At 64.5% G+C, this 54906-nt stretch carries 54 protein-coding genes and 2 tRNA genes (1 of these 56 only partly in view); 37 read left to right on the plus strand and 19 right to left on the minus strand.

Features of this window, described 5'->3' with window-relative positions; translation table 11 throughout:
* The 6 genes from acs to ACP150_RS13760 form a co-directional block, all read right to left on the minus strand.
* Window positions 1–1959, minus strand: coding sequence for an acetate--CoA ligase (acs, locus tag ACP150_RS13735; RefSeq protein WP_424967230.1), 1959 nt, complete (start codon window positions 1957–1959; stop codon window positions 1–3).
* A gap of 248 nt (window positions 1960–2207) precedes the next feature.
* Window positions 2208–2963: an ABC transporter ATP-binding protein gene (locus ACP150_RS13740; RefSeq protein ID WP_424967231.1), complete on the minus strand. Its 756-nt coding sequence runs from the start codon at window positions 2961–2963 to the stop codon at window positions 2208–2210.
* Window positions 2964–2975: 12 nt separating this feature from the next.
* Complete coding sequence (locus ACP150_RS13745; RefSeq protein ID WP_424967232.1) at window positions 2976–3731, minus strand: ABC transporter ATP-binding protein; 756 nt, start codon at window positions 3729–3731, stop codon at window positions 2976–2978.
* 12 nt (window positions 3732–3743) lie between these two features.
* On the minus strand, window positions 3744–4952 hold the full coding sequence (locus ACP150_RS13750) for a branched-chain amino acid ABC transporter permease (protein ID WP_424967233.1): 1209 nt from the start codon (window positions 4950–4952) through the stop codon (window positions 3744–3746).
* A 3-nt stretch (window positions 4953–4955) separates the two neighbouring features.
* On the minus strand, window positions 4956–5987 hold the full coding sequence (locus ACP150_RS13755) for a branched-chain amino acid ABC transporter permease (protein ID WP_424967234.1): 1032 nt from the start codon (window positions 5985–5987) through the stop codon (window positions 4956–4958).
* A gap of 100 nt (window positions 5988–6087) precedes the next feature.
* The gene (locus tag ACP150_RS13760) at window positions 6088–7452 is read right to left on the minus strand and encodes an ABC transporter substrate-binding protein (protein ID WP_424967235.1); all 1365 of its coding nucleotides are present in this window, start codon (window positions 7450–7452) and stop codon (window positions 6088–6090) included.
* Between the two features lie 228 nt (window positions 7453–7680).
* On the opposite strand from ACP150_RS13760, the gene ACP150_RS13765 reads away from it, so the two are divergent.
* The 5 genes from ACP150_RS13765 (at window position 7681) to ACP150_RS13785 (ending at window position 13651) form a co-directional block, all read left to right on the plus strand.
* The gene (locus ACP150_RS13765; protein ID WP_424967236.1) at window positions 7681–8976 is read left to right on the plus strand and encodes a short-chain fatty acyl-CoA regulator family protein; all 1296 of its coding nucleotides are present in this window, start codon (window positions 7681–7683) and stop codon (window positions 8974–8976) included.
* A gap of 125 nt (window positions 8977–9101) precedes the next feature.
* A complete protein-coding gene (locus ACP150_RS13770) occupies window positions 9102–9467 on the plus strand; it encodes a response regulator transcription factor (protein ID WP_424967237.1) in 366 nt (121 codons plus the stop codon).
* A 1-nt stretch (window position 9468) separates the two neighbouring features.
* Complete coding sequence (locus ACP150_RS13775; RefSeq protein ID WP_424967238.1) at window positions 9469–9864, plus strand: hypothetical protein; 396 nt, start codon at window positions 9469–9471, stop codon at window positions 9862–9864.
* Window positions 9864–12557, plus strand: coding sequence for an ATP-binding protein (locus ACP150_RS13780; RefSeq protein ID WP_424967239.1), 2694 nt, complete (start codon window positions 9864–9866; stop codon window positions 12555–12557). The genes ACP150_RS13775 and ACP150_RS13780 overlap by 1 nt, the downstream gene beginning before the upstream one ends.
* 92 nt (window positions 12558–12649) lie before the next feature.
* On the plus strand, window positions 12650–13651 hold the full coding sequence (locus ACP150_RS13785; RefSeq protein ID WP_424967240.1) for a FliM/FliN family flagellar motor C-terminal domain-containing protein: 1002 nt from the start codon (window positions 12650–12652) through the stop codon (window positions 13649–13651).
* 64 nt (window positions 13652–13715) lie between these two features.
* On the opposite strand, the gene ACP150_RS13790 is transcribed toward ACP150_RS13785, so the two are convergent.
* Window positions 13716–14144 carry a TIGR01244 family sulfur transferase gene (locus ACP150_RS13790; protein WP_424967241.1) on the minus strand — a complete coding sequence of 143 codons (429 nt, stop codon included), beginning with the start codon at window positions 14142–14144 and terminating at the stop codon, window positions 13716–13718.
* Between the two features lie 148 nt (window positions 14145–14292).
* On the opposite strand from ACP150_RS13790, the gene ACP150_RS13795 reads away from it, so the two are divergent.
* The 7 genes from ACP150_RS13795 (at window position 14293) to ACP150_RS13825 (ending at window position 20068) form a co-directional block, all read left to right on the plus strand.
* Window positions 14293–14607, plus strand: a complete 315-nt coding sequence (locus tag ACP150_RS13795) for a TraR/DksA family transcriptional regulator (RefSeq protein WP_424967242.1) — start codon at window positions 14293–14295, stop codon at window positions 14605–14607.
* A gap of 53 nt (window positions 14608–14660) precedes the next feature.
* A complete protein-coding gene (locus ACP150_RS13800; protein WP_424967243.1) occupies window positions 14661–14888 on the plus strand; it encodes a hypothetical protein in 228 nt (75 codons plus the stop codon).
* Window positions 14889–15174: 286 nt separating this feature from the next.
* Window positions 15175–16410, plus strand: coding sequence for an ABC transporter substrate-binding protein (locus tag ACP150_RS13805; protein ID WP_424967244.1), 1236 nt, complete (start codon window positions 15175–15177; stop codon window positions 16408–16410).
* 61 nt (window positions 16411–16471) lie between these two features.
* Window positions 16472–17503 (plus strand): carbohydrate ABC transporter permease, encoded by a 1032-nt coding sequence (locus tag ACP150_RS13810; protein WP_424967245.1) that lies wholly within the window; start codon window positions 16472–16474, stop codon window positions 17501–17503.
* A 1-nt stretch (window position 17504) separates the two neighbouring features.
* Window positions 17505–18389 carry a carbohydrate ABC transporter permease gene (locus ACP150_RS13815; RefSeq protein WP_424967246.1) on the plus strand — a complete coding sequence of 295 codons (885 nt, stop codon included), beginning with the start codon at window positions 17505–17507 and terminating at the stop codon, window positions 18387–18389.
* A 114-nt stretch (window positions 18390–18503) separates the two neighbouring features.
* Complete coding sequence (locus ACP150_RS13820; RefSeq protein WP_424967247.1) at window positions 18504–19547, plus strand: ABC transporter ATP-binding protein; 1044 nt, start codon at window positions 18504–18506, stop codon at window positions 19545–19547.
* Complete coding sequence (locus ACP150_RS13825; protein ID WP_424967248.1) at window positions 19544–20068, plus strand: ester cyclase; 525 nt, start codon at window positions 19544–19546, stop codon at window positions 20066–20068. The genes ACP150_RS13820 and ACP150_RS13825 overlap by 4 nt, the downstream gene beginning before the upstream one ends.
* A gap of 6 nt (window positions 20069–20074) precedes the next feature.
* Here the strand turns inward: ACP150_RS13825 and ACP150_RS13830 are convergent, their stop codons facing one another.
* Entirely contained in the window at window positions 20075–20290 is a 216-nt protein-coding gene (locus tag ACP150_RS13830; RefSeq protein WP_424967249.1) for a hypothetical protein, read from the minus strand.
* Between the two features lie 146 nt (window positions 20291–20436).
* Here ACP150_RS13830 and ACP150_RS13835 point away from each other — a divergent pair, with 146 nt between their 5' ends.
* A complete protein-coding gene (locus tag ACP150_RS13835; RefSeq protein WP_424967250.1) occupies window positions 20437–20715 on the plus strand; it encodes a DUF2312 domain-containing protein in 279 nt (92 codons plus the stop codon).
* A gap of 31 nt (window positions 20716–20746) precedes the next feature.
* On the opposite strand, the gene ACP150_RS13840 is transcribed toward ACP150_RS13835, so the two are convergent.
* Window positions 20747–21679 (minus strand): hypothetical protein, encoded by a 933-nt coding sequence (locus ACP150_RS13840; protein ID WP_424967251.1) that lies wholly within the window; start codon window positions 21677–21679, stop codon window positions 20747–20749.
* A 177-nt stretch (window positions 21680–21856) separates the two neighbouring features.
* On the opposite strand from ACP150_RS13840, the gene ACP150_RS13845 reads away from it, so the two are divergent.
* Window positions 21857–21932 (plus strand) — tRNA-Thr (locus tag ACP150_RS13845).
* A gap of 70 nt (window positions 21933–22002) precedes the next feature.
* Window positions 22003–22293, plus strand: coding sequence for a hypothetical protein (locus tag ACP150_RS13850; RefSeq protein WP_424967252.1), 291 nt, complete (start codon window positions 22003–22005; stop codon window positions 22291–22293).
* 328 nt (window positions 22294–22621) lie between these two features.
* Here ACP150_RS13850 and betC read toward each other — a convergent pair whose 3' ends face one another.
* From betC to betI, 4 genes are read right to left on the minus strand one after another with little or no spacing between them, the layout of a single operon-like run.
* Entirely contained in the window at window positions 22622–24142 is a 1521-nt protein-coding gene (betC, locus tag ACP150_RS13855; protein ID WP_424967253.1) for a choline-sulfatase, read from the minus strand.
* Window positions 24143–24159: 17 nt separating this feature from the next.
* The gene (gene betA, locus ACP150_RS13860; protein ID WP_424967254.1) at window positions 24160–25818 is read right to left on the minus strand and encodes a choline dehydrogenase; all 1659 of its coding nucleotides are present in this window, start codon (window positions 25816–25818) and stop codon (window positions 24160–24162) included.
* Window positions 25818–27275, minus strand: coding sequence for a betaine-aldehyde dehydrogenase (gene betB, locus ACP150_RS13865; RefSeq protein WP_424967255.1), 1458 nt, complete (start codon window positions 27273–27275; stop codon window positions 25818–25820). The genes betA and betB overlap by 1 nt, the downstream gene beginning before the upstream one ends.
* Window positions 27272–27847, minus strand: a complete 576-nt coding sequence (betI, locus tag ACP150_RS13870) for a choline-binding transcriptional repressor BetI (RefSeq protein WP_424967256.1) — start codon at window positions 27845–27847, stop codon at window positions 27272–27274. The genes betB and betI overlap by 4 nt, the downstream gene beginning before the upstream one ends.
* 107 nt (window positions 27848–27954) lie before the next feature.
* On the opposite strand from betI, the gene choX reads away from it, so the two are divergent.
* The 9 genes from choX to ACP150_RS13915 all read left to right on the plus strand — a co-directional run bounded on the left by choX (window position 27955) and on the right by ACP150_RS13915 (window position 39436).
* Window positions 27955–28878, plus strand: coding sequence for a choline ABC transporter substrate-binding protein (gene choX, locus ACP150_RS13875; protein WP_424967257.1), 924 nt, complete (start codon window positions 27955–27957; stop codon window positions 28876–28878).
* Between the two features lie 63 nt (window positions 28879–28941).
* Window positions 28942–29775 carry a choline ABC transporter permease subunit gene (gene choW / locus ACP150_RS13880; protein WP_424967258.1) on the plus strand — a complete coding sequence of 278 codons (834 nt, stop codon included), beginning with the start codon at window positions 28942–28944 and terminating at the stop codon, window positions 29773–29775.
* Window positions 29772–30800: a choline ABC transporter ATP-binding protein gene (gene choV / locus ACP150_RS13885; protein ID WP_424967259.1), complete on the plus strand. Its 1029-nt coding sequence runs from the start codon at window positions 29772–29774 to the stop codon at window positions 30798–30800. Before choW ends, choV begins: the two co-directional genes overlap by 4 nt.
* 305 nt (window positions 30801–31105) lie before the next feature.
* Entirely contained in the window at window positions 31106–32341 is a 1236-nt protein-coding gene (locus ACP150_RS13890; RefSeq protein ID WP_424967260.1) for a hypothetical protein, read from the plus strand.
* 1 nt (window position 32342) lies between these two features.
* On the plus strand, window positions 32343–33803 hold the full coding sequence (locus ACP150_RS13895) for a Dyp-type peroxidase (RefSeq protein ID WP_424967261.1): 1461 nt from the start codon (window positions 32343–32345) through the stop codon (window positions 33801–33803).
* 162 nt (window positions 33804–33965) lie between these two features.
* A complete protein-coding gene (locus ACP150_RS13900; protein ID WP_424967262.1) occupies window positions 33966–34934 on the plus strand; it encodes a TAXI family TRAP transporter solute-binding subunit in 969 nt (322 codons plus the stop codon).
* Window positions 34935–35018: 84 nt separating this feature from the next.
* Window positions 35019–37661: a TRAP transporter permease gene (locus ACP150_RS13905; RefSeq protein WP_424967263.1), complete on the plus strand. Its 2643-nt coding sequence runs from the start codon at window positions 35019–35021 to the stop codon at window positions 37659–37661.
* A gap of 12 nt (window positions 37662–37673) precedes the next feature.
* Complete coding sequence (locus ACP150_RS13910) at window positions 37674–38105, plus strand: universal stress protein (RefSeq protein ID WP_424967264.1); 432 nt, start codon at window positions 37674–37676, stop codon at window positions 38103–38105.
* Window positions 38106–38110: 5 nt separating this feature from the next.
* Window positions 38111–39436, plus strand: coding sequence for an aspartate aminotransferase family protein (locus tag ACP150_RS13915; RefSeq protein WP_424967265.1), 1326 nt, complete (start codon window positions 38111–38113; stop codon window positions 39434–39436).
* A 208-nt stretch (window positions 39437–39644) separates the two neighbouring features.
* On the opposite strand, the gene ACP150_RS13920 is transcribed toward ACP150_RS13915, so the two are convergent.
* A tRNA-Ser gene (locus ACP150_RS13920) sits at window positions 39645–39734 on the minus strand.
* Window positions 39735–39891: 157 nt separating this feature from the next.
* Between ACP150_RS13920 and ACP150_RS13925 the strand changes: the two genes are divergently transcribed.
* A complete protein-coding gene (locus ACP150_RS13925) occupies window positions 39892–40713 on the plus strand; it encodes a DUF2059 domain-containing protein (protein ID WP_424967266.1) in 822 nt (273 codons plus the stop codon).
* 4 nt (window positions 40714–40717) lie between these two features.
* On the opposite strand, the gene ACP150_RS13930 is transcribed toward ACP150_RS13925, so the two are convergent.
* Window positions 40718–41062, minus strand: coding sequence for a hypothetical protein (locus tag ACP150_RS13930; RefSeq protein WP_424967267.1), 345 nt, complete (start codon window positions 41060–41062; stop codon window positions 40718–40720).
* 201 nt (window positions 41063–41263) lie between these two features.
* Between ACP150_RS13930 and ACP150_RS13935 the strand changes: the two genes are divergently transcribed.
* From ACP150_RS13935 to ACP150_RS13975, 9 genes are all read left to right on the plus strand, one after another.
* The gene (locus ACP150_RS13935; protein ID WP_424967498.1) at window positions 41264–41899 is read left to right on the plus strand and encodes a 50S ribosomal protein L21; all 636 of its coding nucleotides are present in this window, start codon (window positions 41264–41266) and stop codon (window positions 41897–41899) included.
* A gap of 15 nt (window positions 41900–41914) precedes the next feature.
* Window positions 41915–42184 (plus strand): 50S ribosomal protein L27, encoded by a 270-nt coding sequence (gene rpmA, locus ACP150_RS13940; RefSeq protein ID WP_424967268.1) that lies wholly within the window; start codon window positions 41915–41917, stop codon window positions 42182–42184.
* 119 nt (window positions 42185–42303) lie between these two features.
* A complete protein-coding gene (locus ACP150_RS13945) occupies window positions 42304–42915 on the plus strand; it encodes a LysE family translocator (RefSeq protein ID WP_424967269.1) in 612 nt (203 codons plus the stop codon).
* Window positions 42912–43457: a GNAT family N-acetyltransferase gene (locus ACP150_RS13950; RefSeq protein WP_424967270.1), complete on the plus strand. Its 546-nt coding sequence runs from the start codon at window positions 42912–42914 to the stop codon at window positions 43455–43457. The genes ACP150_RS13945 and ACP150_RS13950 overlap by 4 nt, the downstream gene beginning before the upstream one ends.
* Window positions 43458–43461: 4 nt before the next feature.
* Window positions 43462–43995, plus strand: a complete 534-nt coding sequence (locus ACP150_RS13955) for a GNAT family N-acetyltransferase (RefSeq protein ID WP_424967271.1) — start codon at window positions 43462–43464, stop codon at window positions 43993–43995.
* On the plus strand, window positions 43988–44518 hold the full coding sequence (locus ACP150_RS13960; RefSeq protein WP_424967272.1) for a GNAT family N-acetyltransferase: 531 nt from the start codon (window positions 43988–43990) through the stop codon (window positions 44516–44518). The genes ACP150_RS13955 and ACP150_RS13960 overlap by 8 nt, the downstream gene beginning before the upstream one ends.
* A complete protein-coding gene (obgE, locus tag ACP150_RS13965; RefSeq protein WP_424967273.1) occupies window positions 44515–45552 on the plus strand; it encodes a GTPase ObgE in 1038 nt (345 codons plus the stop codon). The genes ACP150_RS13960 and obgE overlap by 4 nt, the downstream gene beginning before the upstream one ends.
* Window positions 45540–46646 (plus strand): glutamate 5-kinase, encoded by a 1107-nt coding sequence (gene proB / locus ACP150_RS13970; protein ID WP_424967274.1) that lies wholly within the window; start codon window positions 45540–45542, stop codon window positions 46644–46646. The genes obgE and proB overlap by 13 nt, the downstream gene beginning before the upstream one ends.
* A gap of 97 nt (window positions 46647–46743) precedes the next feature.
* On the plus strand, window positions 46744–48009 hold the full coding sequence (locus tag ACP150_RS13975; protein WP_424967275.1) for a glutamate-5-semialdehyde dehydrogenase: 1266 nt from the start codon (window positions 46744–46746) through the stop codon (window positions 48007–48009).
* A gap of 18 nt (window positions 48010–48027) precedes the next feature.
* Here the strand turns inward: ACP150_RS13975 and ACP150_RS13980 are convergent, their stop codons facing one another.
* The gene (locus ACP150_RS13980) at window positions 48028–48642 is read right to left on the minus strand and encodes a histidine phosphotransferase family protein (RefSeq protein ID WP_424967276.1); all 615 of its coding nucleotides are present in this window, start codon (window positions 48640–48642) and stop codon (window positions 48028–48030) included.
* A 29-nt stretch (window positions 48643–48671) separates the two neighbouring features.
* Here ACP150_RS13980 and ACP150_RS13985 point away from each other — a divergent pair, with 29 nt between their 5' ends.
* From ACP150_RS13985 to ACP150_RS13995, 3 genes are all read left to right on the plus strand, one after another.
* Window positions 48672–48857, plus strand: a complete 186-nt coding sequence (locus ACP150_RS13985; protein WP_424967277.1) for a DUF3553 domain-containing protein — start codon at window positions 48672–48674, stop codon at window positions 48855–48857.
* A gap of 108 nt (window positions 48858–48965) precedes the next feature.
* Window positions 48966–49742, plus strand: coding sequence for a GNAT family N-acetyltransferase (locus ACP150_RS13990; protein ID WP_424967278.1), 777 nt, complete (start codon window positions 48966–48968; stop codon window positions 49740–49742).
* Window positions 49739–50608, plus strand: a complete 870-nt coding sequence (locus tag ACP150_RS13995) for a lysophospholipid acyltransferase family protein (RefSeq protein WP_424967279.1) — start codon at window positions 49739–49741, stop codon at window positions 50606–50608. The genes ACP150_RS13990 and ACP150_RS13995 overlap by 4 nt, the downstream gene beginning before the upstream one ends.
* Here ACP150_RS13995 and gluQRS read toward each other — a convergent pair.
* The 3 genes from gluQRS to gyrA all read right to left on the minus strand — a co-directional run.
* Entirely contained in the window at window positions 50545–51411 is an 867-nt protein-coding gene (gene gluQRS / locus ACP150_RS14000) for a tRNA glutamyl-Q(34) synthetase GluQRS (protein WP_424967280.1), read from the minus strand. The two genes, ACP150_RS13995 and gluQRS, sit on opposite strands and share 64 nt — an antisense overlap.
* Window positions 51412–51433: 22 nt before the next feature.
* Window positions 51434–52795, minus strand: a complete 1362-nt coding sequence (trmFO, locus tag ACP150_RS14005; protein ID WP_424967281.1) for a methylenetetrahydrofolate--tRNA-(uracil(54)-C(5))-methyltransferase (FADH(2)-oxidizing) TrmFO — start codon at window positions 52793–52795, stop codon at window positions 51434–51436.
* A gap of 108 nt (window positions 52796–52903) precedes the next feature.
* On the minus strand, window positions 52904–54906 hold the 3' portion of the coding sequence (gyrA, locus tag ACP150_RS14010) for a DNA gyrase subunit A (protein WP_424967282.1). The gene runs 733 nt beyond the window's last position; the window shows 2003 of its 2736 coding nt (coding positions 734–2736); its start codon lies off the right edge, out of view — the gene reads right to left on this strand; it ends in the stop codon at window positions 52904–52906.

The raw sequence follows: 54906 nt of genomic DNA on the forward strand, positions 1-54906 counted from the left end.
TCACCCCTTATTCATTCTGTTTTCGATGAGGTCGTCGACGACGGAGGGGTCTGCGAGGGTTGATGTGTCTCCGAGGGCGCCGAAGTCGTCTTCGGCGATTTTGCGCAGGATGCGGCGCATGATCTTGCCGGAGCGGGTTTTCGGCAGGCCCGGGGCCCATTGGATCAGATCCGGCGCGGCGATCGGGCCGATCTCGGTGCGGACCCAGGTGCGCAGCTCCTTGCGGAGCTCCTCGGAGGGCTCTTCGCCATTCATCAGGGTCACGTAGCAATAGATGCCCTGGCCCTTGATCTCGTGCGGGTAGCCGACCACGGCGGCCTCGGCGACCTTGGCATGGGCCACCAGCGCGCTTTCGACCTCGGCGGTGCCCATCCGGTGGCCCGAGACGTTGATCACGTCATCGACCCGGCCGGTGATCCAGTAATAGCCATCCGCGTCCCGGCGGCAGCCATCGCCCGAGAAGTAGTAGCCCTTGTAGTCCGAGAAGTAGGTCTTCACGAAGCGCTCATGGTCGCCGTAAACCGTGCGCATCTGGCCCGGCCAGCTGTCCTTGAGGCAGAGCACGCCCTCGCATTCGGTCGCGGTGATCTCTTCGCCCGTGGTGGGCTCGAGCACGACGGGCTGGACGCCGAAGAAGGGCGTGGTGGCCGAGCCGGGCTTCAGGGCCGTGGCCCCGGGCAGCGGCGTCAACAGGTGACCACCGGTCTCGGTCTGCCACCAGGTGTCGACGATCGGGCATTTGCCCTTGCCCACATGGTCATTGTACCAGTTCCAGGCCTCGGGGTTGATCGGCTCGCCCACGGTGCCCAGCACCTTGAGCGTGCTCAGATCGCATTTCTCGACAAACTCCGGCCCCTTCGCCATCAGCGCGCGGATCGCGGTGGGGGCGGTGTAGAACTGGGTGACCTTGTGCTTGTCGCAGACCTCCCAGAAGCGGGACGCGTCCGGATAGGTGGGCACGCCCTCGAACATCACCGTGGTGCCGCCATTGGCGAGCGGGCCGTAGACGATGTAGCTGTGGCCGGTGACCCAGCCCACATCGGCCGTGCACCAGTAGATATCGCCCTCATGCACGTCGAAGACGTATTTCTGCGTCATCGCCGCATAGAGAAGATACCCGCCCGAGCTGTGCACCACGCCCTTGGGCTGACCGGTGGAGCCGGAGGTATAGAGGATGAACAGCGGATGCTCGGCCTCGACCTCGACGGGCATGTGGTGGTCCGAGGCCTCCAGCGCCATCTCGTTATAGTCGAAATCGCGCCCGTCGACCCAGGTGGTCTGACCGCCGGTGCGCTTGACCACCAGCATCTTGACGCTGTCCTTGGTGTGCAGCAGGGCCGCATCCGCATTGGATTTGAGCGGGGTCTGACGGCCGCCACGGGGGGCGTAATCGGCCGTGATGACAACCTTGGCATCCGCACCGTTCACACGGGCGGCCAGGGCGTCGGGGGAGAAGCCCGCAAAGACGATCGAATGGATCGCGCCGATCCGCGCGCAGGCGAGCATCGCATAGGCCGCCTCGGGGATCATCGGGAGATAGAGGATGACCCGGTCGCCCTTGCGCACGCCCATCTCTTCAAGAACATTGGCCATCTTGCAGACCGAAGCGTGCAAGGCCTTGTAGGTGATGTGCTGGGCCGGCTCGGCGGGATCATCGGGCTCGAAGATGATCGCGGTCTGATCCCCGCGCGTGGCCAGATGCCGGTCGATGCAATTGGCCGCCACGTTCAGCGTGCCATCCTCGAACCATTTCACATGCACATCATCATGCGCAAAGGACGTGTCCTTCACCTTCGTATAGGGCTTGATCCAGTCCAAAGACCGACCATGCTCCCCCCAAAACCCCTCAGGATCAGAAACCGACGCAGAATACATCGCGTCATAGGTGTCCGAGTTGATATGGGCGTTTTTCACGAAGTCGGCGCTGGGTGTGTATACACCGTCTTTTTCGTCAAGCATTGGGCTCCCCCGGGTTCGGAATATTTGGAAAACTGTGCAAGCGGGTGGGGCGGCGATCAAGGCTGCGGGTTGCCGCAGCGGTCGCTGTCGCCTTGTGCTTTGGTCGTAGATGCCGCCGCAGCGAGGCGTCCCGCTTGCGCGAGATCAAGAGCGCAGGCCCGAGACTTGATCTCACGCAGGGCGCGCGCCGGATGCGGCAGGGAGCCCGGAGCGCCCTTAGGAAGCGCCCCGGGCGGGGGGGATGGCGATCAGATCGCCAGGTACTCGGCGCGCAGTTCTGCGTTCTCGAGCACTTCGGCGGCAGTGCCGTCGAAGACGATGGAGCCGGTATCGAGGATCACCGCCCGGTCCGCCAGTTGCAGGGCGCGCACGGCGTTCTGTTCAACGATGACCGTGGTGATGCCTTGCTCCTTGATGATGCGCAGGGTCTTCTCGATCTCGTCCACGATCACCGGGGCGAGGCCCTCATAGGGCTCGTCCAGAAGCAGGACCTTGATGTCGCGTGCCAGCGCCCGGGCAATCGAGAGCATCTGCTGCTCGCCGCCCGACAGGGTCACGCCCTCCTGCTTGCGGCGTTCGCCGAGGCGCGGGAAGAGGTCATAGAGACGCTCGATGGACCAGCCCTTGGGCTCGACGATCTGCGCGAGTTGCAGGTTCTCTTCGACCGTCAGGCCGGGGATGATCCGACGGTCTTCGGGCACGAGGCCCAGACCCGCGACCGAGGCTTCGTGGCTTTCCATCTCGTGCAGGCGCTGGTGGTCGAGCCAGATCTCGCCATGGGTCACTTGCGGATCCGCCAGACGCGCGATGGCCCGCAGGGTCGTGGTCTTGCCCGCGCCGTTCCGGCCCAGAAGTGCCAGGATCTCGCCCTCATGGACGTTGAAGCTTATGCCCTGGACGATGTAGCTCTCGCCGTAATAGGCGTGCATGTCCCAGACGCTCAGATAGGCGGGGGCGGTTTCGGCGTGGTTCACGCCTTTGGAGAAGTCAGGCTTCACATTCATCTCTATGCCCTCCTAGTGCGCTTCGCCGAGATACGCTTCGCGCACCTTGGGATGGCCCTTGATGTTTTCCGGGCTGTCCTCGACCAGGGGCGTGCCCTGGGCCAGAACGGTGATCCGGTCGGCGAGCGAGAACACCACATGCATGTCATGCTCGATGATCGCGATGGTGATGTCGCGGGTGTTCTTGATCTCTTTGAGCAGGTCGATCGTGTTGTTCGTATCTGCCCGCGCCATGCCTGCGGTCGGTTCGTCCAGCAACAGCATCCGCGGCTGTTGGACGAGGCACATGGCCATCTCGAGCCGCCGCTTGTCGCCCCGGCTGAGCGAGGCCGCGTGCATGTTGCGCTTGTCGAGCATGTTCACATCCTTGAGGATGCTTTCGGCCATGTCGCGCATATCCGCCTGGCTGCGCACCGAGACGATCGCGTTGAGCTCGAACGACCCGTCCCGCTTGGCGAAACATGCGATCAGCACGTTCTCCATCACCGTCAGATCGCTGAAGATCTCGGGCGTCTGGAACACCCGGGAGATCCCCATCTGGCAGATCTCGTGCGGGGAGCGTCCCAGCACCGATTGGCCGTCGAACATCACCGAGCCGGTATCCGGGATCAGCTTGCCTACAAGGCAGTTGAGGAGGGTGGATTTGCCCGCCCCGTTGGGGCCGATGATGGCGTGAACGGTCTGTTCCTTGACCGAGAGGTTCACGTCACCGAGCGCCTGGAGGCCGCCGAAGCGTTTGCCCACCCCTTTGACTTCGAGAATTCCCATGGGTCTCTCTCCTTATTCCGCGGGGGTGGTTTCGGCAGATTTCTTGCCGTCATCGCTGTCGGCCTTCTTGCCGCGGCCAAAAAGGCGCGCGATGCGCTGGCCGCCCTCAACGAGGCCACCGGGCAGGAAGATCACGACCAGCATGAAGATGATGCCGAGCGTCAGGTGCCAGCCCTTGCCGATGAAGGGGTAGACCATGGCAACGAGCGCGTCCTCCATCCCGTCGGGCAGGAAGGCGAACCACTGGTGCAGGATGGTCTCGTTGATCTTGGAGATGATGTTCTCCATGTACTTGATCATGCCTGCGCCCAGAACCGGACCGATCAGCGTGCCCGCGCCGCCGAGGATGGTCATCAGAACGACCTCGCCGGAAGCGGTCCAGAACATCCGCTCGGGACCCACTTGGGTGTCCATGGCCACCATCAGCCCGCCTGCGAGACCGGCATACATGCCGGAGATCACGAAGGCGGCGAGGGTGTAGGGCTTGGAGTTAAGGCCGGTATAGTTCATCCGCTGCTGGTTGGACTTCACCGCCCGCAGCATCATCCCGAAGGGTGAGCGGAAGATGCGGATCGCCACGTAGAAGCTGATCAGCATGACCACGGCCGCGAGGTAATAGCCCGCGTTGAAGGTAAAGAGCCAGCCGCCGACATTCAGCTCGTAGCTGGATTTCATCGTCAGACCAAAGAGGTTGGCCGAGGGCGTTGCCCCCTCTGCCAGGGCCGGGTCCAGCAGGCGCGGGTCGTTGACCTTGGGCTGCAGGCCGGTTTCCCCGCCGGTGATCGGCGTCAGGACCGAATAGGCCAGCGCATAGGACATCTGGGCAAAGGCCAGGGTGAGGATCGAGAAGTAGATCCCCGAGCGCCGTAGCGAGATCCATCCCACCAGCAGCGAGAACATGCCCGCAAGGATGACCGCCCCGATGATCGCCGGGATCACATTCATGGTCAGCAGCTTCATCATCCAGATCGCGGCGTAGCTGCCCACTCCGAGGAAGGCCGCATGGCCGAAGGAGAGGTAGCCGGTCAGGCCGAACAGGATGTTGAAGCCGATGGCGAAGATCCCGAAAATCACGAAGCGCTGCATCAGGTCCGGATAGCCCGCATTGAACTGCGCCAGACCGGATCCCTCGGGGAACGGGTTGAGCAGGAAGGGCGCGAACATCGTCAGGCAGGCGACGATAATCAGAAGGACGGTGTCTTTTTTCTCAAGTCCGAACATGGATCAGTCCTCCATCACGCCCTTGCGTCCCATCAGGCCACGTGGCCGGGTCAGCAAGATGATGATTGCGACAAGGTAGATGATGATCTGGTTGATGCCGGGCACGAGGTTGATCGCCCAGGACATCGACGCAAAGCTTTCGAGGATGCCGAGCAGGAACCCTGCGGCCACGGCGCCGGGCAGGGAGCCCATGCCGCCGACAACCACCACCACGAAGCTCAGGACCAGAAAGTCCATGCCCATATGGTAATTTGGCGAGTTGATCGGTGCGTACATCACCCCGGCGAGCCCCGCCACACAGGCGGCAATCGCGAACATGATGGTGAAGCGCTTGTCGATATTGATGCCCAGGAGGCCCACGGTCTCGCGGTCAGCCATCCCGGCCCGCACGACCATCCCGAAGGTGGTGAATTGAAGGAAGGCGAAGACGGCGGCAATGATCACCATCGCGAAGACGAAATAGACCAGTCGCCAGTAGGGATAGATGATCGATCCCGGATCGAAGCCCAGCATCGCTCCGAAGTCGAAGGAGCCGACAAAGGCCTCGGGGGCGGGCGTCGGGATCGGGTTGGCGCCGTAGAAATACTTGATGACTTCCTGCAGCACGATGGCGAGGCCAAAGGTCACGAGAATCTGGTCCGCATGGGGGCGCTTGTAGAAGTGCTTGATCAGCCCGCGCTCCATGGCGATGCCGATGCCCGCCATGATCGGCAGGGCAAAGAGGATGCCCAGTGGCACCGCCCAGTCGATGATCGTATCGCCCGCCGATTGCCCGAATATGTCGTAGACATAAGGCACATCGACCTTGAGCGGGTTGCCGAGAAAGTCTGTCCGGGTTTCGTCCACCACCTGATGGCTCAGGGTCAGGATCCGGCTCAGGGTCACGGCGCAGAACGCGCCCATCATGAACAGCGCCCCATGGGCGAAATTGACGACACCCAAGGTGCCGAAAATCAAGGTCAGACCCAGCGCGATCAGCGCATAGGCCGACCCCTTGTCCAGACCGTTGAGAATTTGAAGGATGATTGCGTCCATGGCTCCCACCTCGGCTGATGCGGACTGCGCCTGTCCGGGGCGCAGAGGAGGGACGGGCGTAGAAACGCCCGCCCCGGTCTAGGGGTCAGATCGGTGCGGATCAGGCGCCCGGGTTGCAGGTCCCGAGCGTCGCGTCTGCGCCGCCGAACTGCGGGTGGTCGGGGGCGTAGGTCACCTGCTCGACCGGGGTGACTTCCACGATCTCGAGGAGGTCGAACTCGGAGGTCGGGTTCTCTTTCCCCTTCACGACGAGCACGTCCTTGAAGCACTGGTGATCTTCCGCACGATAGAGCGTCTTGCCGTTGCCCATCCCGTCGAACTCGAAGCCTTCGAGGGCCTCTGCCACGGCACAGGGGTTGAACGAGCCTGCGCGCTCGACCGCATCCGCATAGAGCATCGCCTGCACGTAGCAGGTATGCGCGGCCTGGGACGGCGGGAAGCCGTACTTGGTGCCGAAGGAGCGGACGAAGGCTTGGCTGCCTGCATCCTGCAGCGACCAGTGCCAGTTCGTGGAGCCGAAGATGCCCTTCACGTTGGCACCGGCACCCTTGGCCATCAGGCGCGAGTAGAGCGGCACGACGATCTCGAAGTTCTTGCCGTTGACCAGACGATCGCGCAGGCCGAACTGCACCGCGTTGGTCAGCGAGTTGACCATGTTGCCGCCATAGTGGTTCAGAACCAGAACGTCTGCGTCAGACTGCAGAACCGGCGTGATATAGGCCGAGAAGTCCGTCTGGGTCAGCGGGGTCAGAACGGTGTTCACCGTCTCCCAGCCCATGGCCTCGGTCGAGGACTTCACGGCTTCTTCCGTGGTGTAGCCCCAGTTGTAATCCGCCGTCAGGTGATAGGCCTTCCGGTCGGTGCCGTAGTTCTTCGCCAGGATCGGGGCCAGTGCGGCGCCGGACATGTAGCTGTTGAAGAAGTGACGGAACCCGTTGGCCTTGCGGTCCTTGCCGGTGGTGTCGTTCGAGTGGGTCAGACCCGCCATAAAGATGATGCCGGCTTCCTGGCAGAGCGCCTGCACGGCCACGGCCACACCCGAGGAGGAGCCGCCGGTGACCATCACCGCGCCGTCCTTCTCGATCATCGAGCGGGCGGATGCGCGCGCGGCGTCGGATTTGGTCTGCGTGTCACCGGTGACATACTCGACCTTCTTGCCCAGGATGCCGTTGCCCTGCAGCGCCTTGGAGCTGAAGGTGCTCATCATGCCGCCATCGCCGCCACCGTTCAGGTGCTCGACAGCCAGCTCATAGGCGCGCAGTTCGTCCGCACCCTCGTCGGCATAGGGGCCGGACTGGGGCACGTTGAAGCCAAGCGTGACGCTGCTGCCCTGGGGCGCGTTGGTGAAGCCGCTGTGACCATCCGACCATACGGCGCCGGTAAAGATCGTGGGCAGGGCAAGGCCCGCACCTGTGGCCGCGCCTGTTTTCAGGACGCGACGGCGACTGATCTCAGATTTAGACATTGAAGTCCTCCCAATATTTTTGTTCGGGGGCTGATCCTCACTCCCGCCCCGCGCGGGTCGCACTGGCGTGCAAACCCGCCCCAAAGAAATTACAAATTTGCAGCGCGGCGCAACAAGTCGTTCGATTTGAAGGGTTTATTTGTAAAGGATTGGACAATGCAGTTGCAGTATGTGTAAAGTTATTCTCGCGCGGTTGCAGAAAACCCGTGATAACACTCAGGTTTATCCATGCCCAAGAGCTCTCTGACCGGCAGCCGCATCCGCGAAAGGCGGCAGTCTTTGCGCATGAAGCAGGCCGATCTGGCCCGCGATGTTGGAATATCCGCATCTTACCTGAACCTGATCGAACACAACCGGCGCAGAATCGGCGGAAAAGTCCTGCTTGATATCGCCACGGCTCTGCGGGTCGATGTGAACGCTCTGACCCAGGGCGCAGAGGAAACCTTGCTCGAAGGGTTGCGCGAGGCGGCGGCCTCCGCCCGGCGCAGCGCGGCCGAGCTGGACCGCATCGAGGAGTTCGTGGCCCGCTTCCCCGGCTGGGCCCAGCTCGTCGCCGCCCAGCGACGGCGCATGGTCAATCAGGAACGCACCATCGAGGCGCTGAATGACCGGCTGACCCATGACCCGTTCCTGGCCGAGGCGATGCATGATCTGGTCTCGAATGTGACCGCGATCCGGTCCACCGCCGCGATCCTCGCCCAGACCCCCGAGATCGAGGCCGCCTGGCGCGACCGCTTCCACCGCAACATGCTGGAGGAAAGCGACCGGCTGGCCCAGGGCAGTCAGGCGCTGGTGTCGTATTTCGACACGCAGGTCGCCTCCGAGGTGACCTTCGCCACGGCGCAGGAAGCGCTGGAATCCGTGCTCGCCGAGCATGAGCACCATCTGGCCCCGCTCGAGACCGGCGGGATTGCCGCCGCCGAGGATCTGATCGACCATGCGCCCCAGCTGACCACGCCCCAGGCCCGCGCCCTCGCGCTCAGCTATTTCCGCACCTATATCCGGGACGCGGAACGCCTGCCGCTCAAGCCCTTGCAGGCCGCCTTCGCCAAGGAACGGGATCCGGCGCGTCTGGCCCAGCAATTCCAGGTCCCGTTGCCCCAGGTCATGCACCGGCTCGCCTGTCTGCCGCAATCGACCGGGGCGGTGGATGTGGGGCTGGTGGTGGCCGACAGCTCCGGCAGCCTGCTGCACCGCAAGGGCATCGACGGCTTCCCCATCCCACGGTTCGGGGCGGCCTGTTCGCTCTGGCCGGTCTATCAGTCCCTGAGCCACCCGACCCAGCCCCTCAAGGTCGAGGTCGTGACCCCGCCCGGGCGGCGCTTCGTGACCTATGCAATCAGCGAGGTGAGCGCGCCCGTGGCCTTTGACGTGCCGCAGATCCCCCGGGCCTGGATGCTGGTGATGGAAGTGGATCGCCCGGAACGGGATGCGGCCGAAGCCCGGGCCATCGGGACCACCTGCCGCATCTGTCCCCGGGACGCCTGCAGCGCAAGGCGCGAACCCTCGATCCTTGCGGGCTGAAACCGCAACCCGTCCTCCCGGCGCCCGAAAATACGGCAGTCACGGTCGGTAGTGCTTTGACATGCGCCGTCAAGCGGGTGATTGTGGTGCGCCTGAGAATCGCCAGAGCGGAGGAGGACCCGATCATGGCGAAAACCGTTCTGGTTATCGAGGACGAGCCGAATATCATCGAGGCGATCAGTTTCATACTGTCGCGCGAGGGTTGGCACGTGCGCACACATTCCGACGGGGCCACGGCCCTGGACGCCATCGCCCGGGAGGCGCCGCATCTGGTCATGCTCGACGTGATGCTGCCGAACCGGAGCGGGTTCGATATCCTGCGCGATCTGAGGGAGAACCCGGAAACCGCCGAGATGCCGGTTCTGATGCTGACGGCGAAAGGTCAGAAAAAGGATCGCGAACTCGCCGAGAGCTATGGCGTGTCCCATTTCATGACGAAACCCTTCTCGAACCGCGAAATTCTCGATCGCGTGCGGGATCTGAGCGCCTGAGATGGCCCGGGGACGGCCGCCTCTGTTCCTGCAGCCCGAGCCATACCGCCATCGGCGGCTGATCGATGCCGCGCGGCTCTTGCCGGTGTTCGGGACATTCCTGTTCGTGGTGCCGATGCTGCTTCTGCCCAAGGGGCAGGCGGGGTCGACCGCAGAGGCGATGATCTATGTCTTCCTGCTCTGGCTGTTGCTGATCGTCTTCAGCGCGCTGCTCACCCGCTATATCCGGCGCGCGGAGCAGACGACCACGCGCGCGCCGGGCTTTGCGCCATCCCCTGCGACCGCGACCGAGGGCGCCGAGATCGACCTTTTGGCACCGCCGCCCGACAGCACGCTCGGTCGCGCCCTGGGCGGGCAGACCCCGCCCGCCAATCCTGATCGGAACGGAGACGGGTAATGCTCTCGCTGAACCTGCTGGTGGTGATCTCGCTTGCCTATGTGGTGTTCCTCTTCGCGGTGGCCTTCGTGGCCGAGCGTCGGGCCTCACAGGGCAAGATCGGCTGGCTGCGCGCGCCGATGATCTACACGCTCAGCCTCTCGGTCTATTGCACAGCCTGGACCTTCTACGGCGCCGTGGGGTACGCGGCCCGCTCGGGGCTGGAATTTGTCACGATCTATCTCGGCCCGACGCTCGTCTTCGTGGGCTGGTGGTGGCTCCTGCGCAAGCTCGTGCGCATCGGCCGCGCCCAGCGGATCACCTCGATCGCGGATCTCATCTCGTCACGCTACGGCAAGTCGAACGGGCTGGCCGTGATCGTGACCGTGGTCGCGGTGATTGCGTCTGCGCCCTATATCGCGTTGCAGCTGCAATCGGTCTCGCTGTCCCTCGCGGTCTTCGGAGCCGAGGATATGGCGGATCTCGCCAACCCGGTGGACGGGGTGACCGACGGGCTCTGGGTGGCGATCGGTCTTGCGATTTTCACGGTGCTCTTCGGGACCCGGAACCTCGATGTGAACGAGCGCCATCACGGCGTGGTCATGGCCATTGCCGTGGAGGCCATCGTCAAGCTCGTGGCCCTGCTGGCCGTGGGTGTCTTCGTGGTCTGGGGCATTGGCGGCGGTGTCGCGGATGTGCTGGCCCGGATCGACGCCTCGCCCGTCTCCGCATGGGAGGTGCAGGGCGGCCGCTGGGTCGGGTTGATCTTCGTCTCCGCCGCGGCGGTCATCTGTCTGCCACGCATGTTCCAGGTGCTCGTCGTCGAGAATGCCGATGAAAGCCATCTGAGTACGGCAAGCTGGGCCTTTCCGGCCTATCTGATGCTGATGAGTCTTTTCGTGATCCCCATTGCGGTGGTCGGGCTCGACATCATGCCCGAGGGGGCGAACCCGGATCTCTTTGTTCTGACGCTGCCCCTGTCCCAGGACCAGAACACGCTGGCGGCGCTGGCCTTCCTCGGGGGGTTCTCCTCGGCCACCTCCATGGTGATCGTGGCGGCGATCGCGCTCTCGACCATGGTGTCGAACCACCTGATCATGCCGGTTTGGCTGAGCTTTCAGGATGGCGGCAAGGCGAGTGTCTCGGGCGATGTGCGCCGCGCGATGTTGCTGTCGCGCCGGGTGTCCATCGCGGCGGTGCTGGGGCTCGGCTTTGCCTATTACGCGGTGTCCGAGAGCGGCGAGGCGCTGGCGGCAATCGGTCTGATCTCCTTTGTCGGGGCGGCACAGATCCTGCCTGCGCTTCTGGGCGGGATCTTCTGGCGGGGCGCGACCCGGCGCGGCGCGGTGGCGGGGCTGGTCGCGGGGTTCGCGCTTTGGGGATACACGCTCTATCTGCCGAGCCTCGCGGTTCCGCAATCGCTCTTTGCCGATATCGTCGCCCATGGACCTCTTGGGATCGGCTTTCTCAAGCCCCACGCCCTGTTCGGTCTGACCGGGCTCGATCCGCTGGTCCATACGCTTTTGTGGTCCATGGTGGTGAATGGCGGGCTGTTCCTCGGGGTTTCTCTTTTGTCTTTCCCGTCCCCGATGGAGCGTTTGCAGGGCGCGCAATTCGTCAATGTGTTCGAGCATTCCTCCACCCCGCGCAGCTGGGCCGGCGGGCGGGCCGAAGCCGAGGACCTGCTCATCATGGCGCAGCGGATCCTCGGGCCCCAGCACGCCCAGAGCGTCTTTGTCCGCGCCGCCGCCGAACAGGGCAAGACGGGCTACCTGCCGGATACCACGCCGGAATTCCTCGTGGATCTGGAGCGCGAGCTGGCCGGGTCGGTCGGGGCTGCCACCGCCCATGCGATGATTGCCCAGATCAATGGCGGGGCTGCGGTCTCCGTGCGCGAGCTGATGGCCGTGGCCGATGAAACCGCGCAGATGATGGAGTATTCGAGCCAGCTCGAGGCGAAGTCCCGCGAGCTGGAAGCGACCGCCTCCAAGCTGCGCGAGGCCAATGAAAAGCTGACTGAGCTGTCGATCCAGAAGGATGCCTTTCTCAGCCAGATCAGCCACGAATTGCGCACGCCGATGACCTCGATCCGCTCATTCTCCGAGATCCTGATGGAGGGCACCCTCGAGAGCGCCGCACAGACCCGCTATTCCACCATCATTCATGACGAGAGCCTGCGCCTGACCCGGTTGCTGGACGATCTTCTGGATCTCAGCGTGCTGGAGAACGGGCAAGTGGTCCTCAACCCGCAGGAAGAGGTGCTGAGCGACCTGCTCGACCGGGCGCTGTCGGCCACGGCGGCGGGGCGCAACCGGCCGCTCAAGGTGCTGCGCGACCCGGACCGTGAGGATCACCTGATCCATACGGATACGGATCGGCTGGTGCAGGTGTTCATCAATATCATCGCCAACACCATCAAGTATTGCGATGCGGACGAGCCTGAACTGACAATCCGTGTCGGCACCACTGGCGCTGCCCTGGCGCTCGACTTCATCGACAATGGCTCGGGCATCCCCGCGCGCAGTCAAAGCGTCATCTTCGAGAAATTCGCCCGGCTCGACGATCAGTCCAAGGCCGGGGGCGCCGGGCTGGGGCTGGCGATCTGCCGCGAGGTGATGGTGAAGCTTGGGGGCTCGATCAGCTATCTGCGCGGTCAGAAGGGGGCGGCCTTCCGCGTGACGTTCCCGATGCGGATTTCCCGGGCGGTTGCCTGAATTGTCGCGGTTTTGGCGGCGACCGGTTACCGGGCATTAACGGGTTCTGCGCGACAACAAGGCGTCCCGAATTGCAGAACGCGAGTCGCCCCATGTCCAATCCCGATCAGACCAGCCTTTTACGGCGCAAGATGGAGACCTCGCCCGCGCCTGCGGCCGGGTCCCTCGCGGTCACGCTGGAGACCGGCTGCATGAAGGCGATGGCGCGGGCCGGGTTCATCGCTGCCGGGCTCAAGGTGTCGGCGCAGACGGTTGAGGTGACCGACGTTTCTGGCGGGCTGGAATTGGGCGATGTCATGGCCGAGGCGGGCCTGATCATTCCCTGTCCAGCGCCAGACGAGGCCGAAGGCTATCTGGCCCTGTCTCCGGGCGGCTTGACCGCGCTGGTGGAGAAAACCACGACAGGACGTATTTCCGACGGGGAAGGGGAGCCGCGCTCTGCGAGCACCATTGACCGCCTGTTGTGCCATGGATTTCTGGAGCGGTTCCTCGAAGCCTGGCGTGAGCTGATGGAGGGGAGCGTCCATGAAGCCTGGCTGGCTGACTTCGCCCCCGCGGATCGCATGATCCCACCCGAAATCATCGGCATGTCCGCGGTGGACGTGCCCTATAGGGTCCACACCATCGAAGCGAAATTCGATGGCAGCCGCGCGGTGACGTTCTGGGCGGCCCTGCCGCAAGCCCGTCCGCAAGCTGGAGGCGTCGCTGTCCCCGAAGAAACGGAACGCGGGGTCGAGGATTGGGCCAAGGATTGGCGCGCCGCTGTCCTCGAAAGCCCGGCGGAACTCGAAGCGGTCCTGTGCAAGCTCGAACTGACCCTGGACGAAGTGCGCCGTTGGGCCGTGGGCGATCAGGTGCCGATCCCGGCATCTGCGCTCTCGTCGGTGACGATCGGGCGGCGCAACGGGCCCTGCGTGGCGACAGCACGGCTGGGGCAGGCCCGGGGCGTGCGCGCCCTGCGCCTCAACGAGATCAGCGCCCAACGCGCGCCCAAGGCGACCGCCAAGGCGGAAACACCGCCCCAGGCGCTTGCCCATAATCCCGAAGGGTTCGAAGACGGCGCGGGCCTTGCCATAACATCGGACCCGAGCTGACCCGCCGTCTGCTCCGACATCGGGACGATGTCAGCATTGGGCCACGGCCCGACGTGCCGCTTGTTCAGCGTTGGGCGGCCAGGGCATCTAGTTGCGGACGCATTCCATCCAGCGCGTATCCCGCCCCGGACAGCGCTGCGAGAATGTCATCGGTGGACATCTCTCCGGCCATGGCAAAGGCCCAGAGGATCGCAGAGCGTGTGCCCGACGCGCAATAGGCCAGCACCGCGCCATCGGTTTCGGCCATCACCTTGGCTTGGGCCTGAACATCTTCAAGAGACAGCCCGCCGCCCATGACGGGGTTGTCGTAGAATGCGAGACCTGCGGCCTCGACAGCGGTGCGCAGCACATCTGCCCGCAGTTCCACAGGGTTTTCCATGTCCGGGCGATTGCAAATCACTGCGGCGACCCCCGCTTCGGCAAGAGCCGGGATGTCTTCCGGCGCGATCTGCGGGGAGACGGCGAAATTGGGCGAGAGCGAACGGATATCCATAGCGGCGTATGTAGAAGGCCCGCGCAACGACGTCGAGTCTGCAAAAACGCGCGGTCGTGCGTCGCAAATCCGTCACCGTTGACCTGTATCAAGGCCGTGACGGTTTGAAGTGTCTAATGTGCTGACAAGGACGTCACGGGGGGTGACAATGACTGATTTGATGGAGCGCCAACAGGCATTGCGCGCGCGGCGCCGCGATTTGATCAACCGGTTGCGGGAGACCCGGCTCAGTGCCGAACCGCGCCGGCAGATACGGGAGCACGGGGCAGGGAGCCCGACCTTCGGACCCGCGCTTTCGACGCAGGGAACGGTCCGGCAATTGCGTCGGCTTCAGGCCGCACTCGACCGGGTCGCCGATGGGCGCTACGGGATCTGCATGCAATGCGGCGGCCAGATCAGCGCGGCACGGCTGAACGCGGACCCCTCCACGACACTCTGCGCCTCTTGCAAAGGGGAAGGTTAATCCCAACCTGTGCAATGGCCCTTTGGTTCACCAGATCGCTAGGGAGCAACGCGATGACAACTGACCAAGCCCTCACCAAGGTCTTCACCCTTCTCGACCGGGTGCAGGCCGACCCGGCCCGCGGATTTGTGTGCGAGGCCGAACTGGCCCGCGCTGTCACGGAGCTCGAAGCCAAGAATGTCGAAGTGCCCTCGTCGCTTGTCGATCTCTGCGCGCGTCTGCGTGCCGAGAAGCGGGCCTTTGAAGCGCAGGAAGATGCGTTCGACAACATGCCGATCTGATCCGCATGCCGGACGGATCTGCATAGTCCCAGATCCAGCTCAAAGGCGATCCGCAAGGGTCGCCTTTTTCGGTTTGAGCCTTTCTCTCCCGCGCGGTGGCGGGCTCTGGCGGTTGCATCAGGTGTCCGCGAATTTCCTGTAAGAACGCCCGTTTCCCGGGCAAGGCTGTTGTTGCGGCGGAGCCATCAATCCGCACCTGTTAACCCTATTGCAAACCTATGCGACTGCTGTCAGCGTGCTCCCAAAACGGGGCGTCACGACCCCAGGTCATGACAGGGAGACAGAGATGACTTTGATGAAATCGGCACTGGCCACGTCCGCATGCATGCTATTGGGAAGTGGTGGGGCTTGGGCCTGTGATGTCTCGGCTGGCTCAATTCGCATTTTGTCTAATGATTTCCCGGCATTGCAGGCGGTGAATGGCGCGGCAGCCGAATGCGCCGCCGATGGCGTGACGGTCACGGCGAACATGACGACCGAGCATCGGAACATTCAGGTGCCTGCCCTTACCGCGGACCCGGCGGAATATACCGTGGCGGTCGTGTCCAACAGCTCTCTCGTGCCGCTGCTGACGGACGGCCTGGTGCGGACGCTCGATGATCTGATTGCCGCCCATGGCGCGACGGTGTCCCCGAACCAGCGGATCGTGATCAATGGCGAAACCAAGGCGATCGCCTTCCAGGCCAACGCCCAGCATCTCTATTATCGCGAGGATATCCTGCAGGAGGTCGGCCTTGATGTGCCCGAGACCTATGCCGAGGTCCTCGCGGCAGCCAAGGCGATCAAGGAGGCTGGCCTGATGGAGTTCCCCGTGGGGGGCACCTACAAGGCGGGCTGGAATGTCGCGCAGGAATTCGTGAACATGTATCTGGGCACGGGTGGTGCCTTCTTCGAGCCGGGATCGGCGGCCCCTGCCATCGCCAATGCTCAAGGTGAAGCCGCGCTGGAGATGATGAAGGCGCTCACTGAATACATGAACCCGGACTATTTGACATATGATTCCAATGCATTGCAGGCGGAATTTGAAGCAGGAAACGTGGCGCTCGCCAATTTCTGGGGCTCACGGGCCGGCGGTGTGACAGATGCGGAAGGGGCCGCGCCCGAGATTGCCGGCGCGATCAAGTTCGCCGCCGCCCCGACCATCGGGGATGGCGGGCGTCCGGCCTCCACCCTCTGGTGGGATGGCTTCACCATCGCCTCGAATATCAGCGACGAGGACGCGACCGCGAGCTTCATCGCCATGCTCAATGGCGCATCGACAGATGTGGCCAATGCCAATCCGGATGCTGCGGTTTGGCTGATTGACGGGTACACGCCCGGTGCCGCCGCGACCGGGGTACTGGCCACCGCGCAGGCGGGCACGGCGCCCTATCCGATGCTGCCCTATATGAGCCTGCTGCATACGGCGCTCGGCACGGAGATTGTCGAGTTCCTGCAGGGCGGCGAAAGCGCAGCCCAGGCGCTCGCGGATGTGGAAGCCTCCTATATCGCGGCGGCCAAGGAAGCAGGCTTTCTCAACTAAGCGCGCGCGCAGGTCCGGGGCGGGTGCGCGCCCCGGATAATCCCGTACCCCGGAGACCGAGATGAAGCACAAGACGTTTTTCTGGTTCATGCTGCCGTCGGCCTTCGCGATGCTCCTTTTCATCGCACTGCCCATCGCATCGGTCTTCGTGCAATCCCTCTTTGTCGAGAACGAGAAGGTGCTGGTTGAGGTCACAACGAGCGGCCCCTTTGGCAGCACCACCCAGGTGATGGTCGATGAAGAGGCGACGGCGGCCCTGAACGCTGCGCAGCCGCTGGGCCAGTTCAACGGGCTGGCCACCTATACGAACCGCAACCACCTGGCCTTTGCTGAGATCGGGGCGTTCTGGCGCAGCAGTGACAGTCTAGGCGCCTTCATCAAGCAGGTCTATGGCCTGCCATTCTACAAGGCGCTGACCTTCACGCTGGCCTATACCTTCATCGTGACGCCCCTGATCATCGCGCTGGGGTTCCTGATCGCGGTGGCGGTGAACGCGCTGCCCAAGATTCTGAAGGGTCCGGTGATCTTCACCTCGCTTCTGCCGATGATCATCACGCCGCTGGTGGGCTCGCTGATCCTGTTCTGGATGATCGACAGTCGCGGGGTGATCGGCAAGACGTTGCAGTTCATCTTCGAGGACCCGGATCTCAGCCTCAAGGCTTCGCCGACGCTGACCTGGATCACGTTGATGGTGTATGGCGTCTGGTCCTCGGCGCCCTTTGCCTTCGTGGTGTTCTATGCTGGGCTGCAGACGGTGCCGCAGGACACGCTGGAATCCGCAATGATCGACGGGGCCACCCGGTGGGAGCGGATCCGGTACGTGGTGCTCCCCTATCTGATGCCGCTCGTGACCTTTATCGCGCTCATCCAGCTTATGGACAATTTCCGGGTGTTCGAGCCGATCGTCGGGTTCAATGCCGAGGCGAATGCGACCTCGCTCAGTTGGATCATCTACAACGATCTCAGGGGAAGCGAAGTGTCCCTGTTCGGCTCTGCGGCCGCCACGTCGATGCTGACGATCCTAGGGGTCGCGATCCTGCTGACGCCGGTCCTGATCCGGACCTGGCGCGATTTCTCGAAGACGGGGCACTGAGATGGCGACCAATATCGCGACGCAACGATCCTTGCCCCTGCGGCTGTTCCTCTGGGGGTTCGTGCTGGTCTGGCTGGTGCTGGCGGCGTTCCCCTTCCTCTGGACCCTTTGGGGCTCGTTCAAGGTGCAGGGCGACTTCTTCAGCCGCGAGGACTGGCGCAACGCGCTCTCGGGGGTGCGGACGATTGCCGAGACCGGCGGGTATTTCACCGGTGGCGGCTATGAGGGCGCCTGGGTTCAGGAGGAGTTCTGGCGGGCGGGGCTGAACACGATGATCGTGACCCTCTGCGTGGTCGCGATCTCGCTGACCTTCGGAACGCTCGGGGGCTATGCGCTGAGCCGGTCGAGTTTCAAATACACGTTCTGGATCCTGATGGCGGCGCTGATCTTTCGCGCCATGCCGCATATCACGCTGGTCTCGGGCTATCTGCTGCCGTTTTTCGAGCTGAACATCTGGGGGATCCTGCCGACGACGATCATCGTTCTGGTAGCGATCAACCAGCCCTTCACCCTGTGGATGCTGCGTTCGTTCTTCATGAACATTCCGAAGGATCTGGATGAGAGCGCCATGGTCGATGGCTGCACCCGCTTTCAGGCCTTTCGCCGGGTGATCATCCCGGTCATGTGGCCGGGAGTGATCACCACGGGACTGTTCTCGTTCCTGCTGGCCTATAATGATTTCGCGGTGACGGCGACGCTGCTCAGTCAGGACAACCAGACCATGATCCCCAAGATCGCCAGTTTCCTGGGCACGACACAGCAGGAGGGCAATGTGATGTTCGCGGTCTCAGCGGTGGTGTCGGCCACGGCGCCGCTCTTCATCCTTGTGCTGTTCTTCCAGCGCCAGATCGTGAGCGGGTTGACCGCCGGGGCGGTGAAGGGATGAGGCGGGCAGGGCGCTCTCCCGCCCCGCGCGACCTGCGGTCTTGGCGGGTTGGGCCCGGCGCGGGCCTGCGGCCCGCGGGTGAGTATTTTCAGAACAATGAGGGAGGCGGGCAGAATGGCTGAGATCCGGCTGAACCATGTGAAGAAGCGCTGGGGCTCCTTCATCGGGGTGGATGATTTCCACCTGACCATCGCGGACAAGGAGTTTTTGGTGCTGCTGGGTCCCTCGGGCTGCGGCAAGACCACGACCATGCGGATGATTGCAGGGTTGGAGGATCCGAGCGATGGCGAGATCTGGATCGGGGACCGGATGGTCAACAGACTCGATCCCAAGGACCGCGATGTGGCGATGGTGTTCCAGAGCTATGGCCTCTATCCGAACATGAATGTGTATGAGAATATCCGGTTCCCGCTGAAGGTGCGGAAGGTGCCCGAGGCGGAGCATGAGGAACGCGTGATGCGGGCCTCGGCCATGGTCGAGCTGGATGATTTCCTCCATCGCAAGCCTGCGGCCTTGTCCGGCGGGCAGCGGCAGCGCGTCGCCCTGGCGCGGGCCATCGTGCGCGAGCCGAATGTGTTCCTGATGGACGAGCCGCTCTCGAACCTCGATGCCAAGCTGCGGGTCAGCACGCGGGCGCAGATCAAGAACCTGAGCCATGAGTTGCAGGTGACGACGATCTACGTGACCCATGACCAGATCGAGGCCATGACCCTTGCCGATCGCGTGGTGGTGATGTCGGCGGGGGTGGTCCAGCAGGTGGGCACGCCGACGGATATCTATGACCGGCCCGCCAACACGTTTGTCGCCAGTTTCATCGGCTCGCCCGCCATGAACCTGATGAAGGGCGAGATTGCCGATGGCGTGTTCCGGGCGGAGAATGTCGAGATCGCCGGGTTCGACTCTGTCTCGGGCAAGGTGACGCTGGGCTTCCGGGCCGAGGATGCGGCAGTAACGGGCGCGGGCGGGCAAATCGCGGCTCCGGTTTACTCCATGGAGCTTCTGGGTGATGCGACCATGGTCACGGTCAAGGCGGGGGGCACGCTGCTCGCGGTGAAAGCGGCCAAGGACTACCGGTCGGAGATCGGAGCGCCGGTGCAGTTCAGCGTGCCATCCGAGATCTGCCATCTCTTCGATGCCGAGACCGGAGCGCATCTGTGAGCGGGGCGCGCCCCGAGCAGGCGGTGTTGAGCCGCGATACGGACATGACCAAGACCGCCGCCACGCGCGCGGTCATCGAGGGCATGGTCGACGGGCTCAACGATCACCGCATCACCGATATCGGCGAGTTCTTCTCCGAAGGGTTCGGCTGGTACGGCAACCAGGGCTGTGGGACCAAGACCGGCCTTCGGGAGTTTCAGGAGAACTGGCAAAAGCCCTTTCAGGCCGCCTTCTCCGACAAGGTCTGCGTCGACGAGGCGCGGCTCTATATGGGAGAATGGGCGGCGGCTTTCGGGCGGCAGGAGGCCGTGCATTCCGGGCCCTTCATGGGGATCGAGGCGACCGGCAAGCGGGTGGAGATCCGCTATATGGATTTCTGGAAGGTCGTGGACGGCAAGATCGTCGACAATTGGGTCATGGTGGATTTCCCCCATGTGCTGGCCCAATTGGGGCATGATGTCTTTGCCGGCGAGGGCTGGGAGGCGTTTGACCGCGGCGAAAAGACCCCGCCCAGCCCGTGAGCGCGGTCAGGCGAGAAAGACGCCTACGATGACGATCATCAGGCCGAGCGCAGAGACCGCAAGCGCGCCGAGATTGAGCGCGACCGCCTTTTGCAGGCGTGCGCGCAGATCATCCTCGTCCAGTCCGGCACGTTTGGCGCGGGCCACCTCGATGATGCAATAGATGAGACCCAGCAGGCCCAGAACGGTGATCACGGCCCCGGCGGGCACCAGCATGTCCATCCTCTGTCTCCGATTATGCGATCTGTTGCGGCGGGGTAGCGCGCCTGTGGCAGGGGCACAAGTGGGCGCGGTGCGAAACGGTCTTGATGCCCGGTCGGAGACGGGCTACCGCAAGGCCTCAAAGACACTCAGGGAGAATGCGCGAGATGGATGACGCGGTGACGGACAACACCTCAGGGACACCGGACAGCTACCGGGTGACGGCGGGCGAGTTGCGGCAATTCGTTGAGCGGATCGAGCGCCTGGATCAGGAAAAGAAGGACATCGCCGAGCAGCAGAAAGAGGTGATGGCCGAGGCCAAGTCCCGCGGGTACGACACCAAGGTGATGCGCAAGCTCATCGCGCTGCGCAAGCGCGATCCGGACGACATCTCCGAAGAAGAGGCCGTGCTCGAACTCTACAAGGAAGCGCTCGGCATGTCTTGAGCCCCGGCGGAGGCATCCGGCGGCACCCGGTTCAGGCGAAGCCGACCGACATGCTGTCTTCGCTTGGCTGCGGGGCGCAGATGGTTCCGCCAGCCGCAAGAACCTGCACATCCGGAAGGGTCGCGATCCGCTCGAGATCCTTTTCATAGGCCGCGTCCAGATCGTCGATCCGGCCTTGCGACCAGTCGGGCAGGTCATAGCTCTCGTCCATTTCCTCCACCTTGGCGAAGCGATCGAGGAAATTCACGGCGGCCCAGCGTCTCTGGGCCACGGTGATCTTGGGATGGCTGTCGAGATAGGCAATGAACTGCTCGAACCCGTCCTGAGTCATGACTTCGCGCAGCCGCGCATGGCGTTTATGCAGCGCTGAATTATCGGTCAGATTGGTGATCGAGGTCATGACCTCGGGCCAGATCAGGGGCGTATCCTCGTTGCACCAGACGGTGATTTCGGCATCCGGGACGGCAAAGCGCAGTCGTTCGATCACGTCATGCCAACTGACCGACTCCAGATCTATGTCCCCAAGGTAGTCTTCGAAACTGATGTTCTGTCGGCGGGCAAAGATCGCGGGCAGGAAGCTTGACGGGCTGCGCAGACCGATATGGAACGACACTGGATGATGCGGGAACACATTGCGAAGCCAGACGGCTTTCTGCCCCATCTTGCCATAGAAACTGCCCTCGTCGAAAATCTTCTGCTGGGTGCAGATGAAGTTTTCGCTCGCCATGATCAGGCGATGCCCGTCTTTGCCGTCGACGATCGCCTCGAGCACGGCTTCCTCCGCGTCCCGATCGGAATGCGCCCCCTGCAGGCGGCGCACGGTCTCCCGCAGGATCGGGCGATACACGTCGCCCGGTGGCACGATCACGCCATTGCGTTCCAGCATCGGCGCATTGGCCCGCAGGCTTGTCAGAAGAAGGTCGTCGTCGGTGCTATGCGCGCCGATATGGTAAGCAATATGCATGTGTCTTCGTCCGCTGGATCCTGCGCCAAGTTTCGCCGGTTCTGGTTGAGCAAGTGTTAACCGGTTCCGCACCGGATTGCACTTGGTTCGCGCGGGCGCGGCGCGCGGGAAAATAGCAGGCCAGCGTGCGAGAGGGCTTGTCACGGCGCGCCCACGACGATAATCACCCGCTCGGATGCCCCTATAGCTCAGCTGGTAGAGCAACTGATTTGTAATCAGTAGGTCCGCGGTTCGAGTCCGTGTGGGGGCACCATATAATCAAACGGTTAGAGGTACTTGCGTTTGTCCGAAGCGTATTCGTAGCGGTATCTGACCGCTCGAAAATGCTCGAATTGACCGAGTCATCAGGCTTGTTTTGCTCAACCCCTGCTACCATCGCAAACGCCAAACCATTTCCAGCAAACCAAACATCCCAAACAACAACCCTATTTGGACGACGCGCGCGTCAAACCGCATCGCTCCTTGCCCTGCAGGAATTTAACCCGTCAGAGGCCGTGACGGCTTTTGCGGGGGCGCGCCACTACGCCGTGGACGCAGAACACATCAACAGTGCCGAACACCCATCCGCCACCAATCGCGACAGTCATACGCTGCTCTGGGCTGGGATGGTCTGAACCCTTAACTTCGACGCGGCCTTCGGTGGGACGACGTCGAAGGCATGTGGCGGCTTCGAAGGCCGGGGACGGCGAGGTCCCAAAACCATCGCCCGCCGATGCTCTGGCCGACGCTCTGCGCCTATTCGGTTGATCCGCTCATCCCGGTTATCCCGGGTACAGGCCCCTCGGCGTGGACGCGGCCATGGTGTTCTTGCGGCCCTCTGACTCAGTGTGCCTCTCCACTGCGCCCGCAGGCAGGCGGTGGACCGGACAATTTCTGTCACGCTACGTTCTGCCAGCCTCTCGACCCGGCCATCCCCGGCTGCCCCCCGATTGCGCGGTGGGATCAGTCCGCCGGGGGGTAACGGCGGTCGCTTTCCAGATCATTGAGGTCGAGATGATTGCGCATATAACGCTCCGACGCTTTCTGCAGCGGATGGAAATCCCACGGAAAGTAGCCGCCCTGCCGCAGCGCGTCATAGATCACCAGTCGTCGCGCCTGACTTTCGCGCACCGCCGCGTCGAACGCCGCCAAATCCCAGCGCGCCTCGGATTTCGCGCGCAGGCTGGTCACCGTGCCTTGATGGGCCGGGTCCTCGGCCAGGTTGCGCAGCTCCTGCGGGTCGGCCTCCAGATCGAAAAGCTGATCGGGGTCGAGCGCACAGCGGGTATATTTCCACTTGCCATAGCGCAGGGCGACCATGGGGGCATAGGACGCCTCGGCCGCGTATTCGATGGCCACGGGTGCGGTCCGTTCGGCCCCCTGGCCAAGGGGTACGAGGCTCTCGCCCTGGATCCAGGGTGCGATCTCGGCCAGATCAATCCCCGCCAGATCGCAGAGGGTCGGGCAGACATCGATGGTCGAGACCGGTGCCGTGATCCGCCCCGGCGCCATGCCGGGGGCGGCGATCATCAAAGGCACCCGCGCGGAGCCCTCAAAGAAGGACATCTTGAACCACAGACCCCGCTCGCCCAGCATATCCCCATGGTCCGAGACAAAGAGGATCACGGCCTCCTGTTCCATGTCGTCGAGCGTGCGGAGGATCTCGCCGATCTTGTCGTCGAGATAGCTCAGATTGGCGAAATAGGCCCGACGGGCCTGACGGATATCGGCCTCTGTGATGTCGTAACTGCGCCAGTCATTGGCATCGAAGATCCGTTGCGAATGGGGGTCGTGATCGGCGTAATCCATGGCCGGGGTCCGGGGCAGGAGGTGCGCGCACTCCTCATAGAGATCCCAGTATTTCCGCCGTGCCACGTAGGGATCGTGCGGGTGTGTGAAGCTCACAGTGAGGCACCATGGCCGGCTGTCCTTGCTGCGCGCGTAGTCCTGGATCTTGCGCTGCGCATGAAAGGCGACCTCATCGTCATATTCCAGCTGATTGGTGATCTCGGCCACGCCCGCGCCGGTGACCGAGCTCATATTGTGATACCACCAGTCGATCCGTTCGCCCGGCTTCCGGTAATCGGGGGTCCAGCCGAAATCCGGCGGATAGATATCCGTGGTCAGACGCTCTTCATAGCCATGAAGCTGGTCTGGCCCGACGAAATGCATCTTGCCGCTCAGGCAGGTCTGATACCCCGCCCGGCGCAGATGATGGGCGAAGGTCGGCACGGCAGAGGGGAACTCGGCGGCATTGTCATAGACCCCCGTGACCGAAGGCAATTGCCCGGACATGAAGGCCGCCCGACCCGGCGCGCAAAGCGGCGAGCCGGTATAGGCATTGGCAAACCGGGTGGAGCGCGCCGCCAGCGCCTTGAGGTTCGGCAAATGTAGCCAGTCCGCCGGGCCGTCGGGAAAGAGCGTCCCGTTGAGCTGATCCACCATCAGGATGAGGATGTTCGGGCGGGTCTGCGGCGCGGTCATGGGCGATGTCCTCGGGCTCAGCGTTGGCTGGTCTGCCAGTTCGGGTTGATCCAGGGTTCGACATTTTCCGGGGGCAGGGGCGCGCGCCCGAGAATATGATCGGCCGCCTTTTCGCCCACCATGGTCGAGGGCGCGTTGAGGTTGCCATTGGGCACCCGGGGAAAGATCGAGCTGTCGGCGAGGCGCAGCCCCTCGACCCCGATCACCCGGCATTCGGGATCGACCACGGCCATGGGGTCGTCGCGCCGCCCCATCCGGGCCGTGCCGCAGGGGTGATAGGCGCTCTCCACATGTTGCTTGATAAAGGCGTTCAGATCCTCGTCTGATTGCACATCCACGCCCGGCTGGATCTCATGTTTCGAGAAGGGCTTGAAGGCGTCCTGGGCAAAGATCTCGCGGGTCAGGCGGATGCAGCGCCGGAAATCCTCCCAATCCTGATCGGTGCTCATGTAGTTGAAGAGGATCTTCGGGGCGTCCATCGGGTCCGCCGAACGCAAGGTGACCGCCCCGCGCGAGGGGGAGCGCATGGGGCCCACATGGGCCTGAAACCCGTGGCCCTCGGCGGCGGCCTGCCCGTCATAACGCACCGCAATCGGCAGGAAATGGTACTGGATGTCGGGGTATTCGACGCCCGGCTTGCTGCGGATGAAGGCGCAGCTTTCGAACTGGTTCGACGCGCCGGGACCCGAGCGGGTGAAGAGCCAGCGCGCGCCAACATAGGCTTTGCCCAGCAGGTTCCAGTAGGAATAAAGGCTCACCGGCTGGCTCGCCGCCATCTGCAAATAGAGCTCCAGATGATCCTGCAGGTTCTGACCCACGCCGGGTCGGTCCGCGATCAGCGGGATCCCGTGTTTCGCCAGATGGGAGGCGGGGCCGATCCCCGACAGCATCAGCAGTTTGGGCGAGTTGAAGGCCGAGGCAGCGAGGATGACCTCTTCGCGCGCCTTGATTGTCTCGGTCTTGCCGCCGCGGGTAATCTCGACGCCGGTGGCGCGACCGTTCTGGACCGTGATCTTGCGGGCAAACCCCCGGATCAGGTCACAATTCTCGCGCTTCAGCGCCGGGCGCAGATAGGCGTTGGCCCCGGACCAGCGCTGGCCCTTGTGGACGGTCATGTCGAAGGGGCTGAAGCCTTCCTGCTGCTGGCCGTTATAGTCGGCGCTGACCGGATAGCCCGCCTCGCGCCCGGCCTCGATGAAGGCGCGGGTCAGCGGGTTCGACAGGCTGCCGCGCTGCACATGGAGCGGTCCATCCGTGCCGCGCCAATCGGCATCTCCGCCATGGCCGCGGGCATCCCAGGCCTCCATCCGTTTGTAATAGGGCAGCACATCCGCATAGCCCCAGCCATCGGCACCGCTGTCGCGCCAATGGTCGAAATCCTTGGCATGCCCGCGCACATAGACCATCCCGTTGATCGAAGAGGATCCGCCGATCACCTTGCCCCGGGGCGCGGCCAGTCGCCGTCCGCCCAGATGGGGTTCCGGCTCGGTCCGGTAGCCCCAATCGTAGCGCGGCATGTTCATGGGATAGCTCAGCGCGCCCGGCATCTGGATGAGCGGCCCTGCATCGGTGCCGCCATGCTCGATCACCAGAACCGAGCGACCGGCCTCGGCCAGCCGGTAGGCCATGGCGCAGCCCGCGCTGCCCGCGCCCACGATGACAAAATCGGCTTCCATCAATAGGGGGCCTCCACATCGCCCATGCGGACATAGACGGATTTCAGTTGCGAGTAGTGCTCGATCGCGGCCTTGGCGTTCTCGCGCCCGACGCCGGACTGCTTGGCCCCGCCAAAGGGCATCTCCACCGGTGCGTCATTGTAGGAATTGATGAAACAGGTCCCGGCCTCGAGCCCCGCGATCATCCGGTGCGCGCGCGAGATGTCCCGGGTGAACACACCCGCCGAGAGGCCGAACTCCGTGGCATTGGCGCGGGCGAGCACTTCGGCCTCATCGTCGAAGTCGAGCACGGCCATGACCGGGCCGAAGATCTCTTCGCGGGCGATGGTCATGTCATCGGTCACATCGGCAAAGACCGTGGGCGGCAGGAAGAAGCCCGGACGATCCTCGGGCGTGCCGCCACAGACCAGCCGCGCGCCTTCGCCCGCGCCCTTGGCGATGTAGCCCTGCACGATCTCGCGCTGTGCCGCGCTGACCATGGGGCCGAAATTCACCTCCGGGTCCTGCGGATCGCCCATGACCACACCCTTCAGGCGTTCGGTCAGACGGGCAAGAAATGCCTCCTTGATGCCGCGCTGAACAAAGACCCGCGTCCCGTTGGAGCAGATCTGCCCCGAGGAATAGAAATTCCCGAGGATCGCGCCGCCCACGGCGTTGTCGAGATCCGCATCGGCAAAGATGATCAGCGGCGACTTGCCCCCAAGCTCCATGGTGACATGGCGGATGCCTTCGGCGGCGGCGGCATAGACCTTGCGTCCCGTGGGCACCGAACCGGTTAGTGTGACCTTGTCCACGCGCGGATCCGCGACCAGCGCACCGCCAACCGCGCCCGCCCCGTTGACCACGTTGAAGACACCCGGCGGCAGCCCGGCTTCCACAAGGATCTCGGCGATTTTCAGAGCGCAGAGCGGCGTTGTCTCCGACGGCTTGAAGACCAGCGCATTGCCGCAGGCCAGCGCGGGCGCGGCCTTCCAGCAAGCGATCTGGGTCGGGTAGTTCCACGCCCCGATCCCGACACAAAGCCCGAGCGGCTCGCGCCGTGTATAGGCCCAGTCCTGACCCAGTTGGATATGCTCGCCCGTCAGGCTCCCTGCGAGGCCGCCGAAATATTCCAGCGCGTCGGCCCCGCTGGTGGCGTCGGCCACGCTCGTCTCCTGGATCGGCTTGCCGGTGTCATAGGTTTCAAGCACGCTGAGCGCCTCGTTCCGCGCCCGGATCAGATCGGCGGCCCGGCGCAGCACGCGCCCGCGCTCGGTTCCGCTGCGTGCAGCCCAATCCGCCTGCGCTGCCTTGGCAGAGGCCAGCGCCTGCTCGATGATCGCAGGTGTCGCCGCGTAGACTCGCCCGATCACCGCGCCCGTGGCCGGGTAGATCACATCGATGGGCGCGCCCGCGCTGTCCTCGACATAGGCGCCATTGATGAAATGGCTGGCGGTGGGCTGGGTGTCGTAACTCATTTTTGGTCTCCGAGCATGGACTCGACAACGGACAGAACGATCTGCGGCGCAGCACTGGAAAGCTGCAGCCCGTCAAAGGCCGCGCGCAGGTAGATGCCATCGATGGTGGCGGCGGTGGCCTCGGCCACGCGCACGGGCGCATCGGTCAGGGGGCGCAGGGCGTCCACGAGGTTGGAATGCAACCGGCGCTGATACAGCCGCAAGAGGCGCGCGGCCTCGGGCGAAGATTGCGCCTGCGCGTAAAAGAACATCCAGGCATTGACCGTGGGCTGGGTGAAGCAACTGTCGGCGAAATTGGCCATGATGATCGCCGTCAGGCGCGCCCGGGGCGTCGTCGCCTCGGCGAGGGCAGAGCGCACCTCGCGGCCATATTCGCGCAGGATATGGCGCATGGCGGCGAGGAACATCTGGTCCTTCTTGCCAAAGTAGTGATGGGCCAGCGCACTCGACATTCCGGCCCGGCGCGCGATCCGGCTGACCGGCACGTCCAGCGAGCCGGAGGCTCCGATCTCGTCAATGATGGCCTGAACCAGCGCCTCGCGGCGGATCGGTTCCATTCCCAGTTTCGGCACGCGGATCTCTTTCCTTGCGGGCGGCGTGTTTTTTGTTGACTGGTCGATCAAGAACCTCTCTTTATTGATTAGTCAATCAAGAAAAACGCCTCGGGAGAGTCCGTCTCATGAAACTCACTTCTGCCATCTCGGTGCTCGCGATCTGCAGCGCCATGCCCGCCTTTGCCAATTGCACCTCCGTGACCTTCTCGGATGTGGGCTGGACCGACATCACCGCGACCACGGCGGCCACGACCGAGTTGCTGCAGGCGCTGGGATACGAGACCGAGATCAAGGTCCTGTCGGTGCCGGTGACCTACACCGCCATGGCCGAGGGCGATATCGACGTGTTTCTCGGAAACTGGATGCCCACGATGGAGGCCGATATCGCGCCGTACCGCGAGGCGGGCACCGTGGACACCGTGCGCGAGAACCTCGAAGGGGCGAAATACACGCTGGCGGTCAACGACGCGGCCTTGGCGCTGGGGATCAAGGATTTCGCGGATATCGCGGCCCATGAGGATGCGCTGGACGGCAAGATCTACGGCATCGAGCCGGGCAATGACGGCAACCGCCTGATCCAGTCCATGATCGACGCCAATGCCTTTGGCCTCGAAGAATTCGAAGTGGTCGAAAGCTCCGAGCAGGGGATGCTGGCGCAGGTGGCGCGCGAAACCCGGGGCGGCGATCCGATCGTCTTCCTCGGCTGGGAGCCGCACCCGATGAACGCCAATTTCGAGATGGGCTACCTGACCGGCGGGGACGAGTTCTTTGGCCCGAATCTGGGCGGGGCAACGGTCTATACCAACACCCGCGCGGGCTATGTGGCGGAATGCCCGAATGTGGGCGCGCTGCTGGGCAACCTGAAATTCTCCCTCGCGATGGAGAACGAGATCATGGGCGCGATCCTCAATGACGGCGAAGACCCCGAGGATGCGGCCACGGCCTGGATCTCGGCCAATGGCGACATGGTTCTGGGTTGGCTCGACGGGGTGACCACCGCCGATGGCGGCGACGCCATGGCAGCCGTTAAAGAGGCCTTCGGGCTCTGATCCCCGGGCGGGGCGCGACAGCGCCTCTTTCGACCGGGATAGGAACGACAGACGAGGGACAGCGTGGATTGGCTGACGGATACTAAGATCCCGGTGGGGAAGACCGCGCAGGTGGTCTTTGACTGGCTGCAGGTCAGCGCCGCGCCGGTCTTCGACTGGATCTCCGACGTGATGGAGGGGTTGATTGACGGGATGCTCTGGGTCTTCCAGACGCCGCACCCCCTGATCGTGATCGCGGTCTTCGCGGCCATCGCGTGGTTTCTGCAGCGCTCGCGCGCGACCACGGCGATGGTGGTCCTCGGGTTCCTCTTCATCCTCAATCAGGGCTACTGGGAGGAAACGACCGAGAGCCTGACCCTCGTTCTCGCCTCCTGTCTCGTCTGCATGGCGATCGGTGTTCCCATCGGGATTGCCGCCGCCCACCGGCCCTGGCTCTTTCGGGCGCTGCGGCCCTTTCTGGACCTGATGCAGACCCTGCCAACTTTCGTCTATCTCATTCCTGCAATTATCTTTTTCGGGATCGGCATGGTGCCGGGCCTGATCGCGACGGTGATCTTCGTGGTGCCTGCACCGATCCGGTTGACCCATCTCGGCGTGTCCTCCACGCCCGCGCCGCTGCTGGAGGCTGCGCGGGCCTTTGGCGCCACATCGCGACAGGTGCTGTGGAAGGTCGAGCTGCCTTATGCCCTGCCACAGATCATGACCGGGCTGAACCAGACCATCATGCTGTCGCTTTCGATGGTCGTGATCGCTGCGCTGGTCGGGGCGGACGGGCTGGGCGTGCCGGTTGTACGCGCGCTCAACCAGGTGAACACCGCGCTTGGGTTCGAGAGCGGCTTCGTGATCGTGGTCGTCGCCATCCTTCTCGACCGCGTCCTGCGGGTGGAGCGCAAATGACCGAGACAGCGGTTTCCTTCGACAATGTGTCCATCGTCTTCGGCGCCGATCCGAAAGCCGCGCTGCCGCTCATGGATGCGGGCCAGGACCGGGCCGAGATCCAGCGCGACACGGGGCAGGTGCTCGGCGTGCATAACTGCGCGCTGGAGGTGAAATCGGGCGAGATCCTTGTGCTCATGGGGCTCTCGGGTTCGGGCAAATCCACGCTTCTGAGGGCGGTGAATGGCCTGAACCCGGTGGTGCGCGGCGCGGTCCATGTGAATGACGGCGCGGGCATGGTGGATGTCACCCATGCGGATGAGGCGACCCTGCGCCGGGTCCGGGCACAGCATGTGGCCATGGTATTTCAGCAATTCGGCCTGCTACCTTGGCGCAGCGTGCGCGAGAATGTCGGGCTCGGTCTCGAGCTGGCGGGACTGTCGGCCGCCGAGCGCGGACCGCGCGTGGATGCCCAGCTCAAGCTGGTCGGTCTGGCCGACTGGGCGGATCGCAAGGTCGAAGAGCTCTCGGGCGGGATGCAGCAGCGCGTGGGCCTCGCCCGCGCCTTTGTCACCGAAGCGCCCATCCTGCTCATGGACGAACCCTTCTCGGCGCTCGACCCGTTGATCCGCACGAAGCTGCAGGATGAACTGCTGGAGCTGCAGGAGACCTTGCAGCGCACGATCATCTTCGTCAGCCATGATCTGGACGAGGCCTTCAAGATCGGCAACCGCATCGCGATCATGGAAGGCGGGCGGATCGTTCAATGCGGCACCCCGCAGGAGATTTTCTCAGATCCTGCAACGGATTACGTGGCAGAGTTCGTCGCGCATATGAACCCGCTCGGCGTGCTGTGCGCGCGCGACGTGATGCAGCCCAGCACGGTCCGGCACGCAGCCGAGGTCGCGGCAGAGGCCGATATCCGCGAGGTGATGGAAGCCGCGCGCAAGACCGAAACCCCCACCAGCGTGGTGGAAAACGGCGCGGTGGTGGGCGAGATTACGCGAGCCTCAATCCTCGGCAAATTGCTCGATCCGCGCAGCTGATCCGGGCGGGCGCGGCCCGGCGCGTCTGTTGCCGGAATGGCAACTCTGTGCTACCAAATTCGATATTATTGATGGCGCGCAGGGTGTTTTTCAGCGCGATGTTTTGTCTTGAGGGGGCCGGGTGGCATCACATGGAATCCAGACGATTGCGCGTTGGGGGGCGGGTCGCCGCGATCCCGGGGCCGTCGTCTTGGTCCGCCCGGCGTCGGTTTTCAAATCTGACAGCTCTGAGCTGAGCCCGGACCCGGCGGGTCGGGGCCTGTGCGCTTGGGCTGTGTCCGTTTCCAGCCGCAGGCGAGGTTTTCATGCACAACAAATTCACCGTGGTGGCCCGGGTCCGGCCCGGCCAGCAGGGCGCGCTTGTCGCGATGCTCAAGGACAATCACTACGTCTTTCCCGGGGCTGACACCGATGATTTCGGGTTTCAGGACATGCCCGAGCTGCATTTCGCGTCGCTCTGTCTCTACGATGATCCCACCGATGGCTGGTCGCTGCTCTTTGAGCACAACGTGGATGGCGAGATCGGGGATCACCTGCGCCAGCTGATCGCCACGGCGGAGACGCGGGATGGCGGTGCATTCCTTCTGGGGCTCTACCGGCTTTGCGAGGGGTTCGAAGATGGCACGCTGGACCAGCTTCATGGCTACATGTTCAAGCGGGTTCACAGGCCCGCGGCCGGATTCATCTCGGCGGTGAACATGTCGCGCGAGCAGATCCTGCTGGACGCCGCGGTCTATGAGGTGGTCGACCGCACCCTGGGTGAGGCGGGCGTGCCGCTGGACGGGGCTGCGGCGCAACAGGCCGTGCTCGCCGCGCTGGACGCGGATGCCGAAACACAGGAGCGGTGGCACAGCCTCAGGGATCCGGGCGTCGAGATGGATTTCGCGGGCAAGGCCAAGGCCGTGGCGAGCCTGCTCGGGCACGGGATCGGGTTTCTGGGGCTCGCGCTGATCAACCTGATCCCCGAACGGACCGCGCGCATGGATCAGGCCCGGCCGGATCCGGATCTGCGGCGATCCCTCGAGATCGGCGAAGACCTCGTGCCCACCAATCACATGCTGAGCGTCGTGCATCTGCATACCGATGCCGGGCGGCAGATGGCCAAGCGCATGTCCTTCGGCATCCTGCGACAGCTTGTGGCGCTGATCTTCAACAAGAGCTTTCTGGGTGAGATCAACACGATCCATTTCGCCCATTGGGCCTTTGCCAATGACAAGCGCCGCCTGATCTTCGTCAGCAATTACGACGGCTCATGGCGCAGTTATCTCGATGACTTCACGCTCAAGGCCAGCAACGGGCTGAACCTCGCCTGGGCCCATTCCACGGGCTTTCCCAAGACATGGGCGATGCTTTGGGGCGGGGCCTCCATGGGGCCGGAATTCATCGATTTCGCGCGCCGGTCCATGTATCCGACGCTGGTCTGGTACAACGCCTATCCGACGCTGAGCGTGACGAATATCGCCCGCAACCGCGCCCTGCGCGCGGCCCTGAAAGAGGCCCGCAAGGGCAGCACGACCACCGCCTGGCTGGAGCTTGTCTGACATGGAATATCCCGATCTCAGTGTGAGCCCGAACATCCAGGGCATCTTCTTTCGCGGCTATACCAAGCTCGATCAGGCGGCATATGGCTTCTTCAAGGTCACGGACCGGGCGGCGTTTCAGCGCTGGCTCGACGGGATGCTCGCGGGCGGTCGGATCACCTCCGCCGCCGAAAAGCAGCCTGCGGACAGCGTGCAGAACCGGATGAACATCGCCTTCACCGCCCCGGGCCTCAAGGCGCTCTTGGAGGATGGGTTTCTCGGCGAAAGCTATGACCATTCCTTCACCGGCGGCATGGTCGCGCCGGAACGGAGCCGGATCCTCGGCGATGTGGACGCCAATGACCCCCGGCACTGGCTTTGGGGTGGCCATGACGAGATCCACGGGGTGCTGATGTCCTTTGCCCCCACCAAGGAGGTCGCGCGGGACGAGCTTCTGGCCTGCCTGTGCGCCAATAACGGCGCCGACTGTATGCATCACAGTTTTGGCGGGCTGGAGCGCACCCACAAGGAGCCCTTCGGGTTTCTCGACGGGGTCAGCCAGCCGGTGGTTGCGGGGACGCCGCGCGAAACCTTCCTCAAGCGCGAGCGGCCGAAGGAGGCCAAGCTGATGGTCGTGCCGCCGGGCGAGCTGATCCTCGGCTACCCCGATGGCACGGGCAAGCTGCCCGAGACGCCCGCGACCAGTGCCGGGCTCGACCCGGACGGGATCCTGCCGCCGCATCCAACATGGAACGAGCGCCGCGATTTCGGCAAGGACGGCTCCTATCTGGTGTTCCGCACGCTGGAGCAGCATGTGGACGCGTTCTGGGACTATGTGAACGAGGTGGCCACGGGCGAGGAGAATGACACGCCCATCGATCTGGCCGAGAAGATGGTGGGGCGGGGCATGGATGGGCGCGCCCTGGCTCCGAACCCCGATGCCGAGAACAACAATAACAGCTTCGATTTCACCGATGACCGGGACGGGAAGTTCTGCCCCATCGGCTCCCATGTGCGGCGGGGCAACAACCGCGCGGTGAATATCCGCAACGAGAAGGTCTCGCTGGATGTCACCCAGCGCCACCGGATCCTGCGCCGCGCGCGGATTTACGAGGAAGAGGGCGAGACCGGCCTGCAATTCATCTGTTTTCAGGCCTCGATCGTGCGGCAGTTCGAGTTCATGCAATCCACATGGTGCAACAACGCCTTCTTTCAGGGGCTGCAAAAGGAGGTCGACCCGATCATCGGCACCCCGCGCGCGCCCCGGGGCGGGGTCGGGCCCGTGGACCGGTTCACCATCCCGCGCACGCCCTATCGCCGGGTGCTCAAGAGCGTGCCGCAATTCGTCACCGTCAAGGGCGGGGCCTATTTCTTCATGCCGAGCCTCGACGCATTGCGCTTTGTCGCCCAGTCCTGCGCGGCGGCCACGGCGTTGAAAAGCGTTCAGCGCGCGCCGGAAGAGGGGCCCGCAGACGCGCTGTGACAGGGCAGACCGGGTTAGAGTGCCTGCCCGTGAGGCACGGGCGGGAACCGGCGTGCTTGACGTACGGGAAAGCTGGCGCACCGCGCGCAGGCTGCGCTTGACGGCCTTGGTGAATTGCGATCATCCTGATCGCATAACAACAAGTTTCCAACGGGAGTACTCATGAAACACTATATGACAGCGGCTGTGGTTGCGGCAGCAACCGCGATCGGCGGCGGCAACGCGACAGCGCAGGAAAGCTTCATTTCCATCGGCACCGGCGGTGTGACGGGCGTGTACTACCCAACGGGCGGCGCGATCTGCCGTCTGGTGAACCGGGGTCGCAAGGAGCATGGCATCCGCTGCGGTGTGGAATCGACCGGTGGGTCGGTGTTCAACATCAACGCGATCCGGGGCGGCGAGCTTGAGTTCGGCGTGGCCCAGTCCGACTGGCAGTTCCACGCGTTCAACGGCACCTCCCGCTTCGAAGAGCAGGGCCCGTTCGAAGGCCTGCGCGCGATCTTCTCGGTCCATCCCGAGCCCTTCACGGTTGTGGCGCGCGCGGATGCGGGCATCGCGACCTTCGAGGATCTCAAGGGCAAGCGCGTGAATGTGGGCAACCCGGGGTCGGGTCAGCGCGGCACGATGGAAGTGCTCATGGGCGCCATGGGCTGGACCATGGATGACTTCACCGTCGCCTCCGAGCTTCAGGCCGCCGAGCAGTCCCAGGCGCTTTGCGACAACAATATCGACGCGATGATCTACACCGTCGGCCACCCCTCCGGCTCGATCCAGGAGGCCACGACCGCTTGCGACAGCGTTCTGGTGACCGTGGCGAATGACGCGGTGGATGGCCTTGTGGCGGACAACCCGTTTTACCGGACGGCCACCATTCCCGGTGGCATGTATCGCGGCTCGGATGAGGACGTGATGACCTTCGGTGTCGGCGCGACCTTCGTCAGCTCCACGGATGTGCCGGACGAGGTGGTCTACGAGGTGGTCTCCGCCGTCTTTGAGAACATCGACCAGTTCCGCGGTCTGCACCCGGCCTTCGCCAATCTCGACCCCAAGCAGATGGCCACGGCTGGTCTGTCCGCGCCTCTGCACCCGGGTGCCGAGAAGTATTTCAAGGAAGCCGGCCTGATCGACTAAGTCGGTCCGTCCCAAGATCGGCAGCTCCGGGTCTTGCACCCGGGGCGCCCTTTTTTAGTCCCCGATTTTCAAGAGGCTGCACCGATGGCAGACAAACCCCCGCAGTCCGAGTCCGGCCGCCAGTTCACTGATGAGGAACTGCAGGATCTCGTCGCCTCCACTGACAGTGGCGCCCGCAACCCGGCAAACCGCAATGTCGCCCTTCTGATCGCGGGGCTGGCGCTCGTCTGGTCGCTGTTCCAGCTCTGGATCGCGCAGCCGCAGCTCTGGTTTGCCGAATATGTCAAGGTGCTGAACTCGTCCCAGACCCGGCCCTTGCACCTGACCTTTGCCATCGTTCTGGCGTTTCTGGCCTATCCGGCCTTCAAAAGCTCCCCCCGCGACCGCATCCCGATCTTTGACTGGGTGCTGATCGCCGTCGGCGGGTTCTGTTCCTTCTATATCTTCTGGTTTGCGGACACGCTGGCGCTGACGGCGCGGTCGGGCCTGCCGACCCAGACCCAGATCATCATCGGTGCGGTCGGCCTGCTGACATTGCTGGAGGCCAGCCGACGCGCGCTTGGCCCGGCGCTGACCATCGTCGGATCGCTGTTCCTGCTCTACGCCTATATGGGGCAGGGCTGGCTGATCCCGAACCTGATCGAGCACGAGGGCCTGTCCTTTACCGCGTTGATGAACGCGCAATGGCTCGACACGGCCGGGGTGTTCGGCATCCCGCTGGGGGTCTCCACGGCCTTTGTCTTTCTATTCGTGCTCTTCGGCTCGCTGCTCGATAAGGCGGGCGCGGGCAATTACTTCATCAAACTCGCCTTTGCGGGCCTTGGCCACCTGCGCGGGGGTCCGGCCAAGGCGGCCGTGGTTGGCTCGGCCATGACCGGCCTGATCTCGGGCTCGTCGATCGCCAATGTGGTGACGACCGGGACCTTCACCATCCCGCTGATGAAGCGGGTGGGCTTTTCCGCCGAACAGGCGGGCTCGGTCGAGGTCGCCTCGTCGGTGAACGGCCAGATCATGCCCCCCGTCATGGGGGCTGCGGCCTTCCTGATGGTGGAGTTCATCGGGATCTCTTACGTCGAGGTCATCAAGCACGCCTTCATCCCGGCGGTGATTTCCTACATCGCGCTGGTCTATATCGTGCATCTGGAGGCCCTGAAAAAGGACATGCCGGCGCTCGGCGAGGCCAAGAGCTTCGTCGGGATGATCGTCAAGTTCTTCGTCGGCTTCGCCATCGCAGGGGTCGCGTTCACGATCCTGATCTACGCGGTTGGCGCGCTGAAGGCGGTTGCCCCGGCGCTGACCGGGCCGCTCATGGCGGCAGTTCTGCTGGCGGTCTACATCTGGCTCGTGGCCATCGCGTCGCGCCGTCCGGATCTGGAGGTCGATGACCCCAACGCCACCGAGATCAAGCTGCCCGAGGTCAAGGACGTCTACGCCACCGGTCTGCACTATGTGCTGCCCATCGTGGTGCTGGTCTGGTTCCTGATGGTCGAGCGTCAGAGCCCGGCCAAATCCGCCTTCTACGCGACATCGCTGATGATCTTCATCATTCTGACCCAGCGCCCGCTCAAGGCGTTCTTCCGGGGGGCTGCAGCCCAGGCGATGGAGGAGTTCAAAGGCGGGTTTCAGGATCTGATCGACGGTCTGATCGCCGGTGCGCGCAACATGATCGGGATCGGGGTCGCCACGGCGGCGGCGGGCATCATCGTGGCCACGGTCACCAAGACGCCCATCGGGACCGAGCTGGCCGGGCTGGTCGAACAGCTCTCCGGTGGGGTGCTGATCATCATGCTGATCCTCGTCGGGCTCTTCTCGCTCATCCTCGGGATGGGGCTGCCGACCACGGCGAACTACATCGTCGTTTCGTCGCTCATGGCGTCGGTGGTGGTCTCGCTCGGGGCGCAGGAAGGCCTGATCGTGCCCCTGATCGCGGCGCATCTCTTTGTCTTCTATTTCGGGATCATGGCCGATGTGACGCCACCGGTGGGGCTTGCGAGTTTCGCGGCCGCGGCGGTGTCCGGCGGCGATCCGATCAAGACCGGTTTCACGGCCTTCTTCTACAGCCTGCGGACCGTGGCCTTGCCGTTTCTGTTCATCTTCAACCCAACGCTGATCCTGTACGGGGTCGATCTGGGGACCTGGCAGGGGGTGGTCCAGGCCATCGGGGTCTTCATCGTGGCGACCTTTGCGATGCTGCTCTTTGCAGCCGCGACGCAGGGCTATTTCCTCGCCAAGTCGAAGATCCACGAGAGCCTCGCGCTCTTGCTGGTGGCCTTCACCCTGTTCGTGCCGAATGTCTGGCTCAACATGCTGCAGCCGCCCTTCCGCGATGCCCCGCCGGCAGAGTTCGAACAGGTGGTCGCGGACGCGCAGTCGGGCGATGCCTTGCGGCTGCTGATCCGGGGTCCTGACTTTAACACCGGCGAGGTCGCCGAGACGACCCTGTTGATGAAGATCGAGGATGGCTCGCTGGCCGAGCGGATCACCGCCTCGGGCCTGCTTCTGATCCCCGAGGGCGAGACCGTGCGGCTCGACGAGCCGTCCTTTGGCACGGAGACCGCCGAGATCCTCGCGGATTTCGACTTCTACGCGGATGAGCCCGTGGAGATCGCCTCGATCCAGGTGCCCCAGCGCCAGCTGCCCGAGCAGGTGTTCTACATCCCGGCGCTCTTGTTGCTGGGTGGCGTGATCGCCCTGCAGCGGCGGCGTCAAACCACGCCGGCCTTTTGAGAGGAGCCTCCCATGTTCAAGACACTGCTTTTGCCCGTGGACCTTTCAAGCCCGCAAAGCTGGGAAAACGCCCTGCCTGCTGCGCTGCGGCTCGGCAACTCGGATTGCGCCCTGCATATCGTGACCGTGGTGCCGGATTTCGGCCTCTCGGTCGTGGGGAGCTTTTTCGAAGAGGGGTTCGAGAAACGCGCCCTGCATGAGGTCGGCGAGAAGCTGACCGCTTGGGTGCAGGCGCATGTCCCCGAGGGGGTCGATGTGCATCCCCATGTGATGCATGGCCGGGTCTATGACGAGATCATTCGCGCCGCCGACCGGTTGGATGTGGACGCGATCGTTTTGGGCTCGCATCGCCCGGACATCGCGGATTACCTGCTTGGGCCCAACGCGGCGCGCGTGGTGCGCCACGCCAAGCAGTCGGTCTTTGTGGTGCGCGGAGACGGATAAAGACCATGGCTGGTCATGTCTTCGGGCGCAGTACCGCCGCGCTGCCCACCGCGGTTTCGGGGGCAGGGTGCTACATCATCGATGCCGAAGGGCGGCGCTATCTCGACGGTTCGGGCGGGGCGGCGGTGTCCTGTCTCGGCCATGACCACCCGGCGGTGCGCGCGGCGCTGCATGCGCAGATCGACAAGATCGCCTTTGCCCATACGGGGTTTTTCACCTCCGAGCCGGCCGAAGGCCTCGCAGATGCGCTGATCGACTGCGCGCCTGAGGGGATCGAGCGGGTCTATCTGCTCTCGGGCGGGTCGGAATGCGTGGAGGCCGCGCTGAAACTCGCGCGGCAATACTATCTCGAGATCGGCGAACCCAAGCGGCACCGGATCATCGCCCGCCGCCAAAGCTATCACGGCAATACGCTGGGGGCGCTGGCCGCCGGCGGCAATGCATGGCGGCGCGAGAAATACGCGCCGCTACTGGCCGAGACCACCCATATCCCACCCTGCTACGCCTATCGCGACCAGCAGGAGGGGGAGAGCGCGGAGGCCTATGGCCAGCGCGCCGCAGAAACCCTGCGCGCCGAGATCGAGCGGCTGGGCCCCGAAACGGTCATGGCCTTTGTCGCCGAGCCCGTGGTCGGGGCGACCGCTGGCGCGGTGCCGCCCGCGCCGGGGTATTTCCAGCGGATCCGCGAGATCTGTGACGCTTATGGCGTTTTGCTGATCCTCGACGAGGTGATGTGCGGCATGGGGCGAACGGGCACGATCTTTGCCTGCGAACAGGACGGGATCCGCCCGGATATTGTCACCATCGCCAAGGGGCTGGGGGCCGGGTATGCGCCCATCGGCGCCATGCTGGCCTCGTCGCGGATTTACGACGCCATCGCCGCAGGGAGCGGCAGTTTCCAGCATGGCCATACCTATCACGGCCACCCGCTGGCCGCTGCGGCCGGCGGGGCTGTGCTCGAGGTGCTGCGCGCGCCCGGGATGATGGACGGCGTGCGCGAGAAGGGCGCGCGGCTGCAAGCGCACCTGGAGGCGCGGCTCGGCCAACATCCCCATGTGGGCGATCTGCGGGGCAGGGGGCTGTTTCGCGGGGTCGAGCTGGTCGCCGACCGCGAGGCCAAGACTCCGTTCGACCCGAACCTCAAGCTGGGACCGAAGATCAAGAAGGCCGCCATGGCACGCGGCCTGATCTGCTATCCCGGCGGCGGGACCATCGACGGCAAGCACGGGGATCACATCCTGCTCGCACCGCCCTTCATCATCGAGGACATCCAGATCGACGCGCTGGTGGACATGCTGGCGGGGGCGATCGACGACGCGCTGGCGGCCTGATGCACCTCACCCGCGCCACGTCTCGTCGGGCGGTGGTGGGATCGGGGCCAGCGGAGCGCATCCGTTGACCCCGACCAAAGCTGCGCCTCAGGGGCCGACCAGTGTCGCAGCACCGCCAAACCTATCAGGCCGCGCGGGGCGTTTCTATCGCCAATGTCATGGGGATTGCGTGGGGGCCTGTCGGGCGTTGTCCGTTCTGGACGGCCCGTGGCGGAGAGACAGGGATTCGAACCCTGGGTGGGCTTGCACCCACAACGGTTTTCGAGACCGCCCCGTTCGACCACTCCGGCACCTCTCCGCGAAGGGTCTGTGGCGGCTCGTTTAGCGGCGCGGCGAAGCGGGTGCAAGAGGGAATGGGCGATCCCATGCAGCGGGTTCACGCAATTGCGCAAATCCTGCATTGGAAACTCGGGCGCGGCTCCATATTTCTAGGGGAGCACCCTAATGGAGGTCCCATGCTGCGTCATGCCATCGCCCTGAGCGCCTGTCTCTCTCTTGCCCCGCTGGCCGCGCTGGCCTCGCCCCGGATCGACGCCCTGCTGGATGCCGTCGGCATGGAGCGGATGCTGGACCTGATGCGTGCCGAGGGCCTTGTCTATGGCGACGAGCTCGCCGCGGATTTCCTGGGCGGGCCGGGGGGCACGTCCTGGGATGCGGCGGTGAGCGCGGTCTATGACACGGACCGGATGCGCGAGACCCTCAAGACCGGATTTACCGACAGCTTCGACGAAGACATGCTGAGCCCGCTGGAGGCCTTCTACGGCTCCGAGACCGGGGTCGAGATCGTGGCGCTGGAGATCGCGGCGCGCGAGGCGTTTCTGGACCGGGATCTGGAGGACGCGACCAAGGCACAGATCCCCGAGCTGCAGGCGAGCAATCCCGAGGCCTTCGACCAGGTGACGGCCTTCATCGAGATCAATGATCTGGTGGACCAGAACGTGGTCGGCGCGCTGAATTCCAACTACGCCTTCTATGTCGGGCTGATGGAGGGCGGCGGCTTCCCCAGCGATCTGAGCGAGTCGGACATTCTTGCGGATGTCTGGGGCCAGGAGGGCGAGATCCGCCAGAACACGACCGAATGGCTCTATGCCTTTCTGCTGACTGCCTATCTGCCGTTGGAGGCGGACCGGATGGAGGCGTATCTCGACCTGTCACGCTCCGAGGCCGGGCAGGCCTTTACCCGTGCGCTCTTTGCCGGGTTCGACGAGATGTTCATCGAGGTTTCGCGCGGGCTGGGCATGGCGGCCTCGCGGTTCATGGCAAGCGAAGAGCTCTGAGCGCTCAGGGCCCCGACACCATCAGCGCCACGACCAGTGCTTCGGGGTCGGCCTCATAAAGCGCGATATCCCCGGCCATGCGCGCTGTAACCAGCGCGCGTGTCTCGGGCGGAACCCGGGCCAGATCGAAACCCGTGGCGAGGGTCGGGCCGCCAGAGGCGCGAATATCGGCCAGAAGCGCAGGGTACTGGTCGGCGACATAGGCGGACACCTCGGCCCGGCGCGCACCATAGACCGCCTCCTCGACCGCCGAGACCGGCAGGGTCACGGGCCAGAGCAAGGGGTTGCCCAGATGGTTCGCCTCGGTCCCGCAGGCTCCGAGCGCGACAAGACAGAAAAGCACGCGCATGGGCCGATAGAGCCCCGGAATTGCCTTGACTTGCAAGGGCGTGTCGAGGATAAGCCGCCATCCGCACCGGGCTCGTTCCGGTGGCGGAGCATTGAATGACGCCAAAGACAAGGCGCGCTGTTCGCGGCGATCCGGGGAACCGGGTCATGAACACCGGGGTTCCGGGGCCACAGGACGCGGTAGAAAATGAAGGAAGTTCATATGTTTGCGGTCCTCAAGACCGGCGGCAAGCAGTACAAGGTTTCCAGCGGAGATATCCTCCGTGTTGAGAAACTTGCCGCTGAAGCTGGCGACACAGTCCAGTTCAACGAGATTCTCATGGTTGACGGCACCGTTGGTGCGCCCCTTGTCGAGGGCGCCGGGGTGCAGGCCGAAGTGATCGAACAGATCAAAGGCAAGAAGGTCATCCACTTCGTCAAGCGCCGCCGGAAGCACAGCTCCAAGCGGACCAAGGGTCACCGTCAGCAGCTGACGCTGCTGCGCGTCACCGACATCCTCGCCTCCGGTGCCGATGCCTCTGGCGTCAAGGCCGCCATCGGCGCGGGCTCCGTGTCCAGCGCAGCTGTCGAAGCCGCCGCACCGGCCCCCAAGAAGAAGGCCGCCGCCCCCAAGGCCGAGGCCGCCGAGGCCCCCGCAGGCGCGGATGACCTCAAGAAGCTCTCGGGCGTTGGCCCGGCGCTGGAAAAGAAACTGCTCGAAGCCGGTGTGACCACCTTCGCGCAGATTGCAGCATGGACCGAAGAGGACGTGGCTGCTATGGACGAGAAACTGTCGTTCAAGGGTCGGATCGAGCGTGAAGGCTGGATCGCACAGGCCCAGGAACTGGCAAACAGCTGATAGGAGGCACACGGTATGGCTCATAAAAAAGCAGGCGGCTCATCCCGCAACGGCCGCGACTCCGCTGGCCGCCGTCTTGGCGTCAAGAAGTTCGGTGGCGAAGTCGTCATTCCGGGCAACATCATCCTGCGTCAGCGCGGCACCAAGTGGTGGCCGGGCGACAATGTTGGCATGGGCAAGGATCACACCCTCTTCGCAACCGCGGAAGGCAATGTTTCCTTCAAGAAAGGCTTCAAAGGCCGCACCTTTGTTTCCGTTCTGCCAGCCGCAGAGGCCGCTGAGTAAGCCGCTCCCAATTCAGGACCCAGGTTCCTGACGGACCGGCCTCCAAGGCCGGTCTTTTTCGTTTTGCGCCCCGTTTTTTGCAATCGCAGCATCGCGCTGCCCCATCAGGGTCCGAGGCTATGAGTGTTGCCATAGGCAGCTTCCTCGTTTTCGCCGCCAGTCAGGTCGGAACCCCCGGCCCGGCGAACATGGCGTTGATGACGACCGGGGCCCGGTTCGGGTTGCGGCGGGCGCTCCCCTTCGTGGCGGGCGTGATCGCGGGCAAGCAGCTGATCATCTGGCCCATGGGGTTCGGCCTTCTGGCGCTGGGGACCCAGCACCCGTGGATCTTCGAGACCCTGAAATGGATCTCGGCCGCCTATATCTGCTGGCTTGCCTGGCGGGTGACGCAAATCCGGTTGCAACCGGGCGCGCGGGGCGACGATGTCGCGGCCCCCGGCTTTGCCGCCGGGCTGATCGTGCACCCGCTCAACCCCAAGGCCTGGGCGATGATCACGGCGGGGTTCACGAGCTTTACCGACCCTGGAACCCCGGCGTTTCAGGCAACTCTGGCGATCGCGCTTTGCCTGATCTCCTGCCAGATCCTGTTGCAGCCGCTTTGGGCCTGGGGAGGGTCCGCATTGGCGTCGCGGGTTGCTGGAACCCCTGCGGAGCGTGGCCTGATGTACGCGCTCGCAGGACTGACACTGGCCAGTGTGCTGTATGTTTTGTTCGGAGGAGGACAAGCATGACCATGGACGTGACCGCGCCCGAGAGCGTGCAGACCATCAATGCCGAGCGCTTTGTCTTGCGCCCGATCCGGCCATCCGATGCCGGGCTCATGACGCTGTTTGCCAGCGACAAGCGCGTGGCCGAGGCGACGACCTCAATCCCGCATCCCCTGCCGCCCGGCGCGGCGGAGGCCTTTATCGCACGGGTGCTCGCGCCCGAGACCGACGAGATCGTCTGGGTGATCGACGCCTCGGATTTCGGCGGTGGAGAGCTTTTGGGCGTTCTGTCCCTGCAACGCATGGATCGCGGCCAGTCCGAGATCGGCTACTGGGTCGCGCCCGCCTATTGGAATGCGGGCTTTGCCAGCGAGGCCGTGGCGGCCCTCGTGGCGGCGAACCCCTTGGCGAACAAGACGATCTTCGGCTCGGTCTTTCAGGACAACCCGGTCTCGGCCCGGGTGCTGACCAATGCGGGGTTCGACTATCTCGGCGATGCCGAAGCCTTCTCCGTGGCGCGTAACGCCAAGGTCCGAACCTGGACCTATCTCAAACGGGTGGACTGATCCCATGCAGGCGCCGGGCCACATCGTGACAACCTCCCGGCTCCGCCTGCGCCCCGTGTCGGAGGCGGATGCCGATGCGATTGTCACGGCTATCAATGATTTCGACGTGGTGCGCTGGCTCTCCCGCGCGCCCTTTCCCTATACCCGGGCGGATGCGCTGGCGTTCATCGGCAAGAATGCAGGGCATGCCGGACAGGTCTGGATGATCGAGGATGCCAGCGGTCTGGTCGGCTGTATTGGGCGCAAGCGCGAGTTCGGCTATTGGCTGGCCCGGTCTGTCTGGGGCCGGGGCTATGCGACCGAGGCCGGACAGGCGGTGGTCGACCTGCATTTCGCGGACCCCGCTGCGCCGGGCCTTCTGTCGGGGTATCACACGGGCAATGACCGCTCGGCCCATGTGTTGCGCAAGCTCGGGTTCACACCTTGCGAGGATCGCGAAATCCATGCGCTGGCCGTGGACCGCGTGGTGACGATCCATGGCATGTGGCTGGGCCCGGAGGGGTATCACGCGACCCGGGGCGGAGGAACTCATGGCTGACCAAGACCTACCGAACCTGCGCACCGCGCGTTTGCGCCTGCGTTCGCTTGAGATGCGGGATGCGCCGGATCTGGCCCGGATCGCCGGGGATCCGAGCGTCGCGCCTAACATCTTCGTGGCTACCGTGCCCTGGCCCCTCGCCGAGGCCGAAGCGCTGATCGCGCGCGATATGTGGCGCGGCGCGCTGGGGTTCCGGCTGGCGGTGCTGACCGAGGCGGGCCGGTTCATCGGCTCCATCGGGGTGAGTGCGCAGCCTCATATCTACTATTTCTTCGACCCCGCGGTCTGGGGGCACGGCTATGCGCGCGAGGCGGTAGGTGCTGTCGCCGACGCGGTCATGGCCCGGTTCGACCTGCCGGTGCTGGGGGCCGAGGTCTTCACCGACAATCCCGGCTCGGGCAAGGTCCTCGAAGCCTGCGGCTTTGCCCATGTGGGGCAGGGTATCGCGACCTCGCGCGCCCGGCTTGAGCCCGCAGACGTGTTCCTGTACGAGCGGCGGCAACCCATAAAGGCAAAGACATGAAGTTCCTCGATCTCGCCAAAGTCTATATCCGCTCCGGTGGCGGCGGGGCCGGCTGCATCAGCTTCCGGCGCGAGAAATACATCGCCCAGGGCGGCCCGGATGGCGGCAATGGCGGGCGTGGCGGCGATGTCTGGGCCGAGGCGGTCGACGGGCTGAACACGCTCATCGATTTCCGCTACCAGCAGCATTTCTTTGCCAAATCCGGCCAGCATGGCATGGGCCGGCAGCGCACGGGCAAGGATGGCGATGACATCGTGCTGCGTGTCCCCGTGGGCACAGAGATCCTCGAAGAGGACGAAGAGACCGTGATCGCCGATATGACGACCATCGGCCAACGTGTCCTGCTCGCCAAGGGCGGCAATGGCGGGTTCGGCAACCTGCATTTCAAGTCCTCCACCAATCAGGCCCCGCGCCGGGCCAATCCGGGGCAGGAAGCGGTGGAGCGCACGCTCTGGCTGCGCCTCAAGCTGATCGCGGACGCAGGGCTTCTGGGGCTGCCCAATGCGGGCAAGTCGACCTTCCTCGCCGCGACCTCCAATGCCCGACCGAAGATCGCCGATTACCCGTTCACGACCCTGCACCCCAATCTCGGTGTTGTCGGGATCGACGGGGCGGAATTCGTGATGGCTGATATTCCCGGGCTGATCGAGGGGGCCCATGAGGGGCGCGGGATCGGCGACCGGTTTCTCGGCCACGTGGAGCGTTGCGCGGTCCTGCTGCATCTGATCGACGGCACTGCCGAGGATGTGGTCGCCGATTACCAGACCATCATCCATGAGCTGGAGGCCTATGGCGGTGCCTTGGCCGACAAGCCACGGGTGACTGCCCTGAACAAGATCGACGCGCTGGATGCCGAAGAGCGGGCCGAGAAAGCCGCCGCTCTGCAGGCGGCCAGTGGCTTTCCCGTGCTGCAACTCTCTGGCGTGACCGGCGAGGGGGTGCAGGACGTGCTGCGCGCCGTCCGCCGCCGGATCGAGGGATCGCGGCAGGCCGAGATTGCCGCCAATCAGGAGCCCGAGGCATGGCAGCCCTAGAGACCGCGCGCTGCCTTGTCGTCAAGATCGGCTCGGCGCTTCTGGTGGATCAGACGAGCGGCGCACTGCGTCAGGACTGGCTCAAGGGGCTGGCACAGGACGTGGCCGACGCAAGGGCGCGGGGCTCGGATGTGATCCTCGTCTCTTCGGGCTCGATCGCGTTGGGGCGCCGGGTGCTCGGCCTCGGGACCGGGCCCCTGCCGTTGGAGCAGGCCCAGGCCGCCGCCGCCGTGGGCCAGATCCGGCTTGCCCGCGCCTATGAGGAGGTGCTCGCCCCCCATGGTCAGACCACCGCCCAGGTGCTGGTGACCCTTGAAGACAGCACGGATCGACGCCGGTATCTCAATACGCGCGCGACGCTTGGGACGCTGCTCGGCCTCGGGGTGACGCCGATCGTCAACGAGAATGACACGATTGCCACGGATGAGATCCGCTATGGCGACAATGACCGGCTGGCCGCGCAGGTCGCAGTCATGGCTGGGGCGGATCAGCTTGTGCTCCTGTCCGATGTGGACGGGTTCTACAGCGCCAATCCCGCGATTGACCCGGAGGCGCGGCGCTTCGACGTGATCGACGAGATCACGCCCGAGATCGAGGCCATGGCGGGCGACGCGGTCTCCGGCATCTCCAAGGGTGGGATGAAGACCAAGCTTCTGGCCGCACGCACGGCGACCGATGCGGGCTGCGCCATGGCGATCACCGAAGGCTCGCGCCTGCGGCCCCTGCAGGGGTTGATCGACGGCGCGCCGGTCACGTGGTTCCTGCCGCGCACGGACCCGCTGGCCGCGCGCAAGCACTGGATCGCGGCGATGAAACCGCGCGGCGAGATCACCGTCGATCCCGGCGCCCATGCGGCGCTGAGCCGGGGCAAGAGCCTGCTGCCCGCGGGGATCACGGATGTCTCGGGCCAGTTTGGGCGCGGTGACCCCGTGGCGATCCTCGGCCCGGACGGCCAGGCGCTCGGCAAGGGACTGACCCGCTACACGGCTGCCGAGGCGCGGGCCATTCGCGGCAAGCGCAGCGCCGAGATTGCCGATGTGCTGGGCTATCCAGGCCGTGCCGTGCTGGTGCACCGGGACGATATGGTCCTGTAAACCAGCCGTTCTCATGGGACCGGACGAAGCCCCGGTCTTGCCCGAAACGGGATTTCCCCGTATCCCCAATGTCCACACCAACCCCAGAGGGTCTGTCATGAAAGACTTTGCCGATATCCCCGCCCTGATGACCGAAATCGGGACCGCAGCCAAAAAGGCCGCGGCGGAGTTGGCATTCGCCCCAGCCGCACAGCGGGCCGAGGCGCTGACCAAGGCGGCGGATGCGGTCTGGGCCCGGCGCGACGAGATCATCGCCGCCAACGCATCGGATCTGGAGTTCGGCCGCAACAAGGGGCTGAGCCCCGCGATGATGGACCGTCTGGCACTCGATGAGGGACGGATCGACGGCATCGTCCAGGGCCTGCGCGCCGTGGCGGCACAAGACGATCCCGTGGGGGCCGTGACCTCGGCCTGGGATCGGCCCACCGGGCTGAAGATCCGCCGGGTGCGCACACCGCTCGGCGTGATTGGCGTGATCTATGAGAGCCGCCCGAACGTGACCGCCGATGCCGGGGCGCTCTGCCTGAAATCCGGCAATGCGGTGATCCTGCGCGGTGGCTCCGAGAGCTTCCATTCCTCGTCGCTGATCCATGCCTGTCTCGTGGACGGGCTGCGCGCCGCCGGTCTGCCCGAGGCGGCGATCCAGCTGGTCCCGACCCGGGATCGGGCCGCGGTGGGCGAGATGCTGACCATGACGGATACGATCGACGTGATCATCCCGCGCGGCGGCAAGGGGCTTGTGGGCCGGGTGCAGGCCGAAGCTCGCGTGCCGGTCTTTGCCCATCTCGAGGGGATCTGCCACATCTATCTCGACCGCGATGCGGATGCGGAAAAGGCGCGCGCCGTGATCCTGAACGCCAAGACCCGCCGCACGGGGATTTGTGGCGCTGCGGAATGCGTTCTGATCGATCGCGCGTGGTTCGATGCACACGGCGCGCAGGTCCTCAGCGACCTGATCGACGCCGGTGTGGAGGTGCGCGCGGATGAGACCCTGCAAGCGGTGCCGGGCACGGTGCCGGCGGCTGCAGATGACTATGGCCGGGAATTTCTCGACATGATCATCGCCGCCCGTGTGGTCGATGGTGTGGATGGGGCGATTGCCCATATCCGGGATCATGGCTCGCAGCATACCGACTGCATCCTGACCGAGAATGACGCCACGGCGGACCGCTTCTTTCAGCGGCTCGACAGCGCGATCCTGATGCGGAATGCCTCGACCCAGTTCGCCGATGGTGGCGAGTTCGGGATGGGGGCCGAGATCGGCATCGCCACGGGCAAGATGCATGCCCGCGGCCCCGTGGGTGCCGAGCAGCTGACCTCGTTCAAATACCTTGTCGAAGGGGATGGCACGATCCGGAGCTGACCGGATCGTCGCACTGCCTCAGGTCTGGACCGACAGCGTCGTCTCGTCGGTCCGCACCACCCGGATCGGCCGCCCCGTGACCTGTCCGAGCTCGCGCAGCAGGGCAAATTGCACCTGCGCGGGCCGGAGGTGATCAAGGGGCGCTGTTCCCGCCAATCCGTTCCACAACATTTCATCAAAGGCAAAGCGCTGCGCCGTGCCCGTATAGACCAGCGCGCCCGGCTGTCCCGTGACCCGGATCGTGCCGCCATAGGGCATCGCCGTCTCAAGGCATTGCAGGGTCAGGAAGGCCTTCTTGGCATCCGAGCGCAGCATATCCTCAGGCTGCCAGTCGATGACGAGACGCCCGCCCTGGTAGCTGCCATGGAGCGCGCCGCGCAACTCGGCCCCCTTGATCATCTGATTGACCTGCGCATCGCCATAGGCAATCCGGAAAAAGCGGATCCGCGCATTCGCGCTTTCGACGCTCTCCGCGATCAGCGCCATTTCGGGCCCTTCGCTCGCGCCGGACATCTGCAACAGCTCCAGCCCATTGCCGATTGCCCCAAGCGGGCTAATAAGATCATGACAGATCCTGGATCCTATGAGCGCGCTGAGATCCTGCGCTTGGCCTGCCTGTCCCGGATCACTCATGATCGCCTCCAACGAAAGGATGCACCGCCATGTCAGAGATGAACGCGCTTCTGGAACCGGGCATGTTCGTGCGCAATCCCGACCAACCCGAGTGGGGGGTGGGGCAGGTGCAGTCAAACATAAACAGTCGCATCACGGTCAATTTCGAAAATGAGGGCAAAGTCGTGATGGACGCCACGCGCATTGCATTGGATCGGCTTTTTGACATGGAGTGACTTTCCTAAACCGACTACTTGTGAAGGTTAACAACAACCTGAGGTTGTGTCAACGAACCAAGACGCCGATCCGTTGCATGTTCTCGGGAATGCGTTAAAGAGCGTGCCATGTTGAGCCATACGCCCCGTTTTGATGTCACGTTGGCCGAGACCGCGGCGGACATGCGCGCGGCCCAGCGGCTCCGTTATGACGTGTTCGTGGACGAGCTTGGGGGCACTGGCGCGCTGGTCGATCACGCCGCGCGGCTGGAGCGGGATGAATACGACACGATCTGCGAGCATCTACTGTTGCGCGATCTGGCGCGGCCTGCGGATGATCTGGACCAGGTGGTCGGGGTGTACCGGCTGCTGCAGGGCAAGCGCCTGCCGGCCGGACGGTCCTATTACTCCGAGGCTGAGTACAATCTGGACCCGCTCCGGGGCTCGGGCCGCAACCTGCTGGAGCTGGGCCGCTCTTGCGTCCATGCGGAATATCGCAGCGGACTGGCCATGATGGCGCTCTGGTCCGGCCTCGCAACCTATGTGGAAGAGAACGCGGTCGAGGTTCTCTTTGGCGTTGCCAGTTTTCACGGCACGGATATCGAGACGCTGCGCGCGCCGCTGTCCCTGCTGCACCACAGGCATCTGGCCCCTGCGGGCCTGCGGGTCTCGGCGCAGCCGGAGCATTTCCAGCCCATGGACCTGATCCCCGAGGCCGAGCTGGACATGGCTGCGGCGAGCCGCGCGATCCCGCCGCTCATCAAGGCCTATCTGCGGCTTGGCGGCGGCGTGGGCGAAGGGGCCTTCATCGACCATGCCTTCAACACCACCGATGTCTGTCTTGTCATGGATACCAATCGCATGTCCGCCAAGCGCAAGGCCTTCCACACCCAGCGCGCCTCATGAGCACTTGGGACGGAGACGGACCGCCGCCCGCGCCCCGGCGCTTTGGGTTGGCGGATTGGGGGCGGGTGGTGATACGCGGGCTACCCATGGCGCTGGTGGTGTTTGGCGGGCTCGTGCTGCTGCTTCTGCTGCGCCTAGTTGAACGCCCGCTCTTTGGACTGCACCGCCCCCTCACGCCCCATATCACCACATTTGTTTGCCGCATCGCGCTGGCCCTGATGGGCTTGCCACGACAGGTGACCGGCACCCCGCTGCGCGCTCAGGGGGCGCAGGTCGCCAATCACGCGAGCTGGCTCGATATCTTCGTCCTGAATTCCTGTCAGCAGGTCTATTTCGTCTCGAAATCCGAGGTAGCCGGCTGGCCCGGCATCGGGTGGCTGGCACGGGCCACGGGCACGCTCTTCATCCGTCGCGACCGCAGCGCCACTGCGGATCAGGCGCAGGCGTTTCATGCGCGCCTGCGGGCGGGGCATCACCTGATCCTCTTTCCCGAGGGCACCAGCAGCGACAGCCGCCGCGTGCTGCCCTTCAAATCCTCGCTCTTCTCCGCGTTCTTCCAACCGGATCTGCGCGAAGACAGCGCGGTGCAGCCGGTGACGGTGATCTATCACGCGCCGGACGGAGTCGATCCGCGGTTTTACGGCTGGTGGGGCGATATGGAGTTCGGCGGGCATTTCCTGCAGATGCTGGCCCAACCCCGCCATGGCCGCGTCGAGGTGATGTTTCACGACCCGATCCCGGTGCGCAGCTGCGCCAATCGCAAGGAGCTCGCCAGACGCTGCGAGGCCGTGATCCGAGCGCATCACCCCTGCGGGTCGGACCAGAGTGCGCGAACCTCGGACACGGACAGTCCGGCATCCCGATAGGCCGACAGGGCGCGCGCATCATCGCGCTTGGCCAACCGTTTGCCCGCCGCATCGCGGATCAGGCGGTGGTGGTGATAGGCGGGCACCGGCAACCCAAGCAGCGCCTGCAGCACCACATGGATCGCCGTGGCCTCGAACAGGTCGCGCCCCCGCACCACATGGGTGATCTCCTGCGCCGCATCATCGACCACCACCGACAGGTGATAAGAGGTCGCCATGTCCCGCCGGCAGAGCACCACATCGCCGACGCGGTCCACAAGCCCGTGGGGCGCGAGGGTGATCTCGCCCTGTTCGCCCGCGAGACCCGCACCGGTCTCGACAAAGCGCAGCGCGTCCGGTGCGCAGCGCGCCACCGCCGCCGCCATATCCAGCCGCAGCACCGCGCCCACGGGCCGGGGGCCCTTGCGGGACCGCCCTCGGCAAGTGCCGGGATAGATCACTCCGTCCGGGCCCAGCAGGGGCGCGCCCTCTTGCGGGGCGCGGGTTGCCTCGGCGATATCGCGCCGCGTGCAGGTGCAGGGATAGAGCAGACCGTCTGACCAAAGGCGATCGAGCGCGGCGTCATAGGACGCCTGCCGCTCGGACTGCCGCATTACCGGGCTCGGCCATGCCAGCCCGAGCCATGCGAGATCCTCGTAGATCAGTGCCTCCCATTCCGGGCGCGCGCGGCTCTGGTCGATGTCTTCGATCCGCAAGAGGAAGGTGCCGCCCGCCGCCTCGGCCATCTCCGCCGCCGTGCAGGCCGAGAACCCATGGCCGAGATGGAGCGGACCGGTGGGCGAGGGGGCAAAGCGCGTCTTCATGGGGCGTTTCGGGGTGCGCGGATCACTCCGCCGCGAGCGGTTGCCCGAGCCAGTCCATCCAGGCGGCCTTGGCGCGGTCCGTATAGCCCTTGTAGCGCTCCTTGCGGCCCCGGCGGCCCCCGCGCACCCCGTCAAGGGGCGGGAAGAGCCCGAAATTCACGTTCATCGGCTGGAATGTCTTGGCCTCGGCCCCGCCGGTGATGTGATGGATGAGCGCGCCCATGGCAGTTTCCTGCGGTGGCCCCTCGACCGGCTGGCCGAGGATCTCGGCCGCGGCCATCCGACCAGCGAGCAGGCCCATGGCGGCACTTTCCACATAGCCTTCGACCCCGGTGATCTGACCGGCAAAGCGCAGGTTGGGGCGTTTGCGCAGGCGCATCTGCGCATCCAGCAGGGTCGGCGAGTTGATGAAGGTATTGCGGTGGATCCCGCCGAGACGGGCAAAGCGCGCCTCTTCCAGCCCCGGGATCATCCGGAGCACTTCGGTCTGCGCGCCGTATTTCATCTTCGTCTGGAACCCGACGATGTTGTAAAGCGTGCCGAGCGCATTGTCCCGGCGCAGCTGGACCACCGCATGGGCCTTGATGTCCGGCTGGTGCGGGTTCGTCAGGCCCACGGGCTTCATCGGGCCATGGCGCAGGGTCTCGCGGCCCCGCTCGGCCATCACCTCGATCGGCAGGCAGCCGTCGAAATATCCCGCCGTCTCGCCCGGTTTGAACTCGGTCTTCTCGGCGGCCAGCAGGGCATCGATGAAGGCCTCGTACTGGTCGCGATCCATGGGACAGTTGAGATAGGCGGTCCGCTCTTCCTCGGTCTCGCCCTTGTCATAGCGCGACTGCATCCATGCCTTGGACATGTCGATACTGTCGAAATAGAGGATCGGCGCAATGGCGTCGAAGAAGGCGAGGCTTTCCTGTCCGGTCTCGGCGGCAATCGCCTCGGCCAGCGCGCCCGAGGTCAGGGGGCCGGTCGCGATGATCCAGGTTCCGTCCTCGGGCAGGGCGGTGATTTCGTCCCCATCGAGGGTGATCCTCGGATGGGCCAGAAGCCGCTCGGTCACCGAGGCCGCGAACGGGTCGCGGTCCACAGCCAGCGCGCCACCGGCGGGCAGGGCGTGGCGATCCGCCATCTCCATGATGAGACCGCCCGCGGCGCGCATTTCCCAATGCAGGAGCCCCACGGCGTTCTGCTCGTCATCATCGGAGCGGAAGGAGTTCGAGCAGACCATCTCGGCCAGATGCCCGGTCTTGTGGGCAAAGGTGCCGACCTTGGGCCGCATCTCGTGGATGACGACATTGACGCCCATCTGGGCGGCCTGCCAGGCGGCTTCGGATCCGGCCATGCCGCCGCCGATGATGTGGAGTGTGTGATCTGCTGTGCTCATGGGCCTCGATATAGAGGCTCATGAGCGGGATGGAAATGTCGGATTGACGACCCCGGCGGGCTGAGGGGCGACGGGTGCGATCCGCCGCCGCGCGGGCCGCGCCGAGGGTTATTCGTCCTCGGCGCCATCCTCGTCCTCGCCCTGATCGGCGATATAGGCCACCGAGACGACCTGTTCGCCCGGCGCGGTGTTGAACACCTTCACGCCGCCTGCCGCGCGGGAGCGGAAGCTGATCCCGTCCACCGGGCAGCGGATCGACTGGCCCGTGGAGGTGGCGAGCATGATCTGGTCGTCCAGCTCCACCGGGAAGCATGCAACCAGCGGGCCGCCCCGCATCGCCTTGTCCATGGCCGTCACACCCTGGCCACCACGCCCGCGGACAGGGTAGTCATGGCTGGAACTGATCTTGCCCGTCCCGCCGGAAGTGATCGTCAGGATCAGGTCCTCGGCCGCCGACATCTCGGCATAGCGCTCGGGGCTGAGCTGCCCGGCCTCAACGGTCTCTTCATCATCGCTCTCGGCTTCATCCGCAAGCCCGGCCACGGCCCGGCGCATCTTGAGATAGGCGGCGCGCTCCTGCGGGTCGGCCTCGAAATGCCGGATCACCGCCATGGAGACGACTTCGTCGCCCTCGGCCAAGCGCACACCGCGCACGCCCGTGCTGTCACGGCCCTTGAAAACCCGGACATCCGTGGTGCGGAAGCGGATCGCACGCCCCGAGGCGGTGATCAGCATAACATCGTCATCCTCGGAACAGATCCGCGCCTTCACAAGGCTCACCCCCTCGGGCAGCTTCATGGCGATCTTGCCGTTGGACTTCACATTCGTGAAGTCTGACAAGGCGTTACGACGCACATCTCCGGCAGAGGTTGAAAAGACGATCTGCAGGTCGGACCAGTCTTCCTCGTCCCGGTCCACGGGCATGATCGCCGCGATGGAGGTGCCGGTTGGAATCGGCAGCACGTTGACGATGGCCTTGCCGCGGGCATTGCGTCCGCCCGAGGGCAGTCGCCATGTCTTGAGCTTGTAGACCATCCCGTCCGTAGTGAAGACCAGAAGCGGCGTGTGGGTATTCGCGACAAACAGCGTCGTGACCACGTCGTCTTCCTTGGTGTTCATCCCCGACAGGCCCTTGCCACCGCGTTTTTGCGCGCGGAATTCGACCAGCGGGGTGCGCTTGATATAGCCGCCCGAGGTGACGGTGACTACCATGTCCTCGCGCTCGATCAGGTCCTCGTCTTCCATGTCACCGGACCACTCGGTGATCTCGGTGCGGCGCGGCACGGCGAACTGCTCGCGGACCTCGCGCAGCTCGTCCGAAATGATCGCCATGATCCGCGAGCGGGAGCGCAGAATGTCCAGATATTCCTGGATCTTACCCGCCAGTTCCTGCAGCTCGTCGGTGACTTCCTTGACGCCAAGCTGGGTCAGGCGCTGCAGACGCAGCTCGAGGATCGCGCGGGCCTGGGTCTCGGACAGGTTGTAGGTCCCGTCGTCGTTCATCGTGTGGGTTGGGTCGTCGATAAGACGGATGTAATCGGCGATGTCCGCGGCGGGCCAGCGACGGGTCATCAACTTCTCGCGGGCCTCGGCGGCGTCGGCGGAGGCACGAATGGTGGCCACGACCTCATCCACATTGGACACAGCCACGGCCAGACCGCAGAGGATATGGCTCCGCTCGCGGGCCTTGCGCAGGTCGAAGGCCGTACGGCGCGCCACAACTTCCTCGCGGAAGGTGATGAAACTGCTGAGGAAATCCTTCAGCGTCAGCTGCTCGGGCCGCCCGCCATTCAGCGCCAGCATGTTGCAGCCGAAGGAGGTCTGCATGGGCGTGAAGCGGTAGAGCTGGTTCAGCACGACCTCGGGCGTCGCATCGCGCTTCAGCTCGACCACCACGCGGACGCCGATCCGGTCACTCTCGTCCTGCACATGGGCGATGCCCTCGATCCGCTTCTCGCGGACCAGCTCGGCGATCTTCTCGATCATCGAGGCCTTGTTAACCTGATAGGGGATCTCGTCGAGCACGATGGCGTAGCGATCCTTGCGCAGCTCCTCGATCCGGGTCTTGGCGCGGATGATGACCGAGCCGCGCCCCTCCAGATAGGCCTTGC

This window comes from Dinoroseobacter sp. S375, from assembly GCF_049800775.1.
Classification (GTDB): Bacteria; Pseudomonadota; Alphaproteobacteria; order Rhodobacterales; family Rhodobacteraceae; genus Dinoroseobacter.

What these genes read in the sequence shown, in the direction of transcription:
- acs (WP_424967230.1), bottom strand. Translation starts at nt 1,959, where the DNA reads ATGCTTGACGAAAAAGACGGTGTATACACACCCAGCGCCGACTTCGTG.
- ACP150_RS13740 (WP_424967231.1), bottom strand. Translation starts at nt 2,963, where the DNA reads ATGAATGTGAAGCCTGACTTCTCCAAAGGCGTGAACCACGCCGAAACC.
- ACP150_RS13745 (WP_424967232.1), bottom strand. Translation starts at nt 3,731, where the DNA reads ATGGGAATTCTCGAAGTCAAAGGGGTGGGCAAACGCTTCGGCGGCCTC.
- ACP150_RS13750 (WP_424967233.1), bottom strand. Translation starts at nt 4,952, where the DNA reads ATGTTCGGACTTGAGAAAAAAGACACCGTCCTTCTGATTATCGTCGCC.
- ACP150_RS13755 (WP_424967234.1), bottom strand. Translation starts at nt 5,987, where the DNA reads ATGGACGCAATCATCCTTCAAATTCTCAACGGTCTGGACAAGGGGTCG.
- ACP150_RS13760 (WP_424967235.1), bottom strand. Translation starts at nt 7,452, where the DNA reads ATGTCTAAATCTGAGATCAGTCGCCGTCGCGTCCTGAAAACAGGCGCG.
- ACP150_RS13765 (WP_424967236.1), top strand. Translation starts at nt 7,681, where the DNA reads ATGCCCAAGAGCTCTCTGACCGGCAGCCGCATCCGCGAAAGGCGGCAG.
- ACP150_RS13770 (WP_424967237.1), top strand. Translation starts at nt 9,102, where the DNA reads ATGGCGAAAACCGTTCTGGTTATCGAGGACGAGCCGAATATCATCGAG.
- ACP150_RS13775 (WP_424967238.1), top strand. Translation starts at nt 9,469, where the DNA reads ATGGCCCGGGGACGGCCGCCTCTGTTCCTGCAGCCCGAGCCATACCGC.
- ACP150_RS13780 (WP_424967239.1), top strand. Translation starts at nt 9,864, where the DNA reads ATGCTCTCGCTGAACCTGCTGGTGGTGATCTCGCTTGCCTATGTGGTG.
- ACP150_RS13785 (WP_424967240.1), top strand. Translation starts at nt 12,650, where the DNA reads ATGTCCAATCCCGATCAGACCAGCCTTTTACGGCGCAAGATGGAGACC.
- ACP150_RS13790 (WP_424967241.1), bottom strand. Translation starts at nt 14,144, where the DNA reads ATGGATATCCGTTCGCTCTCGCCCAATTTCGCCGTCTCCCCGCAGATC.
- ACP150_RS13795 (WP_424967242.1), top strand. Translation starts at nt 14,293, where the DNA reads ATGACTGATTTGATGGAGCGCCAACAGGCATTGCGCGCGCGGCGCCGC.
- ACP150_RS13800 (WP_424967243.1), top strand. Translation starts at nt 14,661, where the DNA reads ATGACAACTGACCAAGCCCTCACCAAGGTCTTCACCCTTCTCGACCGG.
- ACP150_RS13805 (WP_424967244.1), top strand. Translation starts at nt 15,175, where the DNA reads ATGACTTTGATGAAATCGGCACTGGCCACGTCCGCATGCATGCTATTG.
- ACP150_RS13810 (WP_424967245.1), top strand. Translation starts at nt 16,472, where the DNA reads ATGAAGCACAAGACGTTTTTCTGGTTCATGCTGCCGTCGGCCTTCGCG.
- ACP150_RS13815 (WP_424967246.1), top strand. Translation starts at nt 17,505, where the DNA reads ATGGCGACCAATATCGCGACGCAACGATCCTTGCCCCTGCGGCTGTTC.
- ACP150_RS13820 (WP_424967247.1), top strand. Translation starts at nt 18,504, where the DNA reads ATGGCTGAGATCCGGCTGAACCATGTGAAGAAGCGCTGGGGCTCCTTC.
- ACP150_RS13830 (WP_424967249.1), bottom strand. Translation starts at nt 20,290, where the DNA reads ATGGACATGCTGGTGCCCGCCGGGGCCGTGATCACCGTTCTGGGCCTG.
- ACP150_RS13835 (WP_424967250.1), top strand. Translation starts at nt 20,437, where the DNA reads ATGGATGACGCGGTGACGGACAACACCTCAGGGACACCGGACAGCTAC.
- ACP150_RS13840 (WP_424967251.1), bottom strand. Translation starts at nt 21,679, where the DNA reads ATGCATATTGCTTACCATATCGGCGCGCATAGCACCGACGACGACCTT.
- ACP150_RS13850 (WP_424967252.1), top strand. Translation starts at nt 22,003, where the DNA reads ATGCTCGAATTGACCGAGTCATCAGGCTTGTTTTGCTCAACCCCTGCT.
- betC (WP_424967253.1), bottom strand. Translation starts at nt 24,142, where the DNA reads ATGACCGCGCCGCAGACCCGCCCGAACATCCTCATCCTGATGGTGGAT.
- betA (WP_424967254.1), bottom strand. Translation starts at nt 25,818, where the DNA reads ATGGAAGCCGATTTTGTCATCGTGGGCGCGGGCAGCGCGGGCTGCGCC.
- betB (WP_424967255.1), bottom strand. Translation starts at nt 27,275, where the DNA reads ATGAGTTACGACACCCAGCCCACCGCCAGCCATTTCATCAATGGCGCC.
- choX (WP_424967257.1), top strand. Translation starts at nt 27,955, where the DNA reads ATGAAACTCACTTCTGCCATCTCGGTGCTCGCGATCTGCAGCGCCATG.
- choV (WP_424967259.1), top strand. Translation starts at nt 29,772, where the DNA reads ATGACCGAGACAGCGGTTTCCTTCGACAATGTGTCCATCGTCTTCGGC.
- ACP150_RS13890 (WP_424967260.1), top strand. Translation starts at nt 31,106, where the DNA reads ATGCACAACAAATTCACCGTGGTGGCCCGGGTCCGGCCCGGCCAGCAG.
- ACP150_RS13895 (WP_424967261.1), top strand. Translation starts at nt 32,343, where the DNA reads ATGGAATATCCCGATCTCAGTGTGAGCCCGAACATCCAGGGCATCTTC.
- ACP150_RS13900 (WP_424967262.1), top strand. Translation starts at nt 33,966, where the DNA reads ATGAAACACTATATGACAGCGGCTGTGGTTGCGGCAGCAACCGCGATC.
- ACP150_RS13905 (WP_424967263.1), top strand. Translation starts at nt 35,019, where the DNA reads ATGGCAGACAAACCCCCGCAGTCCGAGTCCGGCCGCCAGTTCACTGAT.
- ACP150_RS13910 (WP_424967264.1), top strand. Translation starts at nt 37,674, where the DNA reads ATGTTCAAGACACTGCTTTTGCCCGTGGACCTTTCAAGCCCGCAAAGC.
- ACP150_RS13915 (WP_424967265.1), top strand. Translation starts at nt 38,111, where the DNA reads ATGGCTGGTCATGTCTTCGGGCGCAGTACCGCCGCGCTGCCCACCGCG.
- ACP150_RS13925 (WP_424967266.1), top strand. Translation starts at nt 39,892, where the DNA reads ATGCTGCGTCATGCCATCGCCCTGAGCGCCTGTCTCTCTCTTGCCCCG.
- ACP150_RS13930 (WP_424967267.1), bottom strand. Translation starts at nt 41,062, where the DNA reads ATGCGCGTGCTTTTCTGTCTTGTCGCGCTCGGAGCCTGCGGGACCGAG.
- ACP150_RS13935 (WP_424967498.1), top strand. Translation starts at nt 41,264, where the DNA reads ATGTTTGCGGTCCTCAAGACCGGCGGCAAGCAGTACAAGGTTTCCAGC.
- rpmA (WP_424967268.1), top strand. Translation starts at nt 41,915, where the DNA reads ATGGCTCATAAAAAAGCAGGCGGCTCATCCCGCAACGGCCGCGACTCC.
- ACP150_RS13945 (WP_424967269.1), top strand. Translation starts at nt 42,304, where the DNA reads ATGAGTGTTGCCATAGGCAGCTTCCTCGTTTTCGCCGCCAGTCAGGTC.
- ACP150_RS13950 (WP_424967270.1), top strand. Translation starts at nt 42,912, where the DNA reads ATGACCATGGACGTGACCGCGCCCGAGAGCGTGCAGACCATCAATGCC.
- ACP150_RS13955 (WP_424967271.1), top strand. Translation starts at nt 43,462, where the DNA reads ATGCAGGCGCCGGGCCACATCGTGACAACCTCCCGGCTCCGCCTGCGC.
- ACP150_RS13960 (WP_424967272.1), top strand. Translation starts at nt 43,988, where the DNA reads ATGGCTGACCAAGACCTACCGAACCTGCGCACCGCGCGTTTGCGCCTG.
- obgE (WP_424967273.1), top strand. Translation starts at nt 44,515, where the DNA reads ATGAAGTTCCTCGATCTCGCCAAAGTCTATATCCGCTCCGGTGGCGGC.
- proB (WP_424967274.1), top strand. Translation starts at nt 45,540, where the DNA reads ATGGCAGCCCTAGAGACCGCGCGCTGCCTTGTCGTCAAGATCGGCTCG.
- ACP150_RS13975 (WP_424967275.1), top strand. Translation starts at nt 46,744, where the DNA reads ATGAAAGACTTTGCCGATATCCCCGCCCTGATGACCGAAATCGGGACC.
- ACP150_RS13980 (WP_424967276.1), bottom strand. Translation starts at nt 48,642, where the DNA reads ATGAGTGATCCGGGACAGGCAGGCCAAGCGCAGGATCTCAGCGCGCTC.
- ACP150_RS13985 (WP_424967277.1), top strand. Translation starts at nt 48,672, where the DNA reads ATGTCAGAGATGAACGCGCTTCTGGAACCGGGCATGTTCGTGCGCAAT.
- ACP150_RS13990 (WP_424967278.1), top strand. Translation starts at nt 48,966, where the DNA reads ATGTTGAGCCATACGCCCCGTTTTGATGTCACGTTGGCCGAGACCGCG.
- ACP150_RS13995 (WP_424967279.1), top strand. Translation starts at nt 49,739, where the DNA reads ATGAGCACTTGGGACGGAGACGGACCGCCGCCCGCGCCCCGGCGCTTT.
- gluQRS (WP_424967280.1), bottom strand. Translation starts at nt 51,411, where the DNA reads ATGAAGACGCGCTTTGCCCCCTCGCCCACCGGTCCGCTCCATCTCGGC.
- trmFO (WP_424967281.1), bottom strand. Translation starts at nt 52,795, where the DNA reads ATGAGCACAGCAGATCACACACTCCACATCATCGGCGGCGGCATGGCC.